General features: G+C 52.7%; 57 protein-coding genes (2 of these 57 running past the window's edge). 35 read left to right on the top strand and 22 right to left on the bottom strand.

Annotated elements, in window-relative coordinates:
* The 5 genes from KNP06_RS06355 to KNP06_RS06375 all read left to right on the top strand — a co-directional run.
* Positions 1–210: the final stretch of a type 1 glutamine amidotransferase domain-containing protein gene (locus KNP06_RS06355; protein ID WP_034780515.1), read on the top strand. The gene continues 450 nt to the left of window position 1, outside the view; 210 of the gene's 660 nt are visible here — the last part of the coding sequence; its start codon lies beyond the left edge, outside the window; the stop codon is at positions 208–210.
* Positions 211–319: 109 nt separating this feature from the next.
* The gene (locus KNP06_RS06360) at positions 320–745 is read left to right on the top strand and encodes a DMT family transporter (RefSeq protein ID WP_214710743.1); all 426 of its coding nucleotides are present in this window, start codon (positions 320–322) and stop codon (positions 743–745) included.
* Between the two features lie 11 nt (positions 746–756).
* Entirely contained in the window at positions 757–1,428 is a 672-nt protein-coding gene (locus tag KNP06_RS06365) for a Crp/Fnr family transcriptional regulator (protein WP_084592951.1), read from the top strand.
* A gap of 11 nt (positions 1,429–1,439) precedes the next feature.
* Positions 1,440–1,916 carry a DMT family transporter gene (locus KNP06_RS06370; RefSeq protein ID WP_214754368.1) on the top strand — a complete coding sequence of 159 codons (477 nt, stop codon included), beginning with the start codon at positions 1,440–1,442 and terminating at the stop codon, positions 1,914–1,916.
* 88 nt (positions 1,917–2,004) lie between these two features.
* Positions 2,005–3,330, top strand: a complete 1,326-nt coding sequence (locus KNP06_RS06375; protein ID WP_138860144.1) for a hemolysin family protein — start codon at positions 2,005–2,007, stop codon at positions 3,328–3,330.
* A gap of 10 nt (positions 3,331–3,340) precedes the next feature.
* On the opposite strand, the gene KNP06_RS06380 is transcribed toward KNP06_RS06375, so the two are convergent.
* Both KNP06_RS06380 and KNP06_RS06385 read right to left on the bottom strand, forming a co-directional pair.
* Complete coding sequence (locus KNP06_RS06380; RefSeq protein WP_052090255.1) at positions 3,341–4,525, bottom strand: M20 metallopeptidase family protein; 1,185 nt, start codon at positions 4,523–4,525, stop codon at positions 3,341–3,343.
* Complete coding sequence (locus KNP06_RS06385) at positions 4,516–4,968, bottom strand: NUDIX hydrolase (RefSeq protein WP_214710741.1); 453 nt, start codon at positions 4,966–4,968, stop codon at positions 4,516–4,518. The genes KNP06_RS06380 and KNP06_RS06385 overlap by 10 nt, the downstream gene beginning before the upstream one ends.
* Positions 4,969–5,106: 138 nt before the next feature.
* Between KNP06_RS06385 and KNP06_RS06390 the strand changes: the two genes are divergently transcribed.
* Together KNP06_RS06390 and htpX are read left to right on the top strand one after the other, a co-directional pair.
* Entirely contained in the window at positions 5,107–5,655 is a 549-nt protein-coding gene (locus KNP06_RS06390) for a LemA family protein (RefSeq protein WP_021067978.1), read from the top strand.
* Between the two features lie 21 nt (positions 5,656–5,676).
* Entirely contained in the window at positions 5,677–6,558 is an 882-nt protein-coding gene (gene htpX / locus KNP06_RS06395) for a zinc metalloprotease HtpX (RefSeq protein WP_308162246.1), read from the top strand.
* Between the two features lie 289 nt (positions 6,559–6,847).
* On the opposite strand, the gene nagE is transcribed toward htpX, so the two are convergent.
* From nagE to KNP06_RS06410, 3 genes are read right to left on the bottom strand one after another with little or no spacing between them, the layout of a single operon-like run.
* A complete protein-coding gene (gene nagE, locus KNP06_RS06400; RefSeq protein WP_114164981.1) occupies positions 6,848–8,335 on the bottom strand; it encodes an N-acetylglucosamine-specific PTS transporter subunit IIBC in 1,488 nt (495 codons plus the stop codon).
* A complete protein-coding gene (locus tag KNP06_RS06405; RefSeq protein ID WP_214710739.1) occupies positions 8,332–9,180 on the bottom strand; it encodes a PRD domain-containing protein in 849 nt (282 codons plus the stop codon). The genes nagE and KNP06_RS06405 overlap by 4 nt, the downstream gene beginning before the upstream one ends.
* A 19-nt stretch (positions 9,181–9,199) precedes the next feature.
* The gene (locus KNP06_RS06410; RefSeq protein WP_251129621.1) at positions 9,200–9,688 is read right to left on the bottom strand and encodes a PTS sugar transporter subunit IIA; all 489 of its coding nucleotides are present in this window, start codon (positions 9,686–9,688) and stop codon (positions 9,200–9,202) included.
* A gap of 458 nt (positions 9,689–10,146) precedes the next feature.
* Between KNP06_RS06410 and KNP06_RS06415 the strand changes: the two genes are divergently transcribed.
* Both KNP06_RS06415 and KNP06_RS06420 read left to right on the top strand, forming a co-directional pair.
* Positions 10,147–12,057 carry an endonuclease MutS2 gene (locus KNP06_RS06415; protein ID WP_214710738.1) on the top strand — a complete coding sequence of 637 codons (1,911 nt, stop codon included), beginning with the start codon at positions 10,147–10,149 and terminating at the stop codon, positions 12,055–12,057.
* 90 nt (positions 12,058–12,147) lie between these two features.
* Entirely contained in the window at positions 12,148–12,855 is a 708-nt protein-coding gene (locus tag KNP06_RS06420; protein ID WP_214710737.1) for a hypothetical protein, read from the top strand.
* A 29-nt stretch (positions 12,856–12,884) separates the two neighbouring features.
* Here KNP06_RS06420 and KNP06_RS06425 read toward each other — a convergent pair whose 3' ends face one another.
* Positions 12,885–13,454 carry a hypothetical protein gene (locus KNP06_RS06425; protein ID WP_214710736.1) on the bottom strand — a complete coding sequence of 190 codons (570 nt, stop codon included), beginning with the start codon at positions 13,452–13,454 and terminating at the stop codon, positions 12,885–12,887.
* Between the two features lie 142 nt (positions 13,455–13,596).
* Between KNP06_RS06425 and KNP06_RS06430 the strand changes: the two genes are divergently transcribed.
* The 6 genes from KNP06_RS06430 to KNP06_RS06455 all read left to right on the top strand — a co-directional run bounded on the left by KNP06_RS06430 (position 13,597) and on the right by KNP06_RS06455 (position 20,725).
* Positions 13,597–14,247, top strand: coding sequence for a response regulator transcription factor (locus tag KNP06_RS06430; protein ID WP_214710735.1), 651 nt, complete (start codon positions 13,597–13,599; stop codon positions 14,245–14,247).
* Complete coding sequence (locus tag KNP06_RS06435) at positions 14,244–15,521, top strand: sensor histidine kinase (RefSeq protein WP_214710734.1); 1,278 nt, start codon at positions 14,244–14,246, stop codon at positions 15,519–15,521. Before KNP06_RS06430 ends, KNP06_RS06435 begins: the two co-directional genes overlap by 4 nt.
* Positions 15,512–16,252, top strand: a complete 741-nt coding sequence (locus tag KNP06_RS06440) for an AAA family ATPase (RefSeq protein WP_084592953.1) — start codon at positions 15,512–15,514, stop codon at positions 16,250–16,252. Before KNP06_RS06435 ends, KNP06_RS06440 begins: the two co-directional genes overlap by 10 nt.
* A 211-nt stretch (positions 16,253–16,463) precedes the next feature.
* Complete coding sequence (gene licT / locus KNP06_RS06445) at positions 16,464–17,315, top strand: BglG family transcription antiterminator LicT (RefSeq protein WP_214710733.1); 852 nt, start codon at positions 16,464–16,466, stop codon at positions 17,313–17,315.
* Positions 17,316–17,414: 99 nt separating this feature from the next.
* On the top strand, positions 17,415–19,265 hold the full coding sequence (locus KNP06_RS06450) for a beta-glucoside-specific PTS transporter subunit IIABC (protein ID WP_214710732.1): 1,851 nt from the start codon (positions 17,415–17,417) through the stop codon (positions 19,263–19,265).
* Positions 19,266–19,279: 14 nt separating this feature from the next.
* Positions 19,280–20,725, top strand: a complete 1,446-nt coding sequence (locus KNP06_RS06455) for a glycoside hydrolase family 1 protein (RefSeq protein ID WP_214710731.1) — start codon at positions 19,280–19,282, stop codon at positions 20,723–20,725.
* Positions 20,726–20,845: 120 nt separating this feature from the next.
* On the opposite strand, the gene KNP06_RS06460 is transcribed toward KNP06_RS06455, so the two are convergent.
* A complete protein-coding gene (locus KNP06_RS06460) occupies positions 20,846–21,280 on the bottom strand; it encodes a DUF6188 family protein (protein ID WP_214710730.1) in 435 nt (144 codons plus the stop codon).
* A gap of 238 nt (positions 21,281–21,518) precedes the next feature.
* Here KNP06_RS06460 and KNP06_RS06465 point away from each other — a divergent pair, with 238 nt between their 5' ends.
* Entirely contained in the window at positions 21,519–23,036 is a 1,518-nt protein-coding gene (locus tag KNP06_RS06465; RefSeq protein WP_214710729.1) for a sensor domain-containing diguanylate cyclase, read from the top strand.
* Positions 23,033–23,527, top strand: a complete 495-nt coding sequence (locus tag KNP06_RS06470) for a hypothetical protein (protein ID WP_214710728.1) — start codon at positions 23,033–23,035, stop codon at positions 23,525–23,527. The genes KNP06_RS06465 and KNP06_RS06470 overlap by 4 nt, the downstream gene beginning before the upstream one ends.
* 38 nt (positions 23,528–23,565) lie before the next feature.
* On the opposite strand, the gene KNP06_RS06475 is transcribed toward KNP06_RS06470, so the two are convergent.
* Entirely contained in the window at positions 23,566–24,438 is an 873-nt protein-coding gene (locus tag KNP06_RS06475; protein WP_214710727.1) for an ROK family protein, read from the bottom strand.
* Positions 24,439–24,550: 112 nt separating this feature from the next.
* On the opposite strand from KNP06_RS06475, the gene KNP06_RS06480 reads away from it, so the two are divergent.
* The 4 genes from KNP06_RS06480 to KNP06_RS06495 are packed head-to-tail and all read left to right on the top strand — an operon-like array spanning position 24,551 to position 27,517.
* The gene (locus KNP06_RS06480) at positions 24,551–25,225 is read left to right on the top strand and encodes an ABC transporter ATP-binding protein (RefSeq protein WP_214710726.1); all 675 of its coding nucleotides are present in this window, start codon (positions 24,551–24,553) and stop codon (positions 25,223–25,225) included.
* The gene (locus KNP06_RS06485) at positions 25,222–26,229 is read left to right on the top strand and encodes an ABC transporter permease (protein WP_214710725.1); all 1,008 of its coding nucleotides are present in this window, start codon (positions 25,222–25,224) and stop codon (positions 26,227–26,229) included. Before KNP06_RS06480 ends, KNP06_RS06485 begins: the two co-directional genes overlap by 4 nt.
* Positions 26,226–26,837 (top strand): class I SAM-dependent methyltransferase, encoded by a 612-nt coding sequence (locus KNP06_RS06490; protein WP_214788288.1) that lies wholly within the window; start codon positions 26,226–26,228, stop codon positions 26,835–26,837. Before KNP06_RS06485 ends, KNP06_RS06490 begins: the two co-directional genes overlap by 4 nt.
* A 17-nt stretch (positions 26,838–26,854) precedes the next feature.
* Positions 26,855–27,517, top strand: coding sequence for an NAD(P)H-dependent oxidoreductase (locus tag KNP06_RS06495; RefSeq protein ID WP_214710724.1), 663 nt, complete (start codon positions 26,855–26,857; stop codon positions 27,515–27,517).
* A 36-nt stretch (positions 27,518–27,553) separates the two neighbouring features.
* Here the strand turns inward: KNP06_RS06495 and KNP06_RS06500 are convergent, their stop codons facing one another.
* Complete coding sequence (locus KNP06_RS06500; RefSeq protein WP_214710723.1) at positions 27,554–28,189, bottom strand: nitroreductase family protein; 636 nt, start codon at positions 28,187–28,189, stop codon at positions 27,554–27,556.
* Positions 28,186–28,632 (bottom strand): MarR family winged helix-turn-helix transcriptional regulator, encoded by a 447-nt coding sequence (locus tag KNP06_RS06505; protein WP_029596329.1) that lies wholly within the window; start codon positions 28,630–28,632, stop codon positions 28,186–28,188. Before KNP06_RS06505 ends, KNP06_RS06500 begins: the two co-directional genes overlap by 4 nt.
* A 184-nt stretch (positions 28,633–28,816) precedes the next feature.
* Here KNP06_RS06505 and KNP06_RS06510 point away from each other — a divergent pair, with 184 nt between their 5' ends.
* From KNP06_RS06510 to KNP06_RS06545, 8 genes are all read left to right on the top strand, one after another.
* Positions 28,817–31,009, top strand: a complete 2,193-nt coding sequence (locus KNP06_RS06510) for a malate synthase G (RefSeq protein ID WP_251129619.1) — start codon at positions 28,817–28,819, stop codon at positions 31,007–31,009.
* Positions 31,006–31,302, top strand: coding sequence for a hypothetical protein (locus tag KNP06_RS06515; protein WP_029596327.1), 297 nt, complete (start codon positions 31,006–31,008; stop codon positions 31,300–31,302). Before KNP06_RS06510 ends, KNP06_RS06515 begins: the two co-directional genes overlap by 4 nt.
* 66 nt (positions 31,303–31,368) lie before the next feature.
* Positions 31,369–32,649, top strand: coding sequence for an isocitrate lyase (gene aceA / locus KNP06_RS06520; RefSeq protein WP_374224084.1), 1,281 nt, complete (start codon positions 31,369–31,371; stop codon positions 32,647–32,649).
* Positions 32,650–32,796: 147 nt separating this feature from the next.
* Positions 32,797–33,504: an iron-sulfur cluster repair di-iron protein gene (gene ric, locus KNP06_RS06525; protein WP_029596325.1), complete on the top strand. Its 708-nt coding sequence runs from the start codon at positions 32,797–32,799 to the stop codon at positions 33,502–33,504.
* Between the two features lie 107 nt (positions 33,505–33,611).
* On the top strand, positions 33,612–34,346 hold the full coding sequence (modA, locus tag KNP06_RS06530) for a molybdate ABC transporter substrate-binding protein (protein ID WP_034780575.1): 735 nt from the start codon (positions 33,612–33,614) through the stop codon (positions 34,344–34,346).
* Complete coding sequence (locus KNP06_RS06535) at positions 34,343–34,762, top strand: molybdate ABC transporter permease subunit (RefSeq protein WP_241764623.1); 420 nt, start codon at positions 34,343–34,345, stop codon at positions 34,760–34,762. Before modA ends, KNP06_RS06535 begins: the two co-directional genes overlap by 4 nt.
* Positions 34,696–35,121 (top strand): cyclic pyranopterin monophosphate synthase MoaC, encoded by a 426-nt coding sequence (moaC, locus tag KNP06_RS06540; protein ID WP_214710720.1) that lies wholly within the window; start codon positions 34,696–34,698, stop codon positions 35,119–35,121. Before KNP06_RS06535 ends, moaC begins: the two co-directional genes overlap by 67 nt.
* Complete coding sequence (locus KNP06_RS06545) at positions 35,118–36,128, top strand: ThiF family adenylyltransferase (protein ID WP_214710719.1); 1,011 nt, start codon at positions 35,118–35,120, stop codon at positions 36,126–36,128. Before moaC ends, KNP06_RS06545 begins: the two co-directional genes overlap by 4 nt.
* A gap of 37 nt (positions 36,129–36,165) precedes the next feature.
* Here the strand turns inward: KNP06_RS06545 and KNP06_RS06550 are convergent, their stop codons facing one another.
* Complete coding sequence (locus KNP06_RS06550; RefSeq protein WP_034780618.1) at positions 36,166–37,359, bottom strand: LysM peptidoglycan-binding domain-containing protein; 1,194 nt, start codon at positions 37,357–37,359, stop codon at positions 36,166–36,168.
* A gap of 278 nt (positions 37,360–37,637) precedes the next feature.
* On the opposite strand from KNP06_RS06550, the gene KNP06_RS06555 reads away from it, so the two are divergent.
* Complete coding sequence (locus KNP06_RS06555; RefSeq protein ID WP_214788291.1) at positions 37,638–38,393, top strand: FixH family protein; 756 nt, start codon at positions 37,638–37,640, stop codon at positions 38,391–38,393.
* A 34-nt stretch (positions 38,394–38,427) separates the two neighbouring features.
* On the opposite strand, the gene KNP06_RS06560 is transcribed toward KNP06_RS06555, so the two are convergent.
* The gene (locus KNP06_RS06560; RefSeq protein WP_034780623.1) at positions 38,428–40,053 is read right to left on the bottom strand and encodes an ABC-F family ATP-binding cassette domain-containing protein; all 1,626 of its coding nucleotides are present in this window, start codon (positions 40,051–40,053) and stop codon (positions 38,428–38,430) included.
* Between the two features lie 132 nt (positions 40,054–40,185).
* On the opposite strand from KNP06_RS06560, the gene KNP06_RS06565 reads away from it, so the two are divergent.
* A complete protein-coding gene (locus KNP06_RS06565) occupies positions 40,186–40,797 on the top strand; it encodes a stage II sporulation protein M (protein WP_214710716.1) in 612 nt (203 codons plus the stop codon).
* A gap of 23 nt (positions 40,798–40,820) precedes the next feature.
* Here the strand turns inward: KNP06_RS06565 and KNP06_RS06570 are convergent, their stop codons facing one another.
* The 7 genes from KNP06_RS06570 to KNP06_RS06600 all read right to left on the bottom strand — a co-directional run bounded on the left by KNP06_RS06570 (position 40,821) and on the right by KNP06_RS06600 (position 48,402).
* Positions 40,821–41,543: a DNA/RNA nuclease SfsA gene (locus tag KNP06_RS06570; protein ID WP_214710715.1), complete on the bottom strand. Its 723-nt coding sequence runs from the start codon at positions 41,541–41,543 to the stop codon at positions 40,821–40,823.
* 2 nt (positions 41,544–41,545) lie between these two features.
* On the bottom strand, positions 41,546–41,992 hold the full coding sequence (locus KNP06_RS06575) for an OsmC family protein (protein ID WP_114164930.1): 447 nt from the start codon (positions 41,990–41,992) through the stop codon (positions 41,546–41,548).
* A gap of 55 nt (positions 41,993–42,047) precedes the next feature.
* Positions 42,048–43,286, bottom strand: a complete 1,239-nt coding sequence (gene pepT, locus KNP06_RS06580) for a peptidase T (RefSeq protein ID WP_214710714.1) — start codon at positions 43,284–43,286, stop codon at positions 42,048–42,050.
* 145 nt (positions 43,287–43,431) lie between these two features.
* Positions 43,432–44,106 (bottom strand): LrgB family protein, encoded by a 675-nt coding sequence (locus tag KNP06_RS06585; RefSeq protein WP_214710713.1) that lies wholly within the window; start codon positions 44,104–44,106, stop codon positions 43,432–43,434.
* Positions 44,103–44,459, bottom strand: a complete 357-nt coding sequence (locus KNP06_RS06590; protein WP_034780640.1) for a CidA/LrgA family protein — start codon at positions 44,457–44,459, stop codon at positions 44,103–44,105. Before KNP06_RS06590 ends, KNP06_RS06585 begins: the two co-directional genes overlap by 4 nt.
* Positions 44,460–44,661: 202 nt before the next feature.
* Positions 44,662–47,805 carry an efflux RND transporter permease subunit gene (locus tag KNP06_RS06595; RefSeq protein ID WP_214710712.1) on the bottom strand — a complete coding sequence of 1,048 codons (3,144 nt, stop codon included), beginning with the start codon at positions 47,803–47,805 and terminating at the stop codon, positions 44,662–44,664.
* A 24-nt stretch (positions 47,806–47,829) separates the two neighbouring features.
* The gene (locus KNP06_RS06600; protein WP_214710711.1) at positions 47,830–48,402 is read right to left on the bottom strand and encodes a TetR/AcrR family transcriptional regulator; all 573 of its coding nucleotides are present in this window, start codon (positions 48,400–48,402) and stop codon (positions 47,830–47,832) included.
* 228 nt (positions 48,403–48,630) lie between these two features.
* On the opposite strand from KNP06_RS06600, the gene KNP06_RS06605 reads away from it, so the two are divergent.
* The 3 genes from KNP06_RS06605 to KNP06_RS06615 all read left to right on the top strand — a co-directional run bounded on the left by KNP06_RS06605 (position 48,631) and on the right by KNP06_RS06615 (position 52,177).
* A complete protein-coding gene (locus tag KNP06_RS06605; protein ID WP_214710710.1) occupies positions 48,631–49,698 on the top strand; it encodes a Fe(3+) ABC transporter substrate-binding protein in 1,068 nt (355 codons plus the stop codon).
* Between the two features lie 134 nt (positions 49,699–49,832).
* The gene (locus KNP06_RS06610; RefSeq protein ID WP_214710709.1) at positions 49,833–51,470 is read left to right on the top strand and encodes an ABC transporter permease; all 1,638 of its coding nucleotides are present in this window, start codon (positions 49,833–49,835) and stop codon (positions 51,468–51,470) included.
* A complete protein-coding gene (locus KNP06_RS06615) occupies positions 51,470–52,177 on the top strand; it encodes an ABC transporter ATP-binding protein (protein ID WP_214710708.1) in 708 nt (235 codons plus the stop codon). The genes KNP06_RS06610 and KNP06_RS06615 overlap by 1 nt, the downstream gene beginning before the upstream one ends.
* 93 nt (positions 52,178–52,270) lie before the next feature.
* Here KNP06_RS06615 and KNP06_RS06620 read toward each other — a convergent pair whose 3' ends face one another.
* The 3 genes from KNP06_RS06620 to KNP06_RS06630 all read right to left on the bottom strand — a co-directional run bounded on the left by KNP06_RS06620 (position 52,271) and on the right by KNP06_RS06630 (position 55,435).
* Complete coding sequence (locus KNP06_RS06620; RefSeq protein ID WP_214710707.1) at positions 52,271–53,167, bottom strand: class F sortase; 897 nt, start codon at positions 53,165–53,167, stop codon at positions 52,271–52,273.
* 20 nt (positions 53,168–53,187) lie between these two features.
* Complete coding sequence (locus KNP06_RS06625) at positions 53,188–54,528, bottom strand: globin family protein (RefSeq protein ID WP_214710706.1); 1,341 nt, start codon at positions 54,526–54,528, stop codon at positions 53,188–53,190.
* An 82-nt stretch (positions 54,529–54,610) separates the two neighbouring features.
* Positions 54,611–55,435, bottom strand: a complete 825-nt coding sequence (locus tag KNP06_RS06630; RefSeq protein ID WP_353048599.1) for a helix-turn-helix domain-containing protein — start codon at positions 55,433–55,435, stop codon at positions 54,611–54,613.
* A gap of 69 nt (positions 55,436–55,504) precedes the next feature.
* Here KNP06_RS06630 and KNP06_RS06635 point away from each other — a divergent pair, with 69 nt between their 5' ends.
* Positions 55,505–56,673, top strand: the 5' portion of a protein-coding gene (locus KNP06_RS06635) for a glycoside hydrolase family 13 protein (RefSeq protein WP_214710704.1). 481 nt of this gene lie beyond the right edge of the window; the window shows 1,169 of its 1,650 coding nt (coding positions 1–1,169); its start codon is at positions 55,505–55,507; the stop codon falls past the right edge of the window.

A 56,673-nucleotide genomic window follows, 5' to 3' on the forward strand; every position in this document is an offset into this window, starting at 1 on the left:
ACAGGATTCACGGATGCCGAGGAACGCGAGATGCAGCTTGACTCAGCGGTACCTTTCCTCCTTGAATCGGCGATGCGCGAGCGCGGTGGAAAATTTGATGGCGCAGACAACTGGGCTGTCAACGTAACGGTCGACGAACGTCTCGTTACCGGACAAAATCCGCAATCTTCAGAACAAGTCGGGGCAGAAATCGTCAAATTGCTGGGATAATCCCACAGACAGCTTAGGTTACTCCTAAGTTGTCTTTTTTTCGGACATATGTCCTTTTCAAGCCTTCTCATCTCACGTAAAGTCAGACGAGGAGATAGGAGGAAATCGGATGGGTCTGTTATTTGCCGTGCTTTCGGGCACGTTCATCGCATTGCAAGGGATCTTTAATGCCAAGCTCGGCTACGCGGTCGGTGCTTGGATGTCGGTCACGGTCGTTCACCTCATTGGTCTTGTACTTGCTCTTCTCATTTATGCGTTCAAGCGGGATGCAGACATGACGGCGTTTCGGCGCGTACCTTGGTACTATAGCTTGGGCGGTCTGTTCGGGGTGTTTGTCGTTTTCGGAGAACTGACCGCTATTCAACAGCTCGGTGTGACTTGGGCGATCTGCGTCTTGCTCGTCGCCCAATTGATCGGGGCGTTTTTGATTGATGTGAACGGATGGTTTGGTGTGAAACGGAAACCGCTCAACCAAGGTCAGCTCACAGGACTTGCCTTGATGGTCGCCGGGATTGGCATTTACACGTTCACGTAAGGGGGAGACGGATGAAAGTAGAGGCAGCACTAGAACGACTCGGGTGGGCCCACCTGTTCTCGGAACAAACATTAGAGGCATCGACGATTGTGACGTATCCGTCCGGAGCGATGCTCTGCACGAACGATAACCCGATCGAGTCTCTCTTCGTCGTGTTAGAAGGGCGTGTCAAAATCTATACGTTGAGCGAGGAAGGCAAGTTGCGCTTGCTCCGTTTAAAGATGGCCCCAACATTGATTGGGGATATCGAATACGCCAGCGGACGCAACGTACTCCACACGGTCGAGGCGGTCGGGGCAGTAACCTGTCTGCGCGTGCCGTTTGATGTGCTCCGCACGCATAACCGAACGATCGAGTTCACGGAGCATCTTCTGCGCGGCGTATCTGAGAAACTGTTCATCGAGGCGAATGCCTCGTCGAACCATCTCATGTCGACACTCGAAGAACGATTGGCGGGATATCTCGTCTCGCTCAGCGAATCAGGGAACGACTTGTTCCAAGACGAGATGAGTCAGTTGAAACGAAAAGAAGTGGCGGAATGGCTCGGGACGAGTTATCGTCATTTGAATCGGACGTTACAATCGTTCGCGGATGAAGGGCTCGTCGAAAAGACGCGGACAAAAGTAACGATTTTAGATGCGACTCGATTAAAAGAACGTGCCAATGGCATGTTGTACGAATAAGGAGGCAACTCATGATAGTAGGAATCATCTGTTCGGCGGTAGCCGGCGCATTTATTAGTGTACAAGCTGCAGTCAATGCCAAAATGAACGCCCATCTAGGGGCATGGGCGACAACGGTGCTCGTTTTCATTGTCGGCTTGCTTGGATCGCTCGTCCCACTCGCTTTGTTCGGTGGTAATGTTCACGGCGTATTCGAAATCTCGCCGATATACGCGCTCGGTGGGTTGCTCGGGGTCGGTGTCGTCTTCTGTGTGATGCGAAGCATTCAATTGCTCGGACCGACGCTATCGGTGTCCATCATTCTCGTATCTCAGTTGATATGGGCGCTCGCCGTCGACCTAACGGGAGCGTTCGGGATGCAACAGTTGTCACTGTCCCCAGGGCAGGTCATCGGGTTGATGGTGTTGCTCTTAGGCGTCATCGTCTTCAAACAATCTCAAGCGGCGGCCCTGCATCAGGAAGGCGCACCCGAAGCCACTTCACGTTGAAGGGGCTTTTTTCTTGAGTGAAACGGGTACAGGTGAATAACAAATCTCTGATATGATGAGATTGTAGTACGAAATATACGCAGGGGTGATGAAAACAGTGGATTCTTCCATAGTGATCGATTTACTGATCGTTTTATTCTTGATTGTGTTGAACGGGATTTTCGCGATGACGGAAATCGCACTGATCTCGTCCAAACCGGCCAAACTTGAAGTCGAGGCGAGCCGTGGTAAACGCAGTGCCGAGATCGCACTCAAGTATTCAAAAGATCCGACCGACCTGTTATCGACTGTCCAAGTCGGAATCACATTGATCGGGATTATCAACGGGGCCTACGGGGGTGCGCGTTTCTCGGCGCCGCTCGCCGATGTGTTCGCCAATCTTGGCATGAGTCCCCAGTACGCACCGACCGTCGGTTACGTCGTCGTCGTCACGATTATTACGTATTTGTCGCTCATCATCGGTGAGCTCGTGCCGAAACGGATTGCGCTCGTGGCTCCGGAAAAAGTCACGATGGCGATCATTCCGGCACTCGACTTATTTAGTAAAGTGATGCGACCGTTTATTTGGATTTTGTCGAAGTCGACACTTTTCCTTTTCAAATTGCTTGGCTTGAAAGCGGAGCAATCGAGTGGTGAGACCGAGCTCGAAATCAAGCAACTCTTGTTCGAAGGAGCCCAGCAAGGGGCATTCGCACACGAGGAAGTGCAGCAGGTCGAGCGTGTGTTTGCGTTCCATGACCAGCTGATTTATGAATTGATGCAACCGCGGACGACGCTGGAATGGGTCGACCTTGAAGACGACATGGACGATATCAAGAAATCGATTTATGAGAGTAAACACAATAAACTCCCGGTCGGGCGCGATACGCTCGACGAGTTCGTCGGTTATATCGATGTCCGTGACATTTTGACATTATCGACGCTTCGGGAGCCCTCACAAATTTTGAAGCGAATCAAACAACCACTCATCGTCCCAAAACAGCGAGAAGCGAGCCAAGTGTTGCAGATGATGCAAAAGAATGGCGTCGAAATCGCCTTCGTGCTCGATGAGTACGGCGGATTCCTCGGGATGGTCACATTGTTCGATATTCTAGAAGAAATCGTCGGCGAAGTGATGATTGAAGAAGAAACACCGGAAGTCGTGCGCCGTGAAGACGGTTCGTACTTGGCCGATGGTTTGCTCGGGATTGAGGATTTGAAGCGGACGTTCGGAATTCGAGACAATCGTTTTGATGAAGGGCGTAACTCGTATCATACTCTTGCCGGACTCGTTATTTATGCGCTCGGCGATTTCCCAAAACGGGGAGACGTTGTCGAAGCATATGGTCTTCGATTCGAGGTCGTCGATATGGACGGCAAACGTGTTGACCAAGTGCTCGTATCGATGTTGCCTGAACAAACAAAAGAAGACTGACGCCGCGGCGTCAGTCTTCTTTTTTAGGCGCGTTCCATGTCTCGAATGCCGCCTGCATGAGGACGCGGGCGGTATGAAGCATCGCCCGTTCGTCCACATCGAAGCGGGGATGATGATGAGGGAAGACGGCACCGACTTCCGGGTTACCGGCTCCGGTGAAGAAGAAGCTGCCCGGTACGTGTTGCATATAATAGGCAAAATCTTCTCCGACCATGAGCGGGGACATTTCGATGACGCCATCGGTGCCAACGACGCGAGCGGCGCTGCGACGGACGTGATCGGTCTCGATAGGATGGTTGATCACGGCGGGGTAGCCCCGGATATAGTCGAGCTCGTAGTGCGCTTCGCTCGCCGAACAGATATGGGTGATAGTCCGCTCCATCTCGGCGATAATGCGTGTTTGCGTCTCCGGTGTGAACGTCCGTACCGTGCCAGACAGCTTCGCTTCATCGGCGATGACGTTGAATGCCTGACCGGCAACGAACGTGCCGACAGTTAAGACGGCCGGTTCGAGCGGGTCGATGCGACGACTGATGACTTGTTGCAACTGGCTGACGATATTCGTTCCGACCATGACGGCATCGACCGTGTGTTGCGGGATGGCCCCGTGACCACCTTTGCCTTTGACGGTCAGTTCGAAGCGATCAGCCGCGGCCATGATCGGTCCCGTCTTCACACCAATCGTCCCGTATGGAAGCGGGGTCCAAATATGAGAGCCGTAAATATAATCGACACCGTCAAGACATCCATCTTCGATCATCGGTTTGGCTCCACCTGGCGCGAGTTCTTCTGCGAACTGGTGAATGAGGACGACATCTCCCGGAAGGTCGATTTCCGTGAGTGCTTTCGCAAGGACGAGCAACGTCGCTGTATGCGCATCATGACCGCAAGCGTGCATCGAGCCATTCACTTTCGAGCGGTACGGGACGTCCTTTAAATCTTGAATCGGCAAGGCGTCAAAGTCGGCCCGAAACGCGATGGTCGGGCCTTCGCCGCCATGAATGCGTGCGACAACACCGTTGCCACCAACATGTTCGCGCACATCGAGGCCGAGGTCGCGCAAATAAGCTGCAATCGTCCGAGGTGTCTCTCGTTCTTCGAATGAAAGTTCGGGATGTTGATGGAAGTGGCGGCGGAGCGTCACCATCTCGTCGTATAGCTCCGTCAAGCGTGAATCGAGGTCAGTCACAAGCATGATTTACACTCCTGTCCGTTGATCATTTTTGGTTGAAGCAAGGTCCATACGTCGTGTGAATTCAAATCGTCGAGAATCGGACGATGTAATAAGGTTTGCGCTTCGTCAGCCGTCACCCATCTGGCATCACTGTGCTCCTCGGAGAGGGTGACGGTCGTCGCGACCGGGTGAGCTAAATACGTCATGATGACGACTTGACGATCCGGGGCGGTCAAAAACGTCGTGGCGTACAACAATTGCTGGACCGCCACATGCAAACCGGCCTCTTCGAACACTTCCCGTTCAAGAGCGCGTTCGAGCGACTCGCCAAAGTCGAGTTTACCTCCGACGAGTTCCCACGTGCCGGGATTGACCTCGTCATCATCAGCTCGTTTGATGATGAGCATGTGGTCGTCTTGCACAATCACCGCTTTCACGGCAACAACGATGGTAGGAACGGACATAATGACACTCCTTTGTATGAATTCGTGAGAGAACCCACAGCATATATGAATCATTTTCTACATATTCCCTAAGTTATGATTATGGTATACGACAAAAGGGAATTAATACAGGAGAAAATCATGAAATGAGGTGCCGAAATGGGTTGGATTATCGCAATTGGGATTATCGTTGTCTTGGCGTTCGTATATTTCTCGATGTACAACGGACTTGTCAAATATCGAAACTGGGTCGACGAGGCGTGGGCACAGATTGATGTACAGTTGAAACGGCGTTACGATTTGATTCCGAACTTGGTCGAAACGGTGAAGGGCTATGCCAAGCATGAGCAAGAGACGCTCGCAAAAGTTGTTGAGTTACGGAATCAACTCGGTTCGAAGACGAGCCGTCAAGAACAGATGGAAGTGAACGATCAATTGAGCGGCGCATTGAAGAATTTGTTCGCACTCCGGGAGGCATACCCAGATTTGAAAGCGAACGAGAATTTTAAGATGCTCCAGGAAGAACTGACGCAGACCGAAAATAAAGTCGCCTACTCACGACAGTTGTATAACAATACGGTCATGAAATATAACACGAAAGTCGAATCGGTCCCGACGAACATCATCGCCTCCGTTCACAACTTCGAAAAACGCGACATGCTCGAAGCGCGTGAAGAAGAACGTGAAAACGTGCGTGTCTCATTCTAATGGATTGGAGTGGCGACGATGATTTTATATGAACAGATTCGTAAAAATAAAATCAAGACCGTGTTCATCGTGGCCGGATTTGTCCTGCTCGTCTTAGGAGTCGGGGTGGTCATCTCGTATTTGAATTATGGCGACCCGCTCCCAGGCCTCATCTTCACTCCGGTGTTCTCGCTGTTTTATATCGGCATCGTCATCATGTCGAGCACGAACATTGTCATGAAGATGAACCATGCCCAAGAGATCACATCGGTCGACCAGCATCGGTTTCTCTGGCACACTGTCGAGAACATGGCGATGGTTGCGCGCGTCCCGATGCCGCGCATCTTCATCATTAACGATGCGTCCCCGAACGCATTCGCGACCGGGCTGAAACCAGAAAAGGCAGCCGTCGCCGTGACAACTGGACTGCTCGACCAGTTGACGCGAGAAGAAGTCGAGGGTGTCATCGCCCATGAAGTCGCCCATATCAAAAATTACGATGTACGACTGGCGACAGTGACGCTCGCCCTTGTCTCGGTCATCGCCATCATGAGCGATATCGGGTCGCGGATGCTGTTCTTCCGGAGTGTTGGCGGCCGCCGCGACAACAACCAAAACCCGATTTTTATGATTGTCGGGCTCGTGTTGTTGGTTCTCGCACCGCTCATCGCCACGCTCGTCAACTTGGCCATCTCGCGAAATCGTGAGTTTTTGGCGGACGCGAGCGGGGCCGAATTGACACGTAATCCGGATGCCCTCGCATCGGCGCTAGAGAAAATCGCGAATATCCAAACACCGGTGAAGGAAGCCTCTCGCGCCTCGGCGTCGCTCTACTTTTCAGACCCGCTTAAGAAAAAGCTGAGCGGTCTGTTCTCGACGCACCCGAACCCGGCTGAACGGATTGCCAGACTGCGAAGCATGTAGTGCATGATGAAGGCCCTCTTTTTTAGGAAGTGGGCCTTTATGCGTGAATAGAGTCGGCTTATTCCGCCAATTCAATTTGTATCGATAGTGAATGGGAATGATAGTGAAAAAGAGGACGGATTGGAGGGGGCTTCATGTTTGAGTCGGCACTTGAGTTAGGCATTGTCATCTTCTTATTGATTTACTCAGTCACGGTTTCGCTGATGTTGATGTCAGTCAAAAAGAAGAGCTGAACTTAACATATGAGCAAAGGCAGTAAAAAGCCACCTCGCGAGGTGGCTTTCGTCAGTTACCCGGCGCGATGGCTCCGGAGTTTTTCAATCTCTTCGAGGACGAATTGGACGTTCGTTCCGACGATGACTTGAATATGGTTCGGGCTGACAACCTTGATACCAGGGATGCCCGCTTTCTTGATTTGCGCTTGGTCGACCGTATCCATGTCTTTCACATCGACGCGGAGACGTGTGACGCATGACTCGATGCCTGTGACGTTTTGATCGCCACCGAGACCATCGTAAATCATCGCTGCCATCGCTGAATATTGACCGCCGGCAGCGACTGGAGCCGTCTTCGTTTCGCCTTCAGGAGTCGTTTCCGTTGCGACCGCGTCAACCGCTTCGTCTGATTCACGGCCAGGTGTGGCCAAGTTGAGCTTGACGATCATGAAGCGGAAGATGACGTAGTAGATGGCACCGAAGACGAGACCTTGAACGAGCAACATGTACGGCTGGTTCGCGAGCGGTAACCGTGAGCTGAGGACAAAGTCGACAAGACCGGCGCTGAAGCCGAATCCGGCCGTCCATTGGAACGTCGCTGCGATGAAGAGGGAAACCCCTGTCAAGACCGCGTGGACGAGGTAGAGAACTGGTGCGAGGAACATGAACGAGAATTCGAGCGGTTCCGTGACACCTGTGAAGAACGATGCGAACGCTGCGGCGAGAAGGAGCGAGGCCGCTTGTTTTTTACGTTTTGTTTTCGCTGTATGGTACATGGCGAGGGCTGCTGCCGGAAGACCGAACATCATAATCGGGAAGAACCCGGCTTGATAGCGTCCAGTAATCCCTTTCACACCTTCACCTGACCAGAAGTTACCGATATCGTTAATGCCGGCCACATCGAACCAGAATACCGAGTTCAAGGCGTGGTGAAGACCAGTTGGGATTAACAGACGGTTGAAGAAGCCGTAAAGGCCTGCCCCGATTGCACCCATTTTAGAGATCGTTTCCCCAAATCCGACGAGTCCTGTGTACACGACCGGCCAGACGAAGTAAAGGGCGACCGAGACGAGGATCATCGAGAATGCCGTCATGATTGGCACGAGACGCTTCCCACTAAAGAAGGCGAGCGCGTCTGGTAGCTTCACATGACTGAAGCGGTTGTACATTTGAGCGGCGACGATACCTGACAAGATACCGACGAACGCGTTGGCAATCTTACCGAACGCTGGGTTGACGGCTTCGACGTCGACACCTTGGAACAAGGCGACCGTTGCCGAAGACAAGAGTGTCGTGACCGTGAGGAAGGCGACAAGTCCGCTTAGAGCGGCTGAGCCGTCACGGTTTTTCGCCATCCCGAGGGCGACCCCGACTGCGAAGAGAATTGGAATGTTATCGATGATCGCTGAACCGGCTTTGATCAAGAATGCGGCGGCGATGTTTTCAGAACCCCAGCCGACCGGGTCGATCCAGTAACCGATCCCCATGAGAATGGCAGCTGCAGGAAGTACGGCAACCGGCAACATGAGGGAACGTCCGAGACGTTGTAAAAAGTTCATCATTGTAAATGTCCTCCTTTTTGATGGTGTTGATCTTGCAGGCGTTGAATGTGGAGCGTGATGTAACCAAGCTCTGATTCGGGCAAGACGATGCCGTATAAGTCTTCCATTTCGTTTGCGACGTCAGACGCACATGCATAGGCCGACGTGAACTTCGTTTGAATCATGAGAAGCATATCTTCGTCGATCGTATGGTGATCGTAATGGTTGACCCGATCCATGACGAATCGTAAATGAGTTAATAAGCGTTGATAGGATAAGTCATCTTCTTCTATAGATAGATCGAGCCGTCTCGAAATCGATTGAATCATGTCACGTACGATTGTCGTCTGTTTGACCGTCTTGCGTAAATCACCTCCCTTCACTTTTAATGTATGGATGTGCAGCGCGATGAAGGCCGCCTCATCTTTCGGCATCTTCACGCCGAGTTTGTCCTCGATGAGGTGAAGCGCCCATAGTCCGATTTCGTATTCGTTGCGATATAAAATCTTAATCTCGTTCAACAGCTTGTTGCGAAGCGAGATTCCTTCTTGCTCGCGCTCGATGGCAAACGAGATATGATCGGTGAGCACGATATGGATGTGTTCGTTGAACGTCGTCTCGAGCCGTTTTTCCGCATGCGAAATGATTTCTTCTGAAATCGTGAAGTGCTCAATTGGAATCCGTGTCAGCAGTTGTTGAAACTTGTCGTTCTCCGACATGACGAACAGCTTTTCCACCTTATGCGGATTGACGATATCGTTGCGAGCCTTCTTGAACGCGACGCCTGGTCCGATGGCGATCTTCTCTTCGCCCTCGTCTGAGACGATGACCGCGTTGTTGTTTAAAATCTTTTTAATTTTTAACATGTGTCCTCCTAACGAGGAGTCATTGTTCCGCTTGAGCGACGACGGTTTTCCCGGGAAGCGATGGGCCTCCTGCATGGAACGAATACGGGTGCTCTAACGTGCTCCCGTTTGTGATGACCATCGGAGTGACCGTGTCTTTACCGGCTCGCTGGATTTGTTCCAAGTCGGCCGTCAACAGTGGCTGTCCGGTCGTGACCGTGTCACCGACTTTGACGTGGACGTTGAATGGGCTACCCGCGAGTTCGACCGTATCGAGTCCGACATGAATCAAAATTTCAGCTCCGTCTCCCGAACGGATATCGATCGCGTGCTTCGTCGGTGCGACTTGGATGATGGTTCCATCTACCGGTGCGACGACCGTTCCGTCCGTCGGCATGATAGCAATCCCGTCGCCCATCATCTTCTCGCTGAAGACGGGGTCGGTCACTTCCTCAAGTGGAATGATGTCTCCTTCCATGGGTGCGTAAAGTGTCAGTGTATGTCTCTTCATCCACTTATTCAATAACATGTTCGATTCATCCTTTCGCTTGAAAAATGATTGTGAAAAAAAAAACAGGCATGGAGTATAGACAGGTGGCGTGAGCCTTTCGTCTTACTCCATGCCTGATCGAATCAGTCACATGTGATCGTTATTCGTTTCGTCACCCTTAAGATAGCACGCCGATGTATAGATATCAAGACCTAATTTGAAAGCGCTCTCTAGAAATTTTACTTCTTCGAAAATCTGTTGTATAGTTAGGGCGAAACTGAATGGGAAAGGTGTTGCATGTTAATGAGTGAGGTTGTATCTGCCTAACGAACTGAAAAATGTTGGATGACGCGTCTCTTTGTCATGCCTTCATGTTCTGTTACAGATACCGCCCTTCATAAACTGCCAGACACCGGTCTGTCTTTTTGCGTTGGTCGTCATCGGCCGACGCTTTTTGTTTGCGCGGTATCTCCATCACAAAATAAGGAGACTCCATCATGAATGAACAAACTTTAGACAAACTACAATATAACGACTTGATTCAGCACGTCGAACGATACTGCATCAGCGGATTCGGACGCAACTTGTTACGAAACCAGCGTCCGACGAGCCATTTGCAAACGGTGAAAAAACGGCTCCAAGAGACATCGGAAGCACGCGCGATTCTCGACGCGACGTCACACGTCCCCTTTATCGGGGTATCCGATATGGAACCACTCATCGGTAAAATCAGCCGGGGCATCCAGCTCGAGGCAAGCGAACTCGAAGCCGTCGCCGAATTTTTCCGGGGTGCCCGGAAGCTGAAACGGTTCATGGCCGAGCAGGCATTCTTTGCACCGCTCTTGTCGCTTTACGCGGGCGAGATGAGCGAGTGGCGAAGCATCGAGGAAGACATCACCCAAGCGATTCGCGGGGGACGTGTCGTCGACGAGGCGTCTAAAGAATTGAAACGGGTCCGCAAACAAATCGACATTCTCGAAGGACGAATTGAGGAGCGGTTGAGCAAGTTCTTGAAGAGCGCTGCGAACCGGGAAGCGATTCAAGACGGTTTTGTGACGAAGAAGCAAGACCGATTCACGATTCCAATCAAAGCGTCGTATAAACACAAAGTCGCCGGGACAATCGTCGACACATCGAGCCGGGGGACGACGGTCTTCATCGAACCGGAAGCGGTCGTGAAGCTGAACGCGGAACTCGTCGTCAAACGGACGAAAGAAGCGGTCGAAATCTATCAAGTGCTTGCGACGCTCACCGGCATGGTGGCAGAAGCGTTGCCGACAATCGAGACGACACTCGACGTCATCGCCCAATACGACATGGTATTCGCGAAAGGGAAGTATAGTCAAACGATTGACGGCATCGCTCCGCGTGTGAACGGGGTCGGAAAAATCCGTTTGAAACAAGTCCGTCATCCGCTCCTTGAACGGGCGGTCCCACTCGACTTCTCGCTCGGGGACACGTATCGAGGTCTGATTATCACCGGACCGAACGCCGGCGGGAAGACGGTCGTCTTGAAGACAATCGGTCTGCTCAGTTTGATGACGATGAGCGGACTTCATATTCCAGCGCATCCGGACACGGACATCTCGACGTTTGACGACGTGTTCGTCGATATCGGGGACAACCAGGATATGGGGTCGGCGCTCAGCACGTTCTCGGCCCATATGCATAACGTGGCAAGCATCATACAGAAGGCCGGGAAACGGTCGTTACTATTATTCGATGAGATTGGAAGCGGGACCGAGCCGAACGAGGGAGCGGCCCTCGCCATCGCGATTTTGGAAGAGGCATATAAGCGCGGCTGTCTCGTCGTCGCCTCGACCCATTACGGCGAGATCAAAGCGTACTCCGAGACGCATCCGGACTTCATGAACGCGGCCATGCAGTTCGACCCGGAAACGCTCGAACCGAAGTATCGGCTGTTGATTGGGCAGTCCGGCGACAGCAACGCCTTATTCATTGCCCGGAAAATGAAATTGCCCGAATCGATTTTGAAGCAGGCGGCCCGCTATATGCACGACAAGACATACGACCAGTCGCTCCTTGATGCGACGCGACTGACACAAGAAGTCGTCCGCCCTGTCGTCGAACCTGACCAAATGCTAGTGAAGGGTGACCGGGTCCGCCTGCTCGAGACGAATCAAGTCGGTCTTGTCTATGCGATGGACGAATCGTTGCGCCAAGTCACCGTCTATGTCGACGGTGTCTTCAGTGAGCAACCGCTCCGCCGAGTTCGACGCGAGGCGAAAGCGCTCGACTTGTATCCAGCTGGTTATGACCTGGAAACGTTATTCATCGATTACCGGGACCGGAAAGAAGCCCATGACTTTGCCCGCGGTTCGAAAAAAGCGCTCCGTCGCGTCGAAAAAGAGATTCGAGCGCGTCAACGGGCCGAACGAGGTGAATGAGTGTATCCAGCCCGGCACTCGGGTAAGAAACAAGGACCGGGAGTCATCACGTACAGTTCGGCTTTCGAGTAACGTGTCGGAGGTGACTGGATGTTTTGGTTAAGTTTGTTGTTTGCCGTCGGATTTGCTTTGATTCATTATTTCTCTGGACAATTGATCCATGTGCGCGAGACACCGCGGAGCCGGTTTTTGTCGCTCGCCGGCGGTGTCGCCGTCGCCTATGTGTTTCTCCATCTCTTGCCTGAGCTGAATGAATATCAACAAGAACTTGAAGGGCATCTCGAGAGCGGCCTATTCGCTTCAATCGAGAATCACATCCTCGTCGTCAGCATGCTCGGATTGGCCGTGTTTTATGGGCTGGAACGATTGGCCACGCAAATGCAACGGCGTGGCAACGGCAGCGTTTTTTGGATTCACATGGCGTTGTTCATCGTCTACAACTTCAGCATCGGCTACGTGCTCGCGGAGAGCGAGTTCGATACGGCATGGGCAATGACACTCTACTTTGTCGCATTAGGGATTCATTTCATTACGGTCGACCAGGGTCTGAGGCATCACCATCAGGAGTCGTACGACAGGCGAGGCCGATTGTGGTTGTCGTTGGCCGTGCTTGCCGGGTGGGGCGTCGGAGCATTTTCAGCGCTCCATGAAGTGACGCTATCGATGATTGTCGCGTTCTTGGCTGGGGGGATTATTTTGAACGTCATGAAAGAAGAGCTGCCAGAAGAGCGAGACAGCAGCTTTCGTGCGTTTGCTGTCGGGCTCATCGGATACGCTTTACTGCTATTGGCCATATGAAAAGGCAACCCTCGCGGTTGCCTTTTTGCTTACAGTGAATTGGTGCTCTGATTGTCTACGTTATCATCGGCCGCAGGTGTGTCCTCATCTTGGTTCGGGCCACCGAATTGACCACCGTGATGAGGGCCATGCCCGCCTCCGTGACGTCCACCGCCAAAGCCGCGCATGTCGCCTAAGTCGTCGTAACTCGTGATGTCAGCAAAACGTTCTTCGTGGTCGGCAAGAATCGCGTCGGCCTCATCTTGCGTCAAGTCACCGGATTCGATGGCTGCCTCAAGTTTCGCTTCATGAGAAGTGATGATCGCCTCGATGAACTGTTCGATGGTGATTCCTGTTTCTTCCGCGAGTTCAGGAAGCGATTGTCCTTCTTCTCGCGCTGCTTCCACTTCGGCTTCGGTCAAACCGAGCGCCTCGAGCAAAGCGACCTGCCCGGCTGCCCGGTCACCGAACATGCCCCGCTCGCCGCGTTCTCCGCGTTCGCATTGGGTCGTCGTTTCCGTTCCGTCGGTTGTTGTCGTATCGTTCGTGGCGGCATAGACGCCGGTTCCTGAGACGGCAAGTAGGCCGGCCAGGGCGATGGCTAATTTAGATGTTTTCATATTAATCTCCTCCTTTACTACTTCAAGTGTAGGACGTGGACGTTCAAAAGTTGTGAGGGAGTTGCAAGGTTTCTGCAAATTGTCTTTGGGAAATGATGGGTTCGTTTCGCGATGCGATATAATGGGGTTGGAGGCGATAAAGATGAACGTACTCGTAGTCGAAGATGAACCGAAATTAGCGGACGGGCTTGCCCGCTTTTTAACGTACGCGGGGTTTCATGTCAGTGTGGCCGGTACACTCGCCGAAGCGAAGCAGCAGCTCGAGCAACCGTTCGATGCGGTCCTGCTCGACGTTCGTCTGCCGGACGGGGAAGGATGGACGCTCATTCCAAAACTGAAGACGCTCAAGCCGCGGCCGGCCATCATCTTGGCGACGGCACGAGGAGAGGCGGATGACCGTGTGTTCGGCCTCGAGCTCGGGGCCGACGATTATTTGGTCAAACCGATCGTGTTAAAGGAACTCGAAATTCGCCTGAAGCGTCTCGTCAAACAGACGGACGAGATCTCGTTCGGCGACATGATGGTGGACGCACGATCCCGTACGGTGACCGATCACGGCCAAGCGATTCGGATGACCAATAAAGAATACGAGTTGCTCCTCTTCTTCTTGAAACATAGCGGAGAAGCGCTCGATCGCAACCGCCTACTCGACGAGGTGTGGGATTATACGTTCGCCGGGGACACGCGCACGGTCGACACGCACGTCAAACAGTTGCGTGACAAATTGCCGACGATGAAGCGGTACTTGAAGACGGTGCATCGCGTCGGTTATCGATTGGAGGAAGTCCGATGAGCCGGTTGATGAAGAAGTTGCTCTGGACCGCGATTCTCCCTCTCGTCGTCATGGCGGTGCTCACATTTGGTCTGACATCACTCCTGATTGGGCGTTTCGCGGAGACGGAGAGCTATGACCAACTCGAGCGTGAAGCGGACATCGTGTATGAGGCGCTTGTGGATGGACGCGGCATACCGGGTCAACTCGATGTTCTCGTGTTTCAAGACGGGGAGGCGGTCAATCTGGATCGTGGGGGCAGGATGCGTCGACATATGTCGCCAGTCCTCGATCCAGACTTACTTTCCGAACGAGATGAGGTCAGTGTGAACGGGGCGCGGTTATTGACGTTCCTTCGGGAAGAAGGGGATGTACAAATCGTGACGTACGCACCCGTCCCGCTGTCGAATCCGCAGTTTCGTCAAATCTACGTCATTCTCGGGAGCGGGTTCTTGCTCGCGCTCATCGTCGCCGTCGGTGTGACGTATTGGATGGGGCGGCGTTTGACGTCCCCGCTCGTCGAGTTGAAGCAGGCGACCACAGCCATCATGTCGGGCCGGCATGACATCACACTACCGTCTGTCACCGACGACGAGATTGGAGATTTGACGGAAGCGGTCCGTCAGATGAACACATCACTCGAAGAGAAAGAACGGATGCAAAATACATTCATCTCAGGGGTTACGCACGATGTCCGGACCCCGCTTGCCATCGTCCGGAACGAGGCCGAAATGCTTGAACTCGGTGTCGTCAAACAAGAAGATGTGGCGGCGACGGGTCGCAGTTTAACCGAGGAAGTCGATCGGATCGATCGGCTCGTCAGTCAGATGCTCGAATACTCCAAACTATCCGTGGGCAACGTGACACTTTCGCTCGAGTCCGTTCGTTTGGATGCATTGATCAAAGAGACTGTCTCGCGGATGGATGAATGGTTCCGTCATAAGGAAGTGACGGTCACACTTGAACTCGTCGAGGACGCGGTCGTCCAGGCGGACCGATTGGCGATGGAGCGTGTACTGTCGAACTTTCTTCAGAACGCGTATCACGCCAGTCCACTAGGAGGTGTGATCACGATCAGGCTCTCCGAGCGACGGCTTGAAATCGAAGACGAAGGGCCGGGTATTGCCGAGACGATGCGCGCCAACATCTGGGATATGTATGTGAAAGGGGACCGTTCGAACGGTCACGGACTTGGTCTGGCCATCAACAAGCTGTTGCTCGAGGCTCAAGGACTCGTTTACGGAGTCGAATCGAGAGAGGGAGAGGGGGCGTTGTTTTGGATCGAATGGGACTAAACTTATTTTTGCGGGGTGTCCGCTTAGAGCGAGATCGGATTGAAAAGCCAGGTTACCCGTTCTCGCTACCGATTTTTGATGGATTTGATGAATTGACGCTGACGAAGCCGGTCACGTTCTTGGTTGGTGAGAATGGGAGCGGGAAATCGACGTTGGTCGAAGGGATGGCTATCGCCGCTGGATTCAATCCGGAAGGGGGCGCGACGACGTTCCGTTTTGAGACCGAGTCGACACATAGCCCGCTGTTCGAAGCGCTTCGTCCGATTCGGGGCGCGTACCGGCCGAAAGACGGATTTTTCCTCCGGGCCGAGACGGCATATCAACTGTCGAGCTATGTGGATGAGATCGCGCGAACGTCGCCCGACCCGGAACGGTTTTATGCGTCCTACGGCGGTCGATCGCTCCATGAGCAGTCGCACGGGGAAGCGTTTTTGTCGCTCATGCTCCATCGATTCCGTGATGGCGGGCTCTATATATTGGACGAGCCCGAGGCCGCCTTGTCGCCGATGCGGCAGTTGACGATGCTCGCACGCATGCATGAACTCGTGCAATCGGGAAGTCAATTCATCATTGCGACCCATTCGCCGATCCTCATGTCGTATCCGGACGCCGACATCCTCCAAGTCGAGACGGGACTCCGTCCGACGACGTTCGATGAACTCGAACACGTTCGTGTCATGCGCGACTTTCTAGCGGCACCGGAACGGATGCAACGCATCCTATTCGAATGAAAAACGGTCACGGTGTAAGCGTTTTATTTTTATGTTGACGTCAAGATTTCAAGGGGGTATGCTAGTAGCGAGAAGAAGAAAATCCACTTTGGGATTGTTACTGGTCAAGCAGGCAAAACCTAAATTGATGCCGATCATCCAGATGTGGGGACCGGTGTGAATTTAGGTTTTTTTCTTTTCAATCGAACTTGAGCGGAGGTGAATTGATTCCATGCAAATTTCAAAAGTGTTCAACAATAACGTCGTGGCCATTCAAGCGAACGGTCAAGAACAAGTCGTCATGGGACGGGGAATCGCGTTCCAAAAGCGTCCAGGCGATGCGATCGATCAAACGCGGATTGAAAAAGTCTTTACGCTCGAGAGTAAAGAAAGCCATGAACGGTTCGTCCATTTTTTGAATGAGATGCCAGCTACCGAGATGGATACGGTCAAAGAAATCGTCAAGCTCGCGGAGACGCGACTCGAGAAGCCGGTCCATGACTCGCTTTACGTGACCCTCGCCGACCACATCCATTTCGCTCTCAGCCGATATCGAGATGGAATCATCATCCGTAACCCGCTCGTTTGGGAAGTGAAGCGGTTTTATGGACCCGAGTTCGCGATCGGGAAAGAAGCGGTCGCCCTGATTAACGAACGGCATGACGTCAAGTTAGACGAGGACGAGGCGGTCGCGATCGCCCTCCATCTCGTCAACGCGACGATGTCGGGTGCCAAAGGTGAGAACTTACATCTCGTCACCGAGATGACACGCGCCACGCAAGCGATTCTCACCATCATCACGTACCACTTTCAAATTGATTTGGACGAAGAGTCGTACGCCTACTCACGGTTTTTGACCCACTTGAAATACTTCGTCCAACGGCTCGCCTCCGGGGAGAAGATTAAACCCGGCGGTGATGAGACGCTGTTTGAGATGGTGAAGCTTCGCTATCCGGATGCTTACGAATGTGTCGAGAAAATCGCAGGGTTGATTGCCACGAAGTACAATTACGAGGTCTCGACCGATGAGCGGTTGTATATGATGATTCATATCGAAAACTTAATGAAAGAACGACGATCCTAAGGATGGTTACTGATGATGCAGGCCAAACCTAAATGACGACACCTCCCGTGTGCGTTCATTTAGGTTTTTCTTTTTACCCAAATTGAAGGAGTGAACACTATGAGCCAAACAAAAACGCTCGCGGCGGACATCATTCGTCACGTCGGCGGGAAAGATAACGTCAAAAGCGTGTTCCATTGTGCGACACGGCTACGTTTTAAATTAAAAGATGAACAGAAAGCCAATCCCGAGGCGTTAAAAAACCATGATGGTGTCATCACGGTCGTCCAAAGCGGCGGTCAGTTCCAAGTCGTCATCGGCAACAACGTCCCTTACGTCTACCAAGACGTGGTCGAGGCGGGCGGATTCCAGACGTCATCGAACGACGATACGGAAAAAACGGGCGTCTTTAACCGGTTGATTGATGTGATTTCGGGGATTTTTACCCCGATTCTCGGTCCGATGGCCGGTAGCGGTCTATTGAAAGGGTTGCTCGCCATTCTCGTCGCCCTCGGCCTGCTCACGCAAGACATGGGCACGTATATTGTCTTGAACGCAGCGGCTGACGCGCTCTTCTACTTCCTACCGGTCATTCTCGGCCATTCGGCAGCGAAGAAGTTTGGCGGTAATCCGTATATCGGGATGATTATCGGGGGTGCGCTCGTCTACCCGGCTATCGTCGCGATGCAAGGAGCGGGCGAGTCGCTCACGTTCCTCACGGTACCGGTCGTCTTGATGAGCTACGCGTCATCGGTCATTCCAATCATCTTAGCAGCGTATGTGTCATCGAAAATTGAGACATTCTTTAACAAACACACGCATGAAGCGGTCCGTAACTTCACGACACCGATGATGGCACTCTTGATCGTCGTCCCGCTCACATTCCTCGCGATCGGTCCGGTCGCGACATACGCGAGCCAAGGACTCGCCGGTGGCTATTCGTTCTTATATGAACTCAGTCCAGTCGTCGCTATTGCCTTCATCGGCGCGTTCTGGCAAGTGCTCGTCATGTTCGGTCTCCACTGGGGGCTCGTGCCGATCATCATCAACAACTTGGCGGTCGTCGGCATGGACACGATCGTCGTCGGGGTCCTCATGGCGACGTTCGGTCAGGTCGGGGCAACGCTCGCCATCACATTGAAGGCGCGTGACCCGAAGACGAAAGGGCTCGGGACGTCATCGACGATTGCCGGCGTATTCGGCATCACCGAGCCAGCGATTTATGGATTGACGCTTCCGCGCAAAAAACCGTTCGTCTTCGGGATGGTTGGCGGTGCGGCCGGCGGGGTCGTCGGCGGTATGCTTGGCACGGCGGCTTACGCGATGGGTGGTCTCGGCGTGTTCAGTATCCCAGTCATGATTCCGGCGACGGGTCTCGATATGACGTTCTACGGCGCCTTGATCGGTCTTGCGGTCGCGACACTCGTCTCGTTCGGACTCACGTTCGCATTCCATAAAGAAGTCGAGACAGGCGAACAGACAACGGCAGAAGTAGCGCCGGCCGTATCGGAGCACGTCGGTTTCCCGGTATCGGCTCCAGTCAAAGGAGAAGCGGTTTCCCTCGAGACCGTTCGCGATGAAGTGTTCTCGAGCGGTGCGATGGGGAAAGGACTTGCTATCATGCCGACAGAAGGGGTCGTCTACGCCCCATTCGATGGCGAAGTTGTCACGGTCTTCCAATCGAAGCACGCCATCGGACTCCGTTCACATAGCGGCGTCGAAGTATTGATTCACGTCGGGCTCGACACGGTCCAGCTCGGTGGGAAACATTTTGAAACGTTCGTCCAAGCCGGACAGCGTGTGACCGAGGGCGATGTGTTAGTGAAATTTGATTTAGAGGCCATTGCCCAAGCCGGTTATGACACGATTACCCCGGTAATTGTCACGAATACAGGGAATTACTTAGATGTCTTGCCGACACATGTCGGCATCGTCGAACCAAACCACGGCGTCTTGCGCGTCTTAGCCTAAGAGGAGGAACAAACATGAAACAAGTAGCGAAGAACTTTTTATGGGGTGGCGCCACAGCGGCGAACCAATTTGAAGGTGGATACCAAGAAGGTGGAAAAGGGCTCTCGATCGCGGATGTGATGCCGGGCGGCAAGGACCGAATGAAAATCATCCATGACCCGACGTTCGATTTCGAGTTGCATGACGAGTATGCGTACCCGAACCACGAAGGCATCGACTTCTATCATCACTACAAGGAAGACATCGCCCTCTTCAAAGAGATGGGCTTCAAGACGTTCCGCATGTCAATCGCTTGGTCGCGCATCTTCCCGAATGGAGATGAGCTCGAACCGAACGAGGAAGGGCTCAAATTCTATGACCGCGTCATCGATGAACTCGTCGCGCAAGGAATTGAGCCACTCGTCACGATTTCACATTACGAGTTGCCGCTTCATTTGGCGACAGCATACGGTGGTTGGCGCGACCGTCGCCTCGTGACATTTTTCGAGCGGTACAGCCGTGTCTTGTTCGAACGTTACCAAGGCAAGGTCAAATATTGGCTCACGTTCAATGAAATCAACGGGGCCCAGTTCATGCCGATGCTCAGTCTCGGAATGGCAATCCGTGAAGGGGACGACCAGTTGCAGTTGACGTACCAAGGGTTGCACCATCAACTCGTGGCAAGTGCGCTCGCGACAAAAGCGGCAAAAGAAATCGATCCGTCGATGCAAATCGGCTGCATGCTCATCGCGGCGCCGGTCTATCCGTACAGCTCGAATCCAGAAGACATCTGGTATGCACACGACGCCGAGCGCATGATGAACTTTTTCTGTGGCGACGTCCATGTCCGTGGTGAGTATCCATCGTTCGCGAAACGCTTCTTCCGTGAGAACGGAATCGAACTCGTGATGGAAGACGGGGACCTCGAGACACTGAAAGCGAACACGGTCGACTTTTTCTCGCTCAGCTACTATATGTCGCGTACCGAGAAAGCGGAGAAGACGGAAGGTGAGGCAGCGGGGAACATTATGAGCGGGGTGAAAAACCCTTACCTCAAGGCGAGCGACTGGGGTTGGGAAATCGATCCGATGGGACTTCGCGTCATCTTGAACAAACTGTATGAGCGCTATGAATTGCCGCTCTTCATCGTCGAGAACGGTCTCGGTGCTTATGACAAGGTCGAAGCGGACGGTTCGGTCCATGACGATTACCGGATTGAGTACTTGCGTGACCATTTGAAAGCGATGGTGGAGGCGATTGAAGATGGTGTCGACGTCATCGGCTATACGAGCTGGGGCTGTATCGACCTCGTCAGTGCGTCGACCGGGGAGTACAGCAAGCGTTACGGCTTCATCTACGTCGATAAGCATGACGACGGGTCGGGGACGCTCGAGCGTTCGCGGAAGGACTCGTTCTTCTGGTATCAAGACGTCATCCAGACGAACGGGGCGAGCTTGTTCGAAGATGAGACGGTAAAATAAGAAAAGAGCGGCCGCGGCCGCTCTTTTCTTATGCTTTCGTGACTTTGCGCAAGACGATGATCGCGAGACTGACACCACCGGCAATCAACATATACGTGAGAATCTCCGTCCAGGCTGCCATCAGACGTCTTCCTCTGCAAAGACGGCCAAGTCCCCTTGAGGCATGGCGACGAGTAAGAAGTGTTCGCCTCCGAGCGGACGGGCGTCTCCGGCCTGCCAACTTTCATACTGTTCGTGATAGCCGTTCACGAACAGGACGGCTCCAGATTCAAATGTCAGTTCAAGATGGGGATTGTCTTCAGATAACAGGATGGAACGGACGCGTTCACGCCGGAGTCCGACGAGGTGATGGAGTTGTTCATCTTCGTTGAACGAAGGTCCCGATGAATGGACGTACCAAGGTCCTTCAATCGAGAGCCACGACTCGTTGCCGTCTCGGTTGAAGTAGAGTAGATGATGATTGGGGCCGGAACCGAAGTCGATTCCGACGAAGGAAGACGCGTTAAACAAATGCTGTAAAATCCGTGTTGCTTCAAGATGTTCGGTACGGGTCACGCTTCCACCTCGCTTAAATGGGTTAGTTAATTCCATCATTCCACGTTACTTCGCTAAAGTAAATGAAAGGATTATGTGAAATCACTCATATGAGAAGAAACAAGCGAGTTCGACAACTTATGGAAAATACTTCAAGTAAGTTAAAAGTTTGGTCAGTGATTGGACAAATCCGGTCCCGCGTTCGATGATTCGACTTATAATCAAAAGTATAGATGACTCGATGAAACGAGGGGTAACCATGGTTTATGGCCTATTGATTGGCGGCATCATCCTAATCACCATCGTCCTCAACGTCCTTCGGTTGATGACGACCCCCGCCTTGAATCGCTGGCTGCTCGCCGGGACGAGCAGCCTTGTCGTGATTTGGCACGGGGTGTTGTTCGACTTTTATGATTTGCATTGGTCCGTGCTGTTATTGATTATGACGGGACTCGTCTGTTTTCACTGGAAAGGCATGACTGTTGCTATTATGGTCAGCTGGCTTTTAGTATACAGTCAATCCGGGATACTATCCTTTCCACTGTTGCTCAGTTATGTCTTCTTTGGATTAGGTGCGGCGTTGCTCTTCGGCTACGTCAAACAGTTGAAGCGTGAGCGATCGGGACGGTTACGGATGTTGACGGCAAGTTCTCGTCAATTGAACGTGTTTCGGGAAGTCAGTTTTACAATGCAAGACACGCTTGATCCGGACCGATTGTTGCAAACGATTTTGACATCGGTGACGGCGGGGCACGGGCTCGGGTTTAACCGTTCAATCATCTTTTTTGCGGATTTGGAAAAAGATAGCATTTACGGAGTGATGGGCACGGGGCCGATGAATCCGGAAGACGGCTTTCAAATTTGGGAAGAAATTACGCGCCAACATTATGACCTCCAAGGACTGATTGATGAGAAAGAGACGGACTCGACGCACGATGAACAGTTGAACGAACGAATTCGGAAAATGACGATCCCGTTTCATGGAGACCACCTGTTCAAACAGACGCTCGACTCGGGACGGCCGCTCCACGTGTATGCGAGCATCACCGACGACCCGGTGCTGCGCATGTTACATACCGACTTACAGATGGACGAGTGCACGATTTTCCCGCTCCATCATCAAGGAATTCCATACGGACTTCTCGTCATCGACAATGTCGTCAATAAAAAACCAATCACCCCTCAAAAGATTGACAGTGTCCGACCGATTGCGGAACAAGCCTCGCTTGCGCTCCATCAGACGACGCTGTACCAGCGCATCGAGACGTTGGCGCTTCGTGACGGGTTGACGCGTCTTAAAAACCATCGCTCGTTCGAACAAGATTTGGATGTCTTGTTCCGGGAGTGCGAAACGGACGAGCTGTCACTGATTGTGATGGATATTGACCATTTCAAGCATTTCAACGACACAAACGGTCACTTGGCTGGAAACGAGTTACTCACGCGGCTCGCGAGTGTCATTCGACGAAGCGTGCCGGATGAACAGATGGCGTATCGGTTCGGTGGCGAAGAGTTTGTCGTTCTCTTGCCGCAGTTCGACGAAGTCGAGGCGTCCCACGTCGCGGAGACGATTCGTGCGGCCGTGCTCGGCACGAACTTCATGTACGGGGAGCGACAACCAGGTGGTCAGTTAACGCTGAGCTTCGGTGTCGCTTCGAAGCACACGCTTCACGAACAGTCACGCGAACGGTTGATTGAGTGCGCCGATCAAGCGTTGTACGCGGCCAAATCACGAGGGAAAAACCAAGTCTGCCGCTGGGAAGGGGTGCCGCTATGACCGAATTCAGTGTCATGATCATGACCGTCGCCTTTATCGCGACCATCTTGTTTACGAGCCGTCCAAGTTATCGGTTTGTGACGGGTAGTGTGGCCAACCGACACGCGGAGGCACTGGGCGTCTCGCTGAAAGACGTCTCATTCTCGTTCGACCAAATGGTGTATTTCATCGCCTTGCCGACAACGATTCCCGAAGTGCGGGAAGCGATGAAAGAAGAGCTGGTCGTCGAACCGTATTATGAGTCGTATTTCTTTCCCGATGTGAACGGGGTCCAAGTTTCCGTGAAGTCGGAGGATGCGGTAGTCCCCATCGCGTATTTACCAATCGATGATTTTAGTCTCCCTGTGTTAGATCGACATTTGGAAACAGGGACGATTGATGAGCGGGTCAACCGAACGATTCGGGCACACATGATCGTTCATGAGCGTACGCTCGCAGCGATTCGAGACGAGGTGTATCATCACCTCCATGAAGACCGCCTGGCACAATAAAAGGGTTTCCATCACAAACTCGTGATGGAAACCCTTTTTTACTTGGCTAACATGTGAAACCGTGCGGCACCGATCAAGTTGGCCTCGTTGAAGTGGGCACACGTCTCGACGTCGATGCGGAACGTTCCGAACGCGTCGCAAAGCGCGTCCAAGTGTCGCTCGATGCCGTCCCGAACTTCCGGACGACGACTGATGCCGCCACCGATTAAAATACGCTCCGGGTCGAGCCCGAATTGGAGGTTGTAGATGCCAATCGCGTTCCAGCGATAGAAGCGCTCCAGTTCCACCTGGATGATTGGGTCGCTTTGAAGTGCGAACACATCTTCTCCGGTAAGGGGTCGTCCGAGTTGCTCACTGCATCGATGGACAAGAGCGGCCGTGGCACCGATTTTACTCCATGTCCCATCTGGGTGGGGAAGAGACGGGTCGAGAATCCAATATCCGAACTCACCGCCATGGAAGTGGGATCCGATCATCACCTGATCATGGTCGACGAATGCTCCGCCGACGCCCGTCCCGATGACGACCGTCGCGTAGCTCGTCACCGACGCCGCGGCACCGGTCCATCCTTCTGCGAGCGCTGCCGCGTTGGCATCGTTCAAGACAGTGACAGGCAAGTCGTACCGCTCTTTGAACGCCTGTAAGAAAGGACGATCATGAATGTAGGGAAGTGCACTGATTCCATGAATCACTCCGGTCGTCGAATCGACGGCGCCGGGCGCACTGAAGCCGATACCGTCGAAGCGGGCTTCGGCGGTCGTTTCGTTAAAGATCACATCGACTTGTTCGAGCAAGCCGTCCCACGTCGCAGGGGTTGGGACGTGTTTGTTTGACAGTAGGGTGCCATCGGATCGGACGACTCCGTATTTGATACTGGTTCCACCGATATCGATGGCTAAATAATGTTGCATGCTGTTCTACTCCTTTATGTGGGGGATGACAAGGGATATTATGACACATTTTTTTTGCGTGTTATGATAAACATAGTAAAAAACATATTCGTAAATCGGGAGGGTCTCTCTCATGAACGTTCACATTGAACAAGCCGGGTATGAACGCGGTGAGGCGGTCATCGAGGCCATCCGGTTCGAGGTCCGCCCGGGCGAAATCGTCGGGATGATTGGATCGAACGGGGCCGGGAAGAGTACGACGCTCGCCTGTCTCACCGGAACGATCCCGTGGATGCGGGGCGAAATACACATTGACCGCTACGCCTATATCCCCGAGCAACCGGTTTACTATGATTATTTGACGCTCGAGGAACATATCGCTCTCGTGTTGGAATTGACGGACGTTGATAATCGTGAGCGGACGGAAGAACTGATCCGGTTGTTTCGGCTCGAGACGGTTCGCCACGACTATATCGCCTCGTTCTCAAAAGGGATGAAGCAAAAAGCGATGATCCTCTTGGCGCTCATCCAAGAAGCGAAGTTTCTCCTTGTCGACGAACCGTTCGTCGGACTCGATGCGACGACGACGATCCAGTTGCTTCGTTTACTTGAAGCGGAACGTCGTCAAGGTACCGGGGTGCTTCTCGTCACCCACGTCCTCGATACGGCAGAGCGGTTATGCGACCGCTTCGTCTGGATTGATGACGGACGCATGCTCGCGGGCGGGACAAAAGAAGAGTTGCGTCTCAGCCTGCAAACCGAAGGCGAGTCGCTGTTCGAGATGATGGAAGATGTGGTCATGCGATGAATGAACATCAGCTGTTCGTTAGACGTGTCCGCACCCATGTGACCAAACAGTGGAAGACGTGGCGGCTCATCTTGGATTGGACAGTCGTTCTATACGGCGTCATTCCGTTCGCCATCTTTCTCGGGTATCAATACCGATTGCTTTGGCAAGGCGAAATCGAGTGGGTGAGTCAGGTGCCGATGTTCGTTTGGGCGCTTGGAATTGGAATCGTCCTCCTTAGAAATCCGTTTTTCGTCTGGGTCGAACGGGCGGACGTGACGCTGGTGGCCAAACGTTCTTTGATTGATAAATTGAAGCACGATTCGTTGCTCTATCAAGCCCTCAAACTCGGTGCAATGTTCCTCTTTGTTTTGTCGGCGTTCATGCCCGTGCTTTGGCTTGACGGTTGGTCCGTTGCCTCTATATTCGCATTCGGGATCAGCCTCCTATTTTTGACCGGGATTCATACGTGGATCCGTTATCAGTTGACGGTCCGGCGCAGCCATTGGATGTTACGAGTTACGGCCACGTGTGTGACGTTCGTTTGTATGTATGCGCTCCTCATCGACTCACCTTTATGGTCGGCCGTACTCGGCAGTGGTCTTGTTGCATTTGCGATGTATGTCGGAGAAGGGTGGCTGTCACGCCACCCATATCTTAGCCAAGAACTCGAACGTAGTGAGGCGTTGCGTACCGCATTTGACCGGGCATTATTATCGACGTCGGGCGCCATCGAGAAGCCGAGCCGGCGCAAGCGTCCGCTCTATCGACCGAGACCGAATCGGTTTGGGACCGCCCGGCGCACGACGGCCATCTTACTTTATATACGGACGCCGCGTCATCGGAACTTATGGCTGCGTCTCATCCCGCTTGCCGTCACGGGGATGCTCCTCGTACCGAGTTGGTTCAAGTTGCTCATCCCGCTCTACGTCGGCTATGTGATGTGGCAAGAACGACAGGCGTTCAAACAAGAGATGGAGCGGCATCCGTTTTTCCGTGCCATCCAAGAAAGGACACATTCATGACTGAACAAGACTATGAACGGTTGCTCCAAATCGAGACGGCGAAACCGCAACAAGGGTTCCCGGCCTCGGCTGAATATCATCGCTATGAACCGACCCCGTATGAGGCGCTCGACTTGTTGCGTGACGCCTATCCGCTCGCGGCCACGGACACGGTCGTCGACTTCGGATCGGGGAAAGGGCGCCTCACGTTTTATCTCGCCTATACGTTCCGAGTTCGGGCCATTGGCATCGAAATGGATGGCGGCTTCCACGAAGCGGCACTTGAGAATTGGATGAACTACGCCAAGAAACACCGGACGCGTGGCAGTGTCCAGCTCGTCCGCGGCTACGCCGAACAGTTTGAGGTGCCGGCTGAGGCGAACCGCTTTTATTTCTTCAACCCGTTCTCGGTGAACGTGTTCCGGCAGGTCGTTGCGAACATCATCGAGTCGGTCGAGCGCGCACAGCGTCCGGTCGACCTCATCCTCTATTATCCGGCCGATGAGTACTTACATTTTTTGAATGACGAGACGCCTTTCCGCTACGTACAGGACGTTCGCTTGCCGTTAAAGAATCTCCATGAGCGCTTTCTTATTTATCGTTTTGATATGATGGAGTCATCTTGGTAAATGGGGAGTGGATCATCGTGAAAAAAGAAGATATTTTAGATGCGTATCGTTGGCGTCAAGCGACGAAAGAGTTCGACGCGGACCGCAAAATCGATGAGGAAGATTTCGAATTCATTCTGGAGACGGGTCGCTTATCACCGAGTTCGTTCGGTTTCGAGCCTTGGCAGTTCGTCGTCATTCGTCGCGAAGACTTGCTCCGGAAGATCAAAGACCACGCGTGGGGTGCCCAAGGACAGGCGTTAACGGCGAGCCATTTCGTGTTGATCTTGGCGCGGACGCCTGAAGCGATGTGCTACGACTCGGACTACATCCGTCACATCGTCACGGACGTCCAAGGACGGACCGAGGACGAGTACGCCCTTCGGGTGAAACGGGTCCGTGAGTTCCAAGAACAAGATTATCGACTGTTGGACGACGAGCGTGTGTTCCAAGAATGGATCAAACGGCAGACGTATATCCCGCTCGGCAACATGATGACGGCCGCCGCACAGATCGGCGTCGACTCATGTCCGATCGAAGGGTTCAATCAAGCGGAGATTGACGAATTATTGATTTCGGAAGGCGTCATGGAACGAGGCGCCTGGTCGCTCTCGGTCATGGTCGCATTCGGACATCGGGCCCGTGACTTCGCGCCGAAGACACGCCGCGATTTCAACGAGGTCGTCAAATACATCGGATGAAAAAAAGCTCAAGCGCCGAGGCGCTTGAGCTTTTGCTTATTTCCAGTCGGTGATGCGGTCGATTGGGAAGCGGACCGATTGGTAACCTTCTTCCGCGGCTTTTCCGATTGAGAGGAGCATGACCGGAAGGTAGCGCTCTTTCTCGAGGCCGAACGCTTCCGCGATGTTCGCTTTGTCATAACCACCGATCGGGTTTGTGTCGTAGCCGTGGGCACGGGCGACGAGCATGAGTTGCATCGCGACGAGACCCGAGTCGAGCAAGATGCTGTCTTTGACAGACTCTTTCGGTGCGTCTTTGAAGATGCCTTTGATCATGTCGACTTGACGGTCGCGGACTTCTGGTGGCATGAGGCCACGCTCGACGGCCGTATCAAAGATCTCTTGTGTGTAATCGGCCATCTGGTAGTCGGCAAAGATGGCGATAACGGCTGATGACGTCTCGACTTGGCGTTTGTTGAAGCTTGCGAGCGGAAGGAGTGTGTCTTTACCTTCTGCGCTATCGATGACGACGAAGCGCCACGGTTGCAGGTTGAGTGATGACGGTGCCGTCGTCGCTTCCTCCAGGATTTGTGTCATCTCTTCTTTTGAGATTTTGACGTTCTCATCATAGACGCGAATCGAGCGGCGTCCTTTGAGGATTTCCATAAAGTCTTTCTGTGTTGTCGTGTTCATATAAGGGTCTTCCTTTCATGTTGAATGTTGGTTTGTAACGTATTTAAAAGTTCGAGTAACTGTCGTTGCTCCTCTACCTTCATGTTTACAAAAAGACGGTCCGATAAGCACTTCTTTTGCTCGGTCCAATGTGCAATCCGCTCCCGACCGACATCGGTCAAATCGACAAAGATGACCCGATTGTCTTGGAGGCAGCGTTCGCGCGTGATCAAGCCCTGTGTCTCGAGCTGTTTCAAATGACGCGTGATGGCGGCATGATCGACGCCGACCCGTTGTTGCAGTTCACGCTGACGCAAAGGGCCGACGTGATGCAAGTTGCTCAAAATATCGAAGCGGGTCGAGCTGAGCCCGTCCATTTCCGTATCGAACAGTTGGGCCAGTTCTTTTTGTACGGTGATGACGTGGTAGAGAATCTCATCGCTGAGCGAACAGGCGTCGCGCATCGGGTATCCTCCTTCAAAAAACTAATTGATGAATCAATCATTGATAGGTCACACAATGTATACTAATCGGTTTTAAAATAGATCGCAAATAAAAAGTTTCAAAAAAACTGTTGTCAAACTGTTATATAATAGTCTATATTAAAGTCAACTGATATATAACAATTGAATGGAAGGATGTGACGGCTTGGAACATTACAAACAAGTAGGTACTTATCACGTACATGAAACGTTGCTCGACTTCATCTCGGCTCGTATATTGCCTGACGAAGAGGCACACCGACAATTTTGGCCTGGGGTCGGGCGCCTACTCGATGAGTTCATTCCTCGGAATGAGTCACTGCTTCACGAACGTGAGTCGTATGAGCGACTATTACAGGAATGGTACAGCGAGCACAAGCAAGCCTTCGACCTGGAAGACTATGAGCGTTTCCTTCGGTCCATCGATTACATCGAAGCGACCGTCCCTGATTTCAGCATCGACGTTTCAGGTGTCGATTCAGAGGTTAGTAGGCAAGCCGGACCACAGCTCGTCGTTCCGCTCGACAACGCGCGCTATGCGTTGAACGCGGCGAACGCCCGCTGGGGAAGTCTGTATGACGCCTTGTACGGAACGGACGTCATCGACGAAGAGGACGGGAAAACGAAGTCGAGTGGTTATAATCCAGTCCGAGGTGAAGCGGTCATCGCCTACGCCAAACAGTTTCTCGACGATACATTTCCGCTCCGGGAGGGCTCGCACGAAGAAGCGAACGGCTATCTCGTGTCAGAGGGCAGGGCATACGCCATCATCGAAGGGAACCGCATCGCGTTTCAAGACGATTGTCTCGTCGGCTATGTCGGGGAAACGAGTGATCCGAATAAGCTCTTGCTCGTCCATAACGGGATTCACGCCGAGTTGCAGTTTGACCGGGACCACCCAATCGGACGGGTCGATCGAGCAGGGCTCATTGACATCGAACTCGAGTCCGCCTTGTCTGCCATCGTCGACTGTGAAGACTCGGTTGCCGCTGTTCGGGCGGAAGACAAGGTCCACCTTTACGCGAACTGGCTAGGCCTGATGGACGGGACGCTCGAAGCAACATTCACGAAAGGAGGTCGGCCGCTCACTCGGAAGTTGAACCCTGACCGGAAGTATGTCGGGAAAGACGGGCGTGAAGTCACGCTTCCGGGCCGGTCGCTCCTCTTTATTCGAAACGTCGGGCACTTGATGACGACAGACTTGATGCTCGACGCGGAAGGGCGTGAAGTACCGGAAGGGATCTTGGACGGGATTTTCACTGCGCTCATCGCGAGCCGCCATCTTGATGCCAGACGAAATTCCCGCGAACGCTCCATCTATATCGTCAAACCGAAGATGCATGGATCTAAGGAAGTCGCGTTCACGAACGACTTGTTCGATGCGATTGAAGATGTACTCGAGTTACCGCGTCACACGCTCAAAGTCGGCGTGATGGACGAGGAGCGACGCACGTCGCTTAATTTGAAGAACTGTATCGAGCAAGTGAAGGAACGCATCGTCTTCATCAATACCGGATTCCTCGACCGGACGGGCGATGAGATTCACTCCTCGCTCACGCTCGGACCGATGCGCAAGAAAGGCGAGATGAAAACATCGGAGTGGCTCGATGCTTATGAACGTCTGAATGTCCAGATCGGGCTTGACGCAGGATTCCATCAACGCGGGCAAATCGGGAAAGGGATGTGGGCGATGCCCGATCGGATGCGCGACATGATGCGTGAAAAAAGCAATCATGTCCGGTCCGGGGCGACGACGGCTTGGGTGCCGTCCCCGACGGCGGCCACGCTTCATGCGCTGCATTACCATCAAGTCGATGCGTTTGACGTTCAGCGTGAGTTGGCGAATCGTTCGTTTGATCCAGCAACTGAGCGAGGGCGTCTGCTCGAGGTACCACTCGCCACGCGTCTCTATACAGATGAGGAAGTGAACGAGGAACTCGAGAACAACCTGCAAGGGTTGCTCGGTTACGTCGTCCGTTGGGTCGAGCAAGGTGTCGGTTGCTCCAAAGTGCCAGATATTCATCATGTCGGGTTGATGGAAGACCGAGCAACGCTTCGTATTTCGAGTCAACATGTCGCCAACTGGCTATACCATGGAATCTGTAGCCGTGAACAAGTCGAAGCGACGCTTTACCGGATGGCCGAGGTCGTCGACGCGCAAAACGCGGAAGATCCGCACTATCGTCCGATGACGCCAGATGTAGACTGCTCCATCGCCTATCAAGCGGCGAAAGAGTTAGTGTTCGAAGGCGATGCATCACCAAATGGATATACGGAACCGATCCTGCACCGGCGCCGCCGACAGTTTTTACAACAAGTGACATTAGAACCGAATTTAAAAGGAGGAGCATCATCATGACAACGAAAAAAATCGAAAGCGAACAGTTGATTGAACGTTGGGTCGTCCGTCGGATCGTCTCGGGGGAATCGACAGCGGCGCTCGCTAACACGGCGTTCGTCTATGGGAACGATTTGATGCGCCTCGTGCTCGACCGGGCCGACGGGTCGCTCCAAATCATGAGAGAGCCGGTCGAAGAGGTCGTCATATTCCGTAAACCAGAAGATCGTGACGAAGAAAACGTCTGTCGTTGCTGCGGCATGGAGCACTCGTCATTCAAAGCGGCGCTCGAATGCTGTGCATACTTGGATTAAGCTCGCATTATCTGTTATATAACAAACGGTAAATATATAAGTTAATATAATACAGGAGGAATGGATATGAACGAACAACAAATGCAGCTAGAGGATATGTTACAGTCGGAACGGTTTAACGGGGTCGAACGTCCATATGGAGTCGAAGACGTGATGAGACTTCGGGGATCGGTACTAATCGAGCATACGCTCGCGACAAAAGGAGCGGAACGGTTATGGGAGTTACTCCACGAGCGGGACTACGTCCACGCGCTCGGGGCGTTGACGGGGAACCAGGCCATCCAGCAAGTGAAGGCGGGTCTCGAAGCCATCTATTTGAGCGGATGGCAAGTCGCCGCCGATGCGAACTTGTCGGGGCACATGTACCCGGACCAAAGCCTATACCCGGCTAACTCGGTGCCGAGCGTCGTCAAACGGATTAACCAGGCGCTTCAACGGGCCGATCAAATTCAAACGGCGGAAGGGAAAGGCGATACGCATTGGTTCGCCCCGATCGTCGCTGACATGGAAGCCGGTTTCGGCGGTGTGCTCAACGTGTTCGAGTTGACGAAGGCGATGATTGAGGCGGGTGCAGCCGGCGTTCACTTAGAAGATCAACTGTCGTCGGAGAAGAAGTGCGGTCACCTCGGCGGCAAAGTGTTGCTGCCGACACAGACGGCCGTGAAAAACTTGATTGCCGCGCGTCTCGCGGCAGACGTCATGGGTGTTTCGACGATTATCGTCGCCCGGACCGACGCCCACGCCGCGAACTTGATTACGAGCGACATCGACCCGATCGATCATCCGTTCATCGTCGGCGACCGGACGCCAGAAGGGTTTTATCGGACCGAGGCGGGAATCGAACAGGCGATCGCACGCGGTCTCGCCTATGCACCGTACGCCGACCTCGTTTGGTGCGAGACGTCCGAGCCTGATTTGGACGAAGCGCGTCAATTCGCGGATGCGATTCATGCGAAGTATCCGGGCAAACTTCTCGCTTACAACTGTTCGCCGTCATTCAATTGGAAGAAGAAGTTGTCGGATGACGAGATCGCAACGTTCCAACAAGAGATTGGTGCGATGGGATACAAGTTCCAATTCGTGACGCTCGCTGGCTTCCACTCGCTCAACTTCGGAATGTTCGAACTCGCACGCGGGTATAAAGACCGCGGGATGGCCGCCTACTCGGAACTGCAACAGGCCGAATTCAGTGCAGAACAGCACGGTTATACGGCGACACGTCACCAACGTGAGGTCGGGACCGGGTATTTCGATGAGGTGTCTCTCGTCATCTCGGGAGGCCAGTCGTCAACGACGGCGCTCGCCGGATCGACCGAGGCAGAACAATTTGAAGCGCCGTCCCATTAAGCGTCGCCCCTCCACAAGAGGGGCTTTTTTTGTGTCCAAATTCAGAACGCGTGCATCCTGTTCACTTAAATGTGACGTATTTCACATTTTTGTCGTCAAACTTTTGCTACGCTGAACATGTCAAAATGAATATGGAGGTTATGACAGATGACACAGACATTCACGGGCGATACGCACGTATCTGAAATCGTCAAACAATGCCCGCAAGCGGCAGACATTTTCAAACGGAACCGAATCGATTTTTGTTGTGGCGGCAACCGGCCACTCGCTGAAGCGACTGACAAATCGAAACGGTCGACGGAAGACATTTTAGAAGAAGTCAATGCGCTCTATCAACGCAAGCAAGAGATGAACGAGAAGAGCATCGATTGGGATGCTGCTTCTTCATCGGAATTGATTGAGCACATCATTTATAAGCATCACCAGTTTTTGACGGACGAATTGCCACAGCTCACACCATATGTGACAAAAGTGTTCCGGGTTCACGGACAAAACCATCCGCACCTCGGACGCATTCATCAACTGTTCAATCAATTGAAAGTGGAACTTGAACAACATATCGTCAAAGAAGAGACAGAAGACTTCCCGACGTTGCTTCGTCACGAGACGGCACCGACAGCTGAAACGAGACGGGAGCTTGATGACATCTTGGCCTCGCTCGAGTCAGAACACGCGGCAGCCGGTGACATTTTAAAAGAGTTGCGTCAAATCACGAACGACTATACGCCGCCTGAAGGAGCGTGTGGGACGTATCGTCTTGTCTATCAACGGTTAGAAGCGCTCGAATCGGATACATTTGAACACATTCATCTCGAAAACAACATTTTATTCCCGCGGGCGCGCACGTTCGCTTAAGCAGTGGCACACCTCTACTTACGTGGGGGTGTCTTTTTGTGACGTTTGATACAGATGGGAGGCAAATCAAGCGCTACGATAAAGGGGAGGCAAAGGAGTGATTAATCATGAAACGGGTGAGTGGAGTCATCGTAGGGGTGACGGTCGCCTTATTACTAAGTCAAGTCTGGTCGAGTTCAGATTCGGAGGACACCACCGTGACCATTTTGGCGGCGGCAAGCTTAGGACCGGCTTTAGAAGCGGTCGAGCGACAACTTGAAGCGGAATTCGATGGGATCGACGTTCGGGTCGTGACGAACGGGAGCGGCGCCTTGCGAGCACAAATCGATCACGGGTCTCCGGCAGATATCTTTTTAGCCGCGAGCGTTGATGATGTCGACCGATTACAAATCCCGATTCTAGAGCGGGATGCGTTTTTGCATAACGAGCTGTGGCTCGTGACACCGAAAGGGAATCCGTGCGCGGAGACGTGGGACGACTTAAACGCATGTGCCCGGATCGTCATCGGTGACCCGGTCAATGTCCCGGCCGGTCGCTACGCAAAAGCGGCGCTAGAAGTGGAAGGCGTGTGGGAAGAAGTGGAACCACGAATCATGTTCGCCCAGAATGTGAGACAAGTGTTGACGCTCATCGAACAAGGCGACGCCAATGCGGGATTTGTCTATAAGACGGAACTGACGACGGACGTCGAGTCGCTTCAGGCGGTCCCGTTTGAAGCGACGGGTACGATCGCGTATCCGGCGGTCCGATTGACGCACAACCCATACGTGCGCGATGTTTACGCGCGTTTGTTTGACGATGATATCCAAGCTCACTTTTTAGCGAAAGGATTTTCTAAATGACGCAATCTCCACTTCAACTCACATTCGAAGTCGGGATGATGGCGACGGTGAGCGCCTTCGTCCTCGCCTTCGGAGCGGCCTATTTCATGCATCACCGTCAATTCAAAGGAAAGCGGCTGCTGGAGACGGTGTTTTTACTGCCGCTCATCTTGCCGCCGACAGTCATCGGACTATACGCCTTGATTGTCCTTGGGAACAACGGGATCGGCGGATTGTTGCCGATTACTATCTTGTTCACCAAACAGGCGAACGTCATCGCGTCCGCCTTGGCCGCGTTCCCACTCATCTACCAAACGATTCGTCTCGGTCTCAAACAACTCGATGCGGAATGGTATGAGGCCGGGCGCGGATGGTCGATGTCTCGGATAAACCGGAAACGACACGTACTGCTCGGGCCCGTACATCAGTTGAACTGAGCGGTGAACTCAAACAACTCATCACCGATGGGGGTCTTGCAAAAGGGGATGTACTCGCTGTCGCTCAAGTGGCTGGCATCATGGCCGCCAAAGAGACGAGTCGCATCATCCCGATGTGTCATCCGCTCGCCTTGAAAAAAGTCGATTTGACGTTCGAATGGGACGGGACACAGCTCATCATCGAGTCGTTTGTGAAGACGAAAGGCGATACCGGTGTCGAAATGGAGGCGTTGACAGCAGCAATGGTCGCCGCCTTGACCGTGTACGATATGACGAAAGCAGTCGATAAAGGCATCGTCATCGGACCGACATACTTGCTCGAGAAACAAGGCGGGAAGTCAGGGGACTACATCCGATGACACATATCCCGGAACGTTACGCGCGGCAGGCCCGGTTCCACGGCATCGGGGAGGAGGGCCAAGAACGTCTGATGGAGAAACGCGTGCTCGTCGTCGGTCTCGGCGCGCTCGGGGCGGCCGTTAGCGATCAACTTGTTCGGGCCGGCGTCTCGCTCATCCTCGTCGACCGCGACTATGTCGAGGTGACGAACTTACAACGACAGACGCTCTATACGGAACAGGACGCACGTGATGAGACGCCGAAAGCGGTCGCGGCACTCGAACGCCTGCGGGCTATCAACTCAGACGTTGAGTTGGACGCGCAAATCGCCGATGTCTCGTGGGATTGGCTTCGGCCTTTGCCGTCCGTTGATCTCATCTTGGACGCAACCGATAACGTCGAGACGCGTCTTCTATTGAACGATTTCGCACTCGAGCGTGGCATTCCGTTCTTGTTTGCCTCTTGCGTCGGGGCATACGGCATGAACTACACGGTGATGCCGGGAGAAGCGCCGTGTCTTCGTTGTCTCATGCGTCATTTGCCGCTAGCCGGGCAAACGTGCGCGACAGCGGGGGTGGTAGCGCCAATCGTTCAACATGTGGCAAGTCGTCAAGCCGTTGAGGCATTGAAATATTTGACGGGGCGTCATGAAAAGATGGAACGTCGACTCTTGATTGAAGATATGTGGGAAAACCAGTCACAGCGACTAGATGTCGCACGTCTCGTCGATGTGTCTTGTCCTTCTTGTCAAATTCACGACTATCCGAGCCTCGTCCCGAATCGGCAACAGACAGCACTCCTCTGTGGGCGTGACGTCGTCCAAGTCCGTCGGTCCATCGAAGGGCTTGAACCAATCGCACATCAACTCGAGCGTGCGGACATCGCTGTGAAACAGACACCGTTCACATTAGAATGGCGATGGCGGAATCATCGGATGCTTTTGTTTAAAGACGGTCGTGTGCTCGTCCATGGAATTGATGACGCGAACGTCGCAATCGCGATGGTCGATGAGTGTCTTGGCGCATAAAAAAGTGTCCCCCGAAAAGCGGAGGACACTTTTTTGGTTAGCGTGGGATTGTAAGCACTTGCCCGACGCTGATCAAGCTGACGTTCGTAATATTGTTGGCGGCTGCAATCTTAGCGACAGTCGTGTTATACATCGTCGCAATCTTGTAGAGCGTATCCCCTGATTTTACCGTGTATTTCACCGTAGTCGTCGGTGGTGTGACGGTTGTACCTGGGATGATCAGTACTTGTCCGACATAGATGGAGTTGACGTTCGTAATATTGTTGGCGGCTGCAATCTTAGCGACGGTCGTTTTGTACAAAGTGGCGATCTTATAGAGCGTGTCACCCGATTTAACCGTATACTTGACGGTCGTCGTAGGTGGAGGAGTTACAGTGGTACCCGGGATGACGAGCACTTGTCCGACATAGATGAGACTGTAGTTTGTAATTTTGTTGGCCGCAGCGAGCGCAGCGACTGTGACGTTGTAAGCTCGGGCGATGCTATAAAGGGTATCGCCTGATTTGACGGTATACGTTTTGCTGGTAGATGTGTTTTGGTAAGCGAGCAATTGCGAGACGGTGACGAACTTGTAGCCTTTCGCTTTCAACTGGGCAATCATCGTCGGCAAGGCGAGTGGTGTACCTGGAGCGCCGGCACCGGTGTGCATCAAGACGATTGAGCCTGGTTTGATGTTCGCCTGTACTTTCGTATTGATTTGGCTAGCAGTGACTCCTTTCCAGTCCACGGTATCGATGTTCCATTGAATCGTATAACCGTAGCCGGCAGCGCCGACTCCGCTCAACACGGCGCTATTGACGGCGCCGAACGGTGCCCGGAAGATTGGTTTTGTCGTTTTGCCAGTAAGCGATTTAATGAGCGCTTCCGTCCGATCAAGTTCTGATTTCATTTGCGTGGCGGTCAACTTTGTGAAGTCTGGATGGGTATACGAATGGTTACCGAGTTGGTGACCTTTAGCTGCGATGTTTTTAATGTATTGAGGATGGTTATTGGCGCCTGATCCAGTCAAAAAGAAAGTGGCTTTGACGTTGTTCTTGGCAAGTATGTCCAAAATCTTATTCGTATTCGCACCATCCGCCCCGTCATCGAACGTCAACGCGACAACTTTACTCGTCGTATTCACGCTCGTGATGAATTTCGAAGCGGCGGCGTCAGCCGATTTTGGATAAGCGACTAACGGTGCCAACATGATCAACAAGGCCATCAACACACGTACAAACTTGCTCTTCATTTTGGTTTCGCCTCCATTCTTGGGTGTATGTATCTTGATGTTAAGGCTTTCCATATATTGAGCTGTGTATATATTTTATATACCCCCTTTTAGTGGTAAACATCGTCTAACCCTAAAAATAGGGAAAGGAATTTTTGGATAATGACTCTCAATATTTGTGTTCAATTTATGAGTGACAAACGTGTCAAATATCACACAATCCTCACACATTTCCTAAAAAAGGGTGCTATCATGAACAATGTGTGAAGAATGTAAGCGATTGAATAGGGGGATTCAACATGAGCAAATCAATGAAACGGTTCGGGGTGGCATTTGGTCTCGTCGGTCTGTTCGTCCTTGGGGCGTGCGGAGCCGATGAAACGGCCAGTGGTACGGAGACGGTGCAGTCGATGGAACCGGTAGAAGCAGAATTAAACGTTCCGGCCACGGCGGACAAAGACGAGACGGTCACGTTGGCGGTTCGCGTCACACAAGACGGTGAAGCGGTCGATGATGCCGACGAGATTAAGTTCGAGGTCTGGAAAAATGGCGCCAAGGAAGAGAGTGAGATGACGAAAGCGTCGCTCACAGAAGATGGAGTCTACGAGGCGGAGACGACGTTTGTCGAAGAAGCAGTTTACACGGTGCAAGTCCATGTGACGGCCCGTTCGATGCATACGATGCCGACGACGAACGTTACGGTCGGCCATCCGGAGACGGCGGCCGAGGCTGAGGCTGAGGCTGAGCAAGACCATCACAACCACGCGGGAGCAGACATTGTCCTTGATCCGACTCAAGCTGTCGCCAATGAAGTCCAACCGTTCACAGTCAACGTCGAAATTGAGCATGAGGCGTTGACGGGTGCGGACGTCCAACTCGAAGTGTTCAAAGACGGAGCGGACAAGCACGACTGGGTGAAGCTTGATGAAACGGAAGGCGGAAGCTATGAAGGTGAGCATACATTCAAAGAGTCAGGCATATACAACGTTCAAGTCCACGTGACGAAAGGACACGACATCCATGAACATATCATGGAGACGGTCGAGGTCAAATAAAAAAAACGATCGGCCGCGGCCGATCGTTTTTTTCTTATGCGTTCTGATAGAGTGACTCGACTTGCTGTTGAAGCGATTCGTTCTCGAGGAACTCGTCGTACGTCGCTTCTTTGTCGACGATCCCGTTCGGCGTCACTTCGATGATGCGCGTGGCAATCGTCGAGATGAGCTGATGGTCATGCGAGCTGAAGAGGAGTACGCCTTTGAACGTCTCGAGACCGTTGTTGAGCGCTGTGATCGACTCGAGATCCAAGTGGTTCGTCGGATCGTCGAGGACGAGGACGTTCGAGTTCGAGAGCATCATTTTCGAGAGCATGCAACGCACTTTCTCTCCCCCTGAGAGGACAGATGCTTTCTTCATGACTTCTTCGCCTGAGAAGAGCATACGACCGAGGAAACCGCGAAGGAACGTATCCGACTCGTCGGCTGGTGAGAACTGGCGTAACCAATCCAAGATGCTCTTATCCGAGCCTTCGAAGTATTCCGAGTTGTCTTTCGGGAAGTACGACTGTGTCGTCGTCACGCCCCATTTGACCGTACCCGTGTCCGGTTCCATCTCGCCCATGATGATTTTGAAGAGAGTCGTAATGGCAACGTCCGAACGGCCGACGAATGCGACTTTGTCCGTCTTGTTGAGTGAGAACGTGACGTTGTCGAGTACTTTGACGCCATCAATCGTCTTCGAGACGTTGTCGACGTAGAGCACGTCGTTCCCGATTTCACGTTCCATTGAGAAACCGACGAACGGATAGCGACGTGATGATGGACGGATATCGTCGAGCGTGATTTTATCGAGCAACTTCTTACGCGACGTCGCTTGACGCGCCTTCGAGGCGTTCGAGCTGAAACGGGCGATGAAGTTTTGAAGTTCTTTGATTTTCTCTTCTTTTTTCTTGTTCTGATCGTTGGCCATACGCGAAGCGAGTTGGCTCGACTCGTACCAGAAGTCGTAGTTCCCGACGTACAATTGGATCTTCCCGAAATCAAGGTCGGCCATGTGTGTACAGACTTTGTTCAAGAAGTGACGGTCGTGGGATACGACGATGACGGTATTCTCGAAGTTGATCAAGAACTCTTCGAGCCATTGGATCGCTTTGAGGTCAAGACCGTTCGTCGGCTCATCGAGGAGAAGAATGTCAGGTTTGCCAAACAATGCTTGAGCAAGAAGGACTTTGACTTTCTCGCCACCTGTGAGCTCGCTCATGAGCTTGTGGTGTGATGCATCCGTGATCCCTAGTCCTTGAAGGACCATGGCAGCTTCTGATTCGGCTTCCCAACCGTTCATCTCAGCGAATTCGCCTTCGAGTTCAGCAGCGCGCATACCATCTTCGTCAGAGAAATCTTCCTTCATATAGATGGCGTCTTTCTCTTTCATGACTTGATACAAACGCTCGTGGCCCATGATGACCGTCTCGAGTACCGCTTGATCTTCATACGCATAATGGTCCTGCTTGAGGACGGCGAGGCGTTCGCCAGGTGAGAAGCTGACGTCACCTGTTGTCGTTTCTTGCTCGCCGGCAAGAATTTTTAAGAATGTCGACTTCCCGGCACCGTTCGCGCCGATCAAGCCGTAGCAGTTGCCTGGTGTGAACTTGATGTTCACGTCTTCGAACAACTTGCGTCCACCGAATTGGAGACTTACGTTATTTACTGTAATCATGTATAGGATCCCTCGTTTTTCTGATTAGTTTACGACGTGTATTGTATCACGTTTTTTGAAAACGCGCAGTCGTGGGTAAAAATGAAACAAACAGCAGCCTGATTCGTATAGAGAAGAAAGGGGGAATCAGCCATGAAAACAACGCTCTCGCTGAAAGAAGCGTGGTCAAACTACTACAGCCGAGATTTCTTCCGGCTCTGGGTCATCTTCCTCGTGACGAGCATCGGGTCGTATTTTCTATTCAGGGCCGTTATCGCTCCTGAACAAGTGGACGAAATTTTAGCTCAGCTCGGCGAATCATTTGAATCACAAGGATTGACGTTCGATTCGAGCGCACGCGAGACGATGATTGCCCTATTCGTGAACAATACGCGCGTCACGTTGCTCGCTTTCCTACTCGGGATGATCCCGCTCTTCATCCCGTATGTGTTCGTCGTCATCAACGCCGCGGTCATCGGCCTGGTCGCCATGCTCGTTGGGGTTGCCGGCGAATCCGTGATCCGGGTCATCGTGCTCGGCATCTTGCCCCACGGCATCACCGAAATCTCGGCTATCTTGCTCGGAGCGGCGATGGGGTTGTCGCTTAACCGTTACATCTGGAAAAAACTACGCGGGAAAAAGACCGACGTCACGTTCAAGGCGTTGTTCGTGGCAGGCGTGAAGACATTCCTCGTCGTCGCGGTACCGCTCCTCGTCATCTCTGCGATCATCGAGGCGTACGTGACCCCACTGTTATTACAGTAAAAAAGCCATCGCTGATGGATTTTTTACTTGAAATGAGGCGTCGTCTCGACACAGTGGGTTAAACGAATCCCTTCCGTAGACACATCGCCATTCACTTGCCAGATTTCAAGTCCGTCCGCGATTGCGTCGCGAATCAGCTGCCGAATTCGTAAGTCGTGTTTCCGATTCGGGTTGCCGGTGAAGATGGGCGCATCATATAAGAAAACATACAGCAAGACGGCCCGACCCGTTTTCGGCAACGTCGCAATGAGTGTCTCGAGATGTCGAATCAACCGTTCGGTCTCGATCGGTCTCGTCACCGCACGCCGTTCAAAGCGGGGGAGAGGCGTTACGAACAACTCGGCTAGAGGTGCTTTCACTTCGATATAAGTGCCATCGACTTTAAAGTCGATTCGTGACGCATCGACGACTTTCTCTCGTTCCACATGTTTCGGAGAAGGAAAAGCTGAAATCACGTTCGTCCGCAACCAATGTTCGACGAAATCGTTGACGCGGCCTTGATGAATTCCAATCCATTGTCGGTCCGCGTCGATCGAGATGGCCTCCACTGTGAAGGCGGTGTTCCGTCGCGGGTCGTCCGTCGCTGAGACGAGGCAAGGCACCCCGTCGAAGACGAGGTCGCCAATGCGACCGGTGACCGGACAGTGGCAGGCGACGACAGTGTCGCCGAGCAATACGTCCATCACGAACCGATTGCGGCGTTTCAGGATGACCCCTTCCTGCAGGGGAGATACAAAGCGATACATCGTCAGACGACGCGCGTGACCGTCGTGTCGAGTTCGAACGCGACGTTGCCGGCCAAGGCGCGTGAAATCATACAGCCATCCTTCGCTTTTTTGGCGATTCGTTCGACGAGCGTGATATCGCGATCTGTGGCCGTTTTTGGAACGTTGATACGTGTCGTGTAGCGAATCGTCTCATACGTGAAGACACCGTTCGTCACGTCGACGATGCCTTCGGCGTCAATCGTGATGCCTTGATGCGGCAGTTCGCTTCGCCCGAGCATAGCCGCAAGTGTGATGATATAGCAGGTCGCCGCAGCACCGAGCAACATCTCATCGGGGTTCGTGCCGATGCCGGGCCCGTCCATTTCCGGGGGAATCGATATCTGTGTCTTTAACCGTTCGGCCTCGATCGTTCCGACGTCGTTGCGTCCGCCGGTCCAGTCGAGGTTCATTTGAAACGTATGCTTCATAAAAAATCGCCTCCAATGTCTCTATTCTAGAAGAGAACGATTGGAGGCGCATGTGTTATGCTCGCGCGCGTTCAGCGAACGTACGGAGCGTCTGGATGATGACGTGGGTCGCTTTTTCCATGTTGTTGACGGAGACGTACTCGAACTTGCCGTGATAGTTCTCGCCACCGGTGAAGATGTTCGGGGTCGGGAGTCCCATATACGACAGTTGCGAACCGTCCGTCCCGCCGCGAATCGGTTCGATTTTCGGTTCGATGCCAAGTTCGCGCATGACGTCGGCGACGGTGTCGACGATGTGTTTCACCGGCTCGATTTTCTCGGCCATGTTGTAATATTGGTCGTCCATTTTCAAGTCGATACGTGCTTCGCCGTACTTCTGTTTCCATTCGACGACGAGCTTTTCAAGCAACGCTTTGCGCGCCTCGAACTTCGTGCGGTCGTGGTCGCGGATGATGTATTGCAGCGTCGTCGTCTCCACGTCGCCAGAGAAGCCGTTCAGATGGAAGAAGCCTTCATAGTCGCTCGTATGCTCTGGGGCTTCATCAGCCGGGAGGCGGTTGTGGAACGCCATCGCCAATTTCATCGAGTTGACCATCTTGTTTTTGGCACTGCCCGGGTGCACGTTCGTCCCATGGAACGTGACCGTGGCGCCGGCGGCGTTGAAGCTCTCATATTGCAGTTCGCCGAGGGGACCGCCGTCCATCGTATAGGCGAAATCGGCGTTGAAGCGGGCGACGTCGAACTTATGTGGTCCGCGTCCAATCTCTTCGTCCGGTGTGAAGGCGATTCGCACCGGGCCATGCGGGATTTCCGGATGGGCCAATAAGTATTCGACCGCGGTGACGATCTCGGCCATGCCGGCTTTGTCGTCGGCACCGAGCAGCGTCGTGCCGTCTGTCGTGATGAGTGTATGTCCAACGTAGCCATCGAGCTCCGGGAAGTCACGCGGCGACAAGATGACTTGGAGCGCCTCGTTCAAGACGATATCGCCGCCCTCGTAATGTGCGACGAGTTGCGGGTTGACGTTCGTCCCGGTGAAGTCGGTCGCTGTATCGACATGGGCGAGCAGGCCGATCGTCGGTACGTCATGGTCGACGTTACTCGGAAGGGTGGCGAACAAGTAGCCGTATTCATCTGTCTCGACGTCTTCGAGTCCAATCGCTTTCAACTCGATCTCGAGATGGCGAATCAAGTCCCATTGTTTCGCTGTTGAGGGTGTCGTTTCACTCGTAAAGTCGGACTGTGTATCAATTTTTGCATACGTGATTAAACGTTCAATTAATTTCGATTGCATGGTCTGCCTCCTCTAATGAATCTGTTCACATTTAGTGTAGCATGAGAGCCGTTTTGAAAAGTATCGAAATTGTTTGAAAATAAAAGAGAGGCGCTAAGGCCTCTACTTTTACTCAATTTGTATGAAACAAGGGTGCTGGCCTTTTTTAAAGAAGGAACGGCAGGAGAAACGGCAACAAAAACGACGTGAAGATGGCGGACAGGCCCATCGCCGCGCCCCCGGTGGCCCCTGAGAGCGGATGTTCTGTCGCGGCTTGAGCTGTGCCGATGCCGTGGCTGATCGTTCCGAGTGCGAGTCCTCGCGTGAACGGATCAGTCACTTTGAAAAGCGACAGCATTATCGGACCGAACATGGCACCGAGTATGCCACAGGCGACAGTGATGGAGGCAGCAAGCGCCGCGTCTCCTTGGAGCTGTTTTGCCAGTTCGAGTGCAATCGGGGCAGTGACGGATTTGACCGCTAGCCCGATGAGCACTTGGTCCGTCAGTTTGAGCGCCGTGCCAATCATGACTGCGACGATGATCGTCGAGACAGTACCGGCAACGATTGCACTGAGGGCACGTCTCGCGCGTGCGAGTAGCGTCGGCAAGTTGCGGTACAACGGCAGACCGAGGGCGACGGTCGCCGGGCCGAGTAAAATCGTGATCAAATCTTTGGCCGGTTCATACACGTCGTACGGCTGTTCAAAGAGAAGGAGGATCACAATCAAAATAGTTGTGCTCAAGAAGACGACGTTCGTGAACGGAGACGCCCACTTAAATGATAGTTTTCGGCTGATGAGATAGACACCAACTGTGACGAGTACCCAAAATAATGTCATGACGCTTCACCTCGTCTTCCGGAGATGATGGCGGTCACGATGAGCCCCACACTTAGACTGATCATCAAGGCGAGAAAGAGCGGGATCCCTTCTGCTTTTAATAGATTACTATAAGACATGAGACCGACCGCAATCGGGATGAAGAAGAAAGCGAGATGTTTCGTGAGGAAGCCGGCACTGTCTTCGATCCATTCGACTCGGATGATTTTTGTCATAAGTAATATCAACAACAGCATCATCCCGACGACGTTCCCAGGCACTTTCCATTCTAAAGTGGCGACGATCCAATTGCCGAGCGCGCTTAACCCGAATAAGAGCGAAAGGCCGATCATCCATTTGATAAAGAGTTGCATGTATACCATCCTTTCGCGAATACGTTCAAAACGTAAGAATTTTCTCAGATTTATTTGTACAGGTCAAGGTTAGGCAATCATCAAAAAGTGAAGTTCTTCTCTCCAAAGAGGTTTTATAAAAGCACGGAAAGCCGTGTGGAACACATCAAGAATGACCGAATCGAAAAGAGAGTCGGCCCTGTGCGGGCGACTCTCTTTTGAATTACGCTTCTTTTTTCTTACGGAACCGTGCGAAGAACTCATACACGATTGGAACGATGAGGAGCGTCAATAGCGTTGAACTTGTCAATCCACCGATGACGGTCACACCGAGACCTTTCGAAATCAAAGCGCCACCTTCAAGACCGAGCGCGAGCGGTGCGAGGGCACCAATCGTCGCGAGTGCCGTCATGAGGATTGGACGGAGGCGCGTACCGGCTGCCTCGAGCAAGGCATCACGCGTCGAGAGACCAGCTTCTTCTTTATGAATAACACGGTCAATCAAGACGATGGCGTTCGTCACAACGATCCCAATCAACATGAGCGCTCCAATCAAGGCAGATACCGAGATCGTCTCGCCAGTGATGAGAAGGGCGACAAGTCCCCCGATAATCGCGTAAGGGAGCGAGAATAGGACGACGAACGGTGTAACGGCACCGCCGAACGTGATGACGAGCACCAAGTAGACGATGGCAACGGCTGCGAGCATGGCGAGACCGAGCTGAGTGAACGATTCTTGAATCTGTTCCGTGACACCGCCGACATCATACGAGACGCCAGTCGGGAGCTCGATGTCAGACACACGTTCTTCGATGGCCGCCGAAGCTTCCGTCGCTTTGTCCGTGCTGAGCTCGACGTTGACGCGAGCGAGGAGCTTGCCGTCACGCTGAACGAGCGTATCCGGTGTCGTGCCTTCCTCGACTTCGATGAAGTCTGAGATTGGACGTGGTCCAAACGGCGTCGTCACTTCTTGTTCCTGCAAATCGTCAATGCTGTCGTACGTGACTTGTTCTGTCGGAATGATGACGTCGAGTTGCTTGTCATCAATCGTCACGGTCGAGAGTGGACTTTCTTGCGTTTGGAACTGACCAATCGTCTGGGCGAGCTGGGCGGCCGAGACGCCTGCCTCAGCAGCAGCTTGTTGGTCGACGTTGAACGTGTATTGGACGTACGATTCACGAAGGTCAGACGTTGCTTGACGGACGTAATCTGTCTCTTCTTCAATCGTCTCAATGAACGTCGGAACGATGGCTTCGAGGTCTTCGAGTGAGTTGGCGTAGACGTTGTACGTCACGCCGCTCGTTCCGGCACCGCCGGCGAAGTCTTGTTCTTTCCATTCACCGCCTGAGGCGAGTTCATTCAAGCGTTCGACGTCGGCGATTTTGACATCGGCGAAATCTTCCGTGTCCGGATCGTACTGGACGATGAAAATTCCTTGTTTGTTGTTTCCTGGGTTAAGCGGGTTCTCGCCACCGACTGTAAATTGAACGTCGGTCGCGTTCGCTTGCTCTTCCATGAAATACGTCTCGGCGATTTCGGCCGCCGCAATCGAATCGTCAAGCGTTTGTCCCGGCTCTGGGTCGAACGTGACGTAAAGCGTCTTCTCAGATTCTTGGTTCAAGAAGTTGACCCCGATGGCTGGTACGAGGGCGAAACTTCCGATTAAGAGAACGGTAGCCAGGCCGAAGACGACGAGTTTATGGTTGAGCGACCAGTTGAGGACGCCGCGATACCATTCGGCGAGTTTCCCTGGTCCTTCTTCCGGCTTCAACTTGTCACGGTTCTTAAAGAACGAGTCGGCCATCATCGGCACGACCGTGATCGCGACGAGAAGTGATGCGAGCAAAGCGAAGACGACGGTCAAGGCGAACGGCAAGAACAGCTCGCCGACGAATCCGGTGACGAACCCGAGCGGCAAGAAGACGGCAATCGTAACGATTGTCGACGACGCGATCGGAATGAACACTTCTTTCGTCGCGGCGATAATCAGTTCTTTGCCGCGCAACGCCTCGTTCGGACGGGTGAGGCGACGGTAAATGTTCTCAATGACGACGATGGAGTCATCGACGACCCGTCCGATGGCAACGGTCATCGCGCCGAGCGTCATGATGTTGAGCGTGATGTCGAGCTGTTTCAAGACGATCAACGCCATCAAGAGCGAGAGCGGGATGGAGATGACCGCAATAATCGTCGAGCGGAAGTTACGAAGGAACACGAGAATAATCAAGATGGCGAATAGACCACCGAGTAACGCTTTCGAAACCATCGTCTCGACCGATTCTTCAATCGGTTGACCTTGGTCGAGCGTGACGGAGACGTTGGCCGTGTCATAGTCGGCTTCGAAGTCGGCGAGCACCTCTTTGACGGCGTTGACGACGTCGACGGTGTTCGCGTCTTGTGTTTTCGTCACTTGAATCCCGATTGAACGTTCTCCGTTTGAGCGCGAAATCGATTCCTCGATGCCACGGTCTTCAATCGTCGCGAGTTCGCTCAAAGCGACGGTCGGGACGGTTGTCGGGATATTGGCAGGTGGGACGGCACCTGGTACTTCAGTCGGGACTTGTGGGGTCTCGCCAGTCGGAAGTTCCGTTGGCGCACCTGGCACCGGCTGTTCCGTTTGTGCGGGTGAGTACGGAATTTGGAGGTCGCGGAACGCCTCGAGCGTCTCCGACTTCCCGTCGATGACGACGGCTTGCTCCGTATCACCAAGTTCATACAGGCCGAGCGCGATGCGGGCCTCGTTCGCTTGAATCAACTGTTTGACCGTGTCTTCCGTCAAGTTGTATTCGGCGAGTGCCTCCGCATCGAACTGAAGCTCGACGCGACGAATCTCTTGTCCGGCGATTTGGACGGTTTGAGCGCCTTCGACGCCTTCAAGGGCCGGCTGCAACTCATCTTCGACCAATTTCGTCAATTCGGCCAAATCGAGGCTCTCATCTGAGACGGCTGCACCAACGACAGGGAACGCGTCAAAGCTGAGTCGTGATACTTGTGGGTCTTGAACGGCTTCTGGCAATTCGACGTTGCTGAGCGCGTCTTTGACGAGCTGTTCAGCTTCTTCCATATCAGTGCTGAAGTCATAATCGATTTGAATGTTTGAAGCGTTCTGGAACGAAGACGAACGAACTTGTTCGACCCCGTTCAAGCTCTTCAAGCGCTCTTCGAGCACGGTGCTGACTTCGTCGAGCACTTGTTCAGGTGAGGCTCCTGGGTAAATCGTCGTCACCGAGACGGTCGGTGTCGTGATATCAGGCAATGTTTCTAGTTTCATCGTCAAGCCGGCGAAAATTCCGGCGGCCGTCAAGATGATGGTCATCAACCAGACGGCGAACTTGTTATTGACGGAGAAGGACGTGATTTTTTGCATGGGGTTCATTTCTCCTCTAATAGATTAGTCTGTTTTACCCGAATCGATGTTCTGGGCTCGCTCGATCAAGCGAGCGATAATGTCTTGTTTTAAAGCAGGTGGGGCGACGCCGACATTGAAGTGCTCGGACATCATCATTCCTTCGAGCGCATAGCGGATGATCATCGTCTCCACTGGATCGCTCGTCTGTTGAAACTGTGCGAAGAACGTGTCGAGGTCGTGTTTCCACCGCTCTGCGTACTCTTGGTCGACGGCGAACAATGTGAGGAACGCAATCATCTTTTCGGCGTCGATGTGGATGGCTGAGCGCTCCGGATGAAGTTTCGTCTCGTCAAAGAGACGCACGAACGCCTCAACAGGGCCATTGCCATCGGCTTGGAGCGATTCGTACAAATCGTTTTGCTCGGTTTGGAGCCGTTCCACGATAGCGGTCAACAACGCTTCTTTGGATGGATAGTGGTACAAGAGACCACCTTTCGAGACACCCGCCGTCTTGGCGACTTCATCCAATGTCAGGTGATGCACACCGTGCTCCATGATGATATCGGTCGCGGCATCCAACAATTTCTGTTTCGTGATCATTGATCGGTTTGTCATGTCACGCCTCCTTTCTGTACCGACCAGACGGTTTGTTCTCTTCCACTATAGGGGGGTAGTCATTTTGAAGTCAAGACATGATGACGTTAAAACTGTTAAGTTATAAATCTATAACTACTGTAAACGATTTCAAAAAAGGGTTGACGTGAGAATGATTATCAGTGATGATAGTAACTGAGAGTAATTATCATTACCAACAATAGAGATGAATAAGTGGGGGATTATGAAATGAACAAAAAGTACATGGCACTCGGCCTTTCGGCTGCGCTCACAACATCACTCCTGGCCGCTTGCGCGAGCACGGAAGAGACGACGTCAAATGATAACGAGACAGCAGAAGAGTCAAAAGTCGTCAATGTTTACTCGAGCCGTCACTATGATGTAGATAAAGAGCTTTACAAGCAGTTCGAAGAAGAGACAGGCGTGAAAGTCAACGTCGTCGAAGGGAAAAGCGATGAGTTGCTCGAGCGTTTGAACACAGAAGGCGACAACACGGAAGCCGATCTCTTCATCACAGCGGATGCAGGGAACTTGTATCAAGCCAAAGAGGCGGGACATCTGCAAGCGGTCGATAGCGAGGTGCTTGAGTCGAACGTCCCTGAGAAATACCGTGACACGGATAAAGAATGGTTCGGTCTCACGAAGCGGGCCCGTGTCATCGTCTACGCGAAAGACCGCGTGAAACCAGAAGACTTGTCAACGTATGAAGCACTCACAGAAGAACAGTGGAACGGCAAAGTACTCGTCCGTCCGTCCGAGAATATGTACAACATCTCGCTCCTCGCTTCGTTCATCGAAGTGAACGGTGTCGACCAGGCAAAAGAGTGGGCGAAAGGCATGGTCAACAACTTTGCACGCGACCCACAAGGGAATGACCGTGACCAAGCGAAGGCAGTCGTCGCCGGCGAAGGTGATGTCGCCATCATGAACACATACTATATGGGACTCATGTTGAACTCGGAAGACGCGGAAGAGAAGAAAGTGGCTGAGCAACTCGGCGTCTTCTTCCCGAACCAAGACACGACAGGAACACACGTGAACATCTCAGGAATCGCAATGACAAAAGCAGCGAAGAACTCAGACAACGCGAAGAAACTCATGGAGTTCATGTCTGACCCGTCAGCACAAGAACAGTTCGCGAGTGCGAACTATGAGTACCCTGTCAACGAGTCGGTTGAACCGAACGAGCTCCTTCAATCATGGGGTGAGTTCAAAGAGCAGGACATCAACCTCTCGGCACTTGGAGAACACCAACAAGAAGCCATCCGTCTCTTCAACGAAGCGGGCTGGAAATAAGAAGACTTCGGCTTGAACGTGCGTTCAGGCCGAAGATTTTTGCGTTTCTCGACATGCTAGCGGTACAACGGGAGCGTTGAACCTGATATGATGGGACAGGAAGTGACTGAACGAAAGAACGGGAGTTGTACGACATGAACTGGTACGCGCTGAAACGACAACTGAATGGATGGGCCATCCTCAGCTTTATCGCGCTAGTGTTCATCGTCCTGCCAGGCGTCGTCGTCTTGGTCGAGCTGTTCGCACCGGTCAACGAGAACTGGCAACACATTCGCGAGTACTTGTTGCCGACTTATGTGCGCAATACACTGTTCATCATGCTCGCGACCGGCCTGTTGACGACTGTCATTGGGACGAGCCTGGCTTGGTTCGTCACGGTGTACGACTTTCCGTTCCGTCGGTTCTTCAAATGGGCGCTCATCTTACCGCTCGCCATCCCGCCTTACATTGGGGCTTATACGTATCACGGGATTTTAAACTATACGGGCGTCATCCAGACGACGCTTCGCAACGAGTTCGGTATCACGGTCGACCAGACGTATTTCAACATCATGACGATTCAAGGGACGGTGTTCATCTTCACGCTGTTCTTGTATCCATACATCTACACGATCACGCGTGCCTTCCTGCACAATCAATCGTCCTCGATGATTGAAAACGCCCGTATCCTCGGTCGCGGCTCGTGGGATATCTTCTTCACCGTCGTCATCCCGATTTCGCGCGTCGCCATCATCGGCGGGGTCAGCCTCGTCTTGATGGAAGTGTTGAACGACTATGGCGTCGTCAAATACTTCGGGATTCAGACGTTCAGTACGGCCATCTTCAGTACGTGGTTCGGGATGAAAGATACGTCCTCAGCGCTCAAACTCGCTGGGACGCTCATGATTCTCGTCATCGCCATCTTGACGATGGAACGGCTGATCCGAGGTCGAAAACAGTTCAGCTATGCGACGACGAAAGTGAAGCCGCTCAAACCGAGACAACTGAATGGATGGCATCGATACGCCGTGTTCGGTTATGTGGCTACCATCTTTGGGATTGCGTTCCTCATTCCGTTCGTTCAACTCGTTGCTTGGACGGTATTGACGTTTGAACAAGTGTTCACGGCCGAGTTTTTCCGTCTCGTCTGGAACACGGTGAGCGTCGCCTTCATCGCGACGATGATCATTCTCGTGTTTGCGCTCATCATCGCGAACTATACGCGCCTGTTCCCGTCAAACATGACACGCGTCATCTCGAAAGTGACGACGCTCGGTTATTCAATCCCGGGAGCGGCCATCGCCATCGCCGTCATCACGTTGTTCTTGCTGCTTGATGAGTGGGTGTTGAACATGGCGCTCGCTTTGGACTTAGGCCAGACGTTCGTGTTCAGGACGACACTCATTATGCTCATCTTCGCCTACGTCATCCGCTTCCTCGCCATCGGCTATAACTCAATCGAGAGTGGGTTTGAGAAAGTCGGGAAATCGTTCACGGAAGCGTCACGCATGCTCGGGTGGGGGACGGTGCAGACGTTCTTCCGGGTCGATATCCCGATGATTAAAGGGGCGATCATGAGCGCGTTCATCCTCGTCTTTATCGATATTATGAAAGAATTGCCGCTGACGCTGTTTTTACAGCCATTCAATTTTTCGACGCTCGCCACACAAGCGTTCAAATATGTCAGTGACGAGAAGATACACGAGGCCGCGCTCGCCTCGATCGTCATCGTGCTCATGAGCGGACTGTTGATCTTTGTGTTCCATAAGGTGCTTGATAAGGAGGCCGACTAATGTTTGTTCAAATCAACGATTTACACTTCAGCTATAAAGGTGCGCAAGCCGAGACGATTAAAGGATTCTCGATCTCGATCACGAAAGGTGAAATCGTCTCGCTTCTCGGTGACAGCGGTTCTGGGAAGAGTACGATTTTACGCCTCATTGCGGGACTCGAGATGCCGAATCAAGGCGTCGTCGTCGTCAACGACTGTGTCTGTTGCGACGATTGCCAGTTCATGCCGCCTGAACAGCGTGGGGTCGGGATGGTGTTCCAAGACTATGCGCTCTTCCCACATATGACCGTTGAGAAGAACATCCGCTTCGGTCTGCATAAATTGAGCCGGAAAGAGCGGAACGAGCGCGTCGAAGAGATGTTGACGCTCGTGAACTTGTCCGAGTTCCGCCATCGCTATCCGTACGAGCTCAGCGGCGGTCAGCAACAGCGTGTCGCGCTCGCGCGTGCGCTTGCTCCGAAACCATCGCTTCTCATCTTGGATGAGCCGTTCAGCAACTTGGACACGTCGCTCCAACATCGCATTCGGGACGATTTGCGCCGCCTCCTCAAACAGACGGGGACGACGACGATCTTCGTTACCCACGATGAAGAGGACGCAGAGGCGCTCGCCGACCGTATCGTCTATATCGGAGAAGGCAAAATCAAGAAACAGATCATGACGGAGAACAACAAGACGTTCAACCCGCAGATTCCGTGTTTCGTCTAAACGAAAAAGCATGCCTCATCGAGGGATGCTTTTTTTGAAGGCGAAATCAGATACAAAGCACCCACAGACCGCCATCTGTGGGTGCTTTGGTCATCACTTCGTCTGTGCGGAAGGACTCGACTCGTTCCCGAGTTGATCGATTGCTGTCACGTAATAAGTGGCCTGTTCGTTCATGACCTCGATACTCTTCCGAGCGTGCGACGGGATACTCTCGATATGGGTCGCTTCACCATCGACGACCTCATAGACGCGATAGCCGATGACGGCGTCGTCACGGACGGCGTGCCACGTCAATAAGTTCCCACGGAGTTCGACGCTCGTTGGTGCGTCGAGTTCGACTTCGGTATTGATTTCGGTATCGACAAGTTCGGTATAGACGACGAACCGCTCGTCGTAACCGCCGTCACCGAACGTACCGGAACACGTGATCAAGTTCAAATGTCGACTCGAGGTCGCTCCGAAGATGTCTTCAATTGGTGCGTTTTTCGTATCATAACTCTCTGTTTTTGTGACACGAAACGTCAACGTGTTGCCGTTCTCGTCGATAATCGTCACGGCATCGCCTTTCTTCAATTGATCAAGGTCATAGAAAACGGCAGGGCCAGTCTTGCTGTCGACGTGTCCTGCGATGACGGCATTCCCTTTACTGCCTGGCTTGACGCCCGGCTCGAACCAACCGACTTGGTTCTCGTCTTTTGGGACGCCCATCTGTCCGTTGTCGAGTACGCCGACCTGTTCGATCGCGGTGTCGACCTTGATTTTGGGAATTTGAAGTTGGACGGGTGTCGCGGCCTTGGCACTTTCCTCTTCCTCGGCTAATCGGAGCTTCTTCACCTCTTCCTGTAGAAGTGAGAATTCAGCCGATAAATCTGGGCTCTCCTCTATTTGTTTTTCTTCTACAGGTGGTGACGACGATTCTTGGGCGCTCGTCCACGTCCAGAAGCTAAAACAAAAGAGAGAGAGCGCCAGAAACAAATGGCGCTTGTTCATGGGGCTCCCTCCTTATTGAATTATTGAACAGATTCTTTACGGTTGCGAAGCGTTACAAAGGCGAGCAAGATTCCGCCAAGTACAGCAAGGCCAGCGTAGAGCGTGTTCATTGATTGTTCTTGTGCACCACCGAGACCTGTTTCAGGCATCTCTTCAGGCATTGTTGTTTCCGCGAACTTGTCAGGCATTTGTGTCACGATCGCGTTACCGAGTGTCTCACCAACACCGAACATGAACGCGTATCCTTCACGGAATGACATCCAAGCGGCATCCGCATCACCAGCTACATACTGGTCGAACGTTTGAAGCACGAGGGCCTCATGTTGTTTGATGGCTTCTTGGCCAGCTTCTTGTGGCAAGTTACCTTCTGTCGCTGCATCGAGGAATGTGCTGAAATCTACAGCGAACTGGTCGAGCTTCATGCGTGATTCTTCAATTTTAGCTTCATCGCCTTCGAGTGTAGCGGCGACGATGTCACCTTGTGCTGTGATGTGGTTCCCATTCCATACTTTTTCGAATTGGGCCGCACCTTCATCACCGTAGACTGAACCGATGGCTGCTTTGAAATCAAGTGTGTTCTGATCTTCAGCCCAGCTCACGTAGTCGAAGTCTTCTGCTTGATCGTAGCCTTTTTGCATGCCGATTGCTGCGAGGGCGAAGTGTTCACCAGCAAGGCTGTTCAATGTTGAACGAAGCTCGACGGCCGGTGTGTCAGCAGCAGTTTCAAACTTGTCAGGCATCTGTGTGACGATTGCGCCTGAGAGGGCTTTACTGATGTCGAACATGAGCTTGTACCCTTCGCGGTACGTCATGTATGCCGACTCGTAGTCACCTGCGACATAGTTGTCGAATACTGAGAGAACTTGGTCTTCGTGAAGCTCAAGTACGTCAGCTGCAGCGTCTTTTGGTAAGTTACCTTCTGTTGCTGCATCAAGGAATGTTGAGAACTCTTCGACGAATTCGTCGACCTCAGCTTCAGCGTCAGCGCGAAGCTCTTTGTCTTCTGATTTAGCCGCTTCGACGAAGTCAGCTGAGTAATCGTTGTGACCAGCGAAGATGTCTTCGAACTGGGCTGCGCCTTCATCTCCATAAATCGAAGCGATGGCCGGTGTCATGTCGAGTGCGTTTTGATCGAGTGCCTTCATCGCGACTTCAGCGTCTGGTGCTCCATCGTAAGCTTTCATCATCGATGTGACGGCTAAGACGTAATGCTCAGACAGTAATTGGTCGAGTGTGGCTCGTAAGTCACCTGCTGGTGTACTTGCTGTCGGCGCGTGATCCGCTGCTTGTGCATTCAATGGTACGAGTAAGCCGAGTGCGAGTGCCGGTGCTACAATCTTGTTCATTGTTTTCTTCTTCATGGGTAATCGCTCCTTTTTTTGAGTGGTTGTCGTTGTTTACACCCATCTAACGGAGCGGTTCAAAAAATGGATCACTCTTTTTTTATTTTTTTTCGTTTTTTTGTTGAAGTGTGCGATAAACCCCTGGTGCGACGCCATATTTTCGTTTAAAGATCCGATGAAAGTATGGATAGGAGCGGAAACCGGACAGCTCGGCAATCCGTTCGAGAGAGTGTTGGGTGTACTGCATCTGTTCTTCGGCGAGCTGAAGTCGAATCGATTGGGCATAGGCGACAATCGTCATACCGGTCACTTCTTTGAACAAGTGGACGGTCCGCGATACACTGAGCCCGACCGCGTCGGCGACGTCCGCCACTTTGAAGTCGCTCGTGACGTTTCCTTCTATATAACGCATCATGCGTGACACGACAGGTGGTCGCACGTTTGCGTGCACTTCTTGGAGTGAACGGTCGAGCATGAGGAGCAAGGCTTCAACCAGTGTTTCAATCAAGGCTGGACTTTGTTCAGTCGTCGGGCGTCGTGCGTCTTCGGTGATGTGTTGCCAGAGTGACAACAGGCGAGGATCGATTGAGATGGACGTGATGCGTGAACGATTCGCCGCAGTCCACCACGTATCAAGTGATGAACCGTTGCAGAAGAGATGATAATCCCCGCTCGCCGGGGTGTCGACATGCAGTTCATACTTGTCACCAGGTTTGACGAGCAACAAATCGCCAGGCCGTACCGTATACGTCTCTCCATTGACGACGATTCGTGCCGTGCCTTCAGTCTGCAAGCGAATCAAATACGTCTCCAATCGATTAGGGAAAGGAAAAGTGTAGGTCGTTGTATGATACGAATAGCCACAAAAGCCAATTTCCATCGAATCATCCTTTCTTAATAGCAAAATCGTGCATATTCTCATCATATCATGGATAGAAATCAAGGCGAGGAGCGGGTACGATGAAATCGACAGAACGTATGAGGAGGATGAAACATGAAACAATGGTGGAAAGAAGCGGTCGTGTATCAAATTTACCCGCGCAGCTTTAATGACTCGAACGGTGACGGGATTGGGGACATCCCTGGAATCACCGAGAAAATGTCGTATTTGGCGGAACTCGGCATCGATGTCATCTGGCTATCGCCGGTGTACGATTCACCGAACGACGACAACGGATACGACATCCGCGATTACCGGGCCATCATGGATGAGTTCGGAACGATGGACGATTTCGATGCGATGCTCGAAGAAGCGCATCGTCACGGCATCAAAATTATGATGGACCTCGTCGTCAACCACTCGTCGGACGAACACCAATGGTTCATGGAGTCGCGCTCCTCAAAAGACAGCCCATATCGGGACTACTACATTTGGAAAAAAGGCGAGAAAGGTCAGCCGCCAACGAACTGGGGCGCTTTCTTCGGAGGAAGTGCGTGGCAATACGATGAGGCAAGCGACGAATACTACTTGCATCTGTTCAGTACAAAGCAACCAGACTTGAACTGGGAGTCAGAGACGTTGCGCCGTGAAGTATACGATTTGATGACGTACTGGCTCGACAAAGGGGTCGACGGTTTCCGAATGGATGTCATCAACATGATTTCGAAAGATCCGAGTTATCCAGACGGCGAGACGCGGGGGACAGGTTACGGGGACGGCACACCGTTCTTCTTCAATGGGCCGCGCATCCATGAGTTCATGCAGGAGATGAATCGTGAGGTCCTGTCGAAATACGATACGATCACGGTTGGTGAGATGCCGGGCGTCAGCGTCGACGAGGCGAAGCTTTATACAGGAACAGACCGTGACGAGTTGAACATGGTGTTCCATTTCGAACACGTCGACGTCGGCAACGGCAGTTTCGGCAAATGGAATCCGACGGACTGGAAGTTGACGGACTTGAAGACAATCTTCTCGCGTTGGCAAGAAGGTCTTGAAGAAGATGGCTGGAACAGTCTCTACTGGAGCAACCATGACCAACCGCGAGCCATTTCACGGTTCGGGAACGACTCGGACGAGTATCGTGTCGCCTCTGGCAAGATGCTGGCGACGCTCCTGCACATGCTGAAAGGGACGCCATACATCTATCAAGGTGAAGAGTTCGGGATGACGAACGTGGCGTTCGACTCGATTGATGAGTACCGTGACATCGAGACACTCAA

Source organism: Exiguobacterium sp. s21, assembly GCF_018617975.1.
Classification (GTDB): domain Bacteria; phylum Bacillota; class Bacilli; order Exiguobacteriales; family Exiguobacteriaceae; genus Exiguobacterium; species Exiguobacterium mexicanum_A.

Excerpts from the sequence above, each read along its gene's own strand:
- KNP06_RS06360 (WP_214710743.1), top strand. The coding sequence starts at position 320 with ATGGGTCTGTTATTTGCCGTGCTTTCGGGCACGTTCATCGCATTGCAA.
- KNP06_RS06365 (WP_084592951.1), top strand. The coding sequence starts at position 757 with ATGAAAGTAGAGGCAGCACTAGAACGACTCGGGTGGGCCCACCTGTTC.
- KNP06_RS06370 (WP_214754368.1), top strand. The coding sequence starts at position 1,440 with ATGATAGTAGGAATCATCTGTTCGGCGGTAGCCGGCGCATTTATTAGT.
- KNP06_RS06375 (WP_138860144.1), top strand. The coding sequence starts at position 2,005 with ATGAAAACAGTGGATTCTTCCATAGTGATCGATTTACTGATCGTTTTA.
- KNP06_RS06380 (WP_052090255.1), bottom strand. The coding sequence starts at position 4,525 with ATGCTTGTGACTGACCTCGATTCACGCTTGACGGAGCTATACGACGAG.
- KNP06_RS06385 (WP_214710741.1), bottom strand. The coding sequence starts at position 4,968 with ATGTCCGTTCCTACCATCGTTGTTGCCGTGAAAGCGGTGATTGTGCAA.
- KNP06_RS06390 (WP_021067978.1), top strand. The coding sequence starts at position 5,107 with ATGGGTTGGATTATCGCAATTGGGATTATCGTTGTCTTGGCGTTCGTA.
- nagE (WP_114164981.1), bottom strand. The coding sequence starts at position 8,335 with ATGATGAACTTTTTACAACGTCTCGGACGTTCCCTCATGTTGCCGGTT.
- KNP06_RS06405 (WP_214710739.1), bottom strand. The coding sequence starts at position 9,180 with ATGTTAAAAATTAAAAAGATTTTAAACAACAACGCGGTCATCGTCTCA.
- KNP06_RS06410 (WP_251129621.1), bottom strand. The coding sequence starts at position 9,688 with ATGTTATTGAATAAGTGGATGAAGAGACATACACTGACACTTTACGCA.
- KNP06_RS06415 (WP_214710738.1), top strand. The coding sequence starts at position 10,147 with ATGAATGAACAAACTTTAGACAAACTACAATATAACGACTTGATTCAG.
- KNP06_RS06420 (WP_214710737.1), top strand. The coding sequence starts at position 12,148 with ATGTTTTGGTTAAGTTTGTTGTTTGCCGTCGGATTTGCTTTGATTCAT.
- KNP06_RS06425 (WP_214710736.1), bottom strand. The coding sequence starts at position 13,454 with ATGAAAACATCTAAATTAGCCATCGCCCTGGCCGGCCTACTTGCCGTC.
- KNP06_RS06430 (WP_214710735.1), top strand. The coding sequence starts at position 13,597 with ATGAACGTACTCGTAGTCGAAGATGAACCGAAATTAGCGGACGGGCTT.
- KNP06_RS06435 (WP_214710734.1), top strand. The coding sequence starts at position 14,244 with ATGAGCCGGTTGATGAAGAAGTTGCTCTGGACCGCGATTCTCCCTCTC.
- KNP06_RS06440 (WP_084592953.1), top strand. The coding sequence starts at position 15,512 with ATGGGACTAAACTTATTTTTGCGGGGTGTCCGCTTAGAGCGAGATCGG.
- licT (WP_214710733.1), top strand. The coding sequence starts at position 16,464 with ATGCAAATTTCAAAAGTGTTCAACAATAACGTCGTGGCCATTCAAGCG.
- KNP06_RS06450 (WP_214710732.1), top strand. The coding sequence starts at position 17,415 with ATGAGCCAAACAAAAACGCTCGCGGCGGACATCATTCGTCACGTCGGC.
- KNP06_RS06455 (WP_214710731.1), top strand. The coding sequence starts at position 19,280 with ATGAAACAAGTAGCGAAGAACTTTTTATGGGGTGGCGCCACAGCGGCG.
- KNP06_RS06465 (WP_214710729.1), top strand. The coding sequence starts at position 21,519 with ATGGTTTATGGCCTATTGATTGGCGGCATCATCCTAATCACCATCGTC.
- KNP06_RS06470 (WP_214710728.1), top strand. The coding sequence starts at position 23,033 with ATGACCGAATTCAGTGTCATGATCATGACCGTCGCCTTTATCGCGACC.
- KNP06_RS06475 (WP_214710727.1), bottom strand. The coding sequence starts at position 24,438 with ATGCAACATTATTTAGCCATCGATATCGGTGGAACCAGTATCAAATAC.
- KNP06_RS06480 (WP_214710726.1), top strand. The coding sequence starts at position 24,551 with ATGAACGTTCACATTGAACAAGCCGGGTATGAACGCGGTGAGGCGGTC.
- KNP06_RS06485 (WP_214710725.1), top strand. The coding sequence starts at position 25,222 with ATGAATGAACATCAGCTGTTCGTTAGACGTGTCCGCACCCATGTGACC.
- KNP06_RS06490 (WP_214788288.1), top strand. The coding sequence starts at position 26,226 with ATGACTGAACAAGACTATGAACGGTTGCTCCAAATCGAGACGGCGAAA.
- KNP06_RS06500 (WP_214710723.1), bottom strand. The coding sequence starts at position 28,189 with ATGAACACGACAACACAGAAAGACTTTATGGAAATCCTCAAAGGACGC.
- KNP06_RS06505 (WP_029596329.1), bottom strand. The coding sequence starts at position 28,632 with ATGCGCGACGCCTGTTCGCTCAGCGATGAGATTCTCTACCACGTCATC.
- KNP06_RS06515 (WP_029596327.1), top strand. The coding sequence starts at position 31,006 with ATGACAACGAAAAAAATCGAAAGCGAACAGTTGATTGAACGTTGGGTC.
- aceA (WP_374224084.1), top strand. The coding sequence starts at position 31,369 with ATGAACGAACAACAAATGCAGCTAGAGGATATGTTACAGTCGGAACGG.
- ric (WP_029596325.1), top strand. The coding sequence starts at position 32,797 with ATGACACAGACATTCACGGGCGATACGCACGTATCTGAAATCGTCAAA.
- modA (WP_034780575.1), top strand. The coding sequence starts at position 33,612 with ATGAAACGGGTGAGTGGAGTCATCGTAGGGGTGACGGTCGCCTTATTA.
- KNP06_RS06535 (WP_241764623.1), top strand. The coding sequence starts at position 34,343 with ATGACGCAATCTCCACTTCAACTCACATTCGAAGTCGGGATGATGGCG.
- moaC (WP_214710720.1), top strand. The coding sequence starts at position 34,696 with ATGGTCGATGTCTCGGATAAACCGGAAACGACACGTACTGCTCGGGCC.
- KNP06_RS06545 (WP_214710719.1), top strand. The coding sequence starts at position 35,118 with ATGACACATATCCCGGAACGTTACGCGCGGCAGGCCCGGTTCCACGGC.
- KNP06_RS06550 (WP_034780618.1), bottom strand. The coding sequence starts at position 37,359 with ATGAAGAGCAAGTTTGTACGTGTGTTGATGGCCTTGTTGATCATGTTG.
- KNP06_RS06555 (WP_214788291.1), top strand. The coding sequence starts at position 37,638 with ATGAGCAAATCAATGAAACGGTTCGGGGTGGCATTTGGTCTCGTCGGT.
- KNP06_RS06560 (WP_034780623.1), bottom strand. The coding sequence starts at position 40,053 with ATGATTACAGTAAATAACGTAAGTCTCCAATTCGGTGGACGCAAGTTG.
- KNP06_RS06565 (WP_214710716.1), top strand. The coding sequence starts at position 40,186 with ATGAAAACAACGCTCTCGCTGAAAGAAGCGTGGTCAAACTACTACAGC.
- KNP06_RS06570 (WP_214710715.1), bottom strand. The coding sequence starts at position 41,543 with ATGTATCGCTTTGTATCTCCCCTGCAGGAAGGGGTCATCCTGAAACGC.
- KNP06_RS06575 (WP_114164930.1), bottom strand. The coding sequence starts at position 41,992 with ATGAAGCATACGTTTCAAATGAACCTCGACTGGACCGGCGGACGCAAC.
- pepT (WP_214710714.1), bottom strand. The coding sequence starts at position 43,286 with ATGCAATCGAAATTAATTGAACGTTTAATCACGTATGCAAAAATTGAT.
- KNP06_RS06585 (WP_214710713.1), bottom strand. The coding sequence starts at position 44,106 with ATGACATTATTTTGGGTACTCGTCACAGTTGGTGTCTATCTCATCAGC.
- KNP06_RS06590 (WP_034780640.1), bottom strand. The coding sequence starts at position 44,459 with ATGCAACTCTTTATCAAATGGATGATCGGCCTTTCGCTCTTATTCGGG.
- KNP06_RS06595 (WP_214710712.1), bottom strand. The coding sequence starts at position 47,805 with ATGCAAAAAATCACGTCCTTCTCCGTCAATAACAAGTTCGCCGTCTGG.
- KNP06_RS06600 (WP_214710711.1), bottom strand. The coding sequence starts at position 48,402 with ATGACAAACCGATCAATGATCACGAAACAGAAATTGTTGGATGCCGCG.
- KNP06_RS06605 (WP_214710710.1), top strand. The coding sequence starts at position 48,631 with ATGAACAAAAAGTACATGGCACTCGGCCTTTCGGCTGCGCTCACAACA.
- KNP06_RS06610 (WP_214710709.1), top strand. The coding sequence starts at position 49,833 with ATGAACTGGTACGCGCTGAAACGACAACTGAATGGATGGGCCATCCTC.
- KNP06_RS06615 (WP_214710708.1), top strand. The coding sequence starts at position 51,470 with ATGTTTGTTCAAATCAACGATTTACACTTCAGCTATAAAGGTGCGCAA.
- KNP06_RS06620 (WP_214710707.1), bottom strand. The coding sequence starts at position 53,167 with ATGAACAAGCGCCATTTGTTTCTGGCGCTCTCTCTCTTTTGTTTTAGC.
- KNP06_RS06625 (WP_214710706.1), bottom strand. The coding sequence starts at position 54,528 with ATGAAGAAGAAAACAATGAACAAGATTGTAGCACCGGCACTCGCACTC.
- KNP06_RS06630 (WP_353048599.1), bottom strand. The coding sequence starts at position 55,435 with ATGATGAGAATATGCACGATTTTGCTATTAAGAAAGGATGATTCGATG.